General features: G+C 34.7%; 63 protein-coding genes and 4 pseudogenes (1 of these 67 only partly in view). 44 read left to right on the top strand and 23 right to left on the bottom strand.

Going from position 1 to position 56367, the window contains the following annotated elements:
- Positions 1–13: part of a hypothetical protein coding region (locus ACEWK1_RS13640; protein WP_416636376.1), annotated on the top strand (this coding region is incomplete at its 5' end). The annotated region extends 690 nt beyond the left edge of the window; the window shows 13 of its 703 annotated nt.
- Positions 14–276: 263 nt separating this feature from the next.
- Complete coding sequence (locus ACEWK1_RS13635) at positions 277–2301, top strand: ATP-binding protein (protein WP_212136006.1); 2025 nt, start codon at positions 277–279, stop codon at positions 2299–2301.
- A 31-nt stretch (positions 2302–2332) separates the two neighbouring features.
- Here the strand turns inward: ACEWK1_RS13635 and ACEWK1_RS13630 are convergent, their stop codons facing one another.
- Both ACEWK1_RS13630 and ACEWK1_RS13625 read right to left on the bottom strand, forming a co-directional pair.
- Positions 2333–2854, bottom strand: a complete 522-nt coding sequence (locus ACEWK1_RS13630) for a hypothetical protein (protein ID WP_212136007.1) — start codon at positions 2852–2854, stop codon at positions 2333–2335.
- 84 nt (positions 2855–2938) lie between these two features.
- Entirely contained in the window at positions 2939–3244 is a 306-nt protein-coding gene (locus ACEWK1_RS13625) for a 4a-hydroxytetrahydrobiopterin dehydratase (RefSeq protein WP_232273653.1), read from the bottom strand.
- A gap of 295 nt (positions 3245–3539) precedes the next feature.
- Here ACEWK1_RS13625 and ACEWK1_RS13620 point away from each other — a divergent pair, with 295 nt between their 5' ends.
- Positions 3540–7112, top strand: a complete 3573-nt coding sequence (locus ACEWK1_RS13620) for a CheR family methyltransferase (RefSeq protein WP_212136008.1) — start codon at positions 3540–3542, stop codon at positions 7110–7112.
- Here the strand turns inward: ACEWK1_RS13620 and ACEWK1_RS13615 are convergent.
- Together ACEWK1_RS13615 and ACEWK1_RS13610 are read right to left on the bottom strand one after the other, a co-directional pair.
- Positions 7095–7724, bottom strand: coding sequence for a hypothetical protein (locus tag ACEWK1_RS13615; RefSeq protein WP_212136009.1), 630 nt, complete (start codon positions 7722–7724; stop codon positions 7095–7097). The two genes, ACEWK1_RS13620 and ACEWK1_RS13615, sit on opposite strands and share 18 nt — an antisense overlap.
- 24 nt (positions 7725–7748) lie before the next feature.
- The gene (locus ACEWK1_RS13610) at positions 7749–8405 is read right to left on the bottom strand and encodes a cobalamin B12-binding domain-containing protein (RefSeq protein WP_212136010.1); all 657 of its coding nucleotides are present in this window, start codon (positions 8403–8405) and stop codon (positions 7749–7751) included.
- A 533-nt stretch (positions 8406–8938) separates the two neighbouring features.
- On the opposite strand from ACEWK1_RS13610, the gene ACEWK1_RS13605 reads away from it, so the two are divergent.
- From ACEWK1_RS13605 to ACEWK1_RS13580, 6 genes are all read left to right on the top strand, one after another.
- Positions 8939–9892 carry an ABC transporter permease gene (locus ACEWK1_RS13605; protein WP_121664537.1) on the top strand — a complete coding sequence of 318 codons (954 nt, stop codon included), beginning with the start codon at positions 8939–8941 and terminating at the stop codon, positions 9890–9892.
- On the top strand, positions 9882–10835 hold the full coding sequence (locus ACEWK1_RS13600) for an iron chelate uptake ABC transporter family permease subunit (protein WP_098798663.1): 954 nt from the start codon (positions 9882–9884) through the stop codon (positions 10833–10835). The genes ACEWK1_RS13605 and ACEWK1_RS13600 overlap by 11 nt, the downstream gene beginning before the upstream one ends.
- Positions 10832–11599: an ABC transporter ATP-binding protein gene (locus ACEWK1_RS13595; protein WP_121664539.1), complete on the top strand. Its 768-nt coding sequence runs from the start codon at positions 10832–10834 to the stop codon at positions 11597–11599. Before ACEWK1_RS13600 ends, ACEWK1_RS13595 begins: the two co-directional genes overlap by 4 nt.
- Positions 11600–11815: 216 nt before the next feature.
- Positions 11816–12862, top strand: a complete 1047-nt coding sequence (locus tag ACEWK1_RS13590) for a siderophore ABC transporter substrate-binding protein (protein ID WP_121664540.1) — start codon at positions 11816–11818, stop codon at positions 12860–12862.
- 137 nt (positions 12863–12999) lie between these two features.
- Positions 13000–13581 (top strand): NAD(P)H-dependent oxidoreductase, encoded by a 582-nt coding sequence (locus tag ACEWK1_RS13585; protein ID WP_162987540.1) that lies wholly within the window; start codon positions 13000–13002, stop codon positions 13579–13581.
- Between the two features lie 93 nt (positions 13582–13674).
- A complete protein-coding gene (locus ACEWK1_RS13580) occupies positions 13675–14256 on the top strand; it encodes a class D sortase (RefSeq protein WP_396653828.1) in 582 nt (193 codons plus the stop codon).
- A 60-nt stretch (positions 14257–14316) separates the two neighbouring features.
- On the opposite strand, the gene tatC is transcribed toward ACEWK1_RS13580, so the two are convergent.
- From tatC to ACEWK1_RS13560, 4 genes are all read right to left on the bottom strand, one after another.
- A complete protein-coding gene (tatC, locus tag ACEWK1_RS13575) occupies positions 14317–15033 on the bottom strand; it encodes a twin-arginine translocase subunit TatC (RefSeq protein ID WP_285842869.1) in 717 nt (238 codons plus the stop codon).
- 99 nt (positions 15034–15132) lie between these two features.
- On the bottom strand, positions 15133–15363 hold the full coding sequence (gene tatA / locus ACEWK1_RS13570; protein ID WP_121664544.1) for a twin-arginine translocase TatA/TatE family subunit: 231 nt from the start codon (positions 15361–15363) through the stop codon (positions 15133–15135).
- A 20-nt stretch (positions 15364–15383) separates the two neighbouring features.
- On the bottom strand, positions 15384–16817 hold the full coding sequence (locus ACEWK1_RS13565; RefSeq protein ID WP_232273652.1) for an alkaline phosphatase PhoX: 1434 nt from the start codon (positions 16815–16817) through the stop codon (positions 15384–15386).
- A 178-nt stretch (positions 16818–16995) separates the two neighbouring features.
- Complete coding sequence (locus ACEWK1_RS13560) at positions 16996–17895, bottom strand: RluA family pseudouridine synthase (protein ID WP_212136011.1); 900 nt, start codon at positions 17893–17895, stop codon at positions 16996–16998.
- Between the two features lie 168 nt (positions 17896–18063).
- Between ACEWK1_RS13560 and ACEWK1_RS13555 the strand changes: the two genes are divergently transcribed.
- Complete coding sequence (locus ACEWK1_RS13555; protein WP_212136012.1) at positions 18064–18468, top strand: DUF5365 family protein; 405 nt, start codon at positions 18064–18066, stop codon at positions 18466–18468.
- Positions 18469–18526: 58 nt separating this feature from the next.
- On the opposite strand, the gene ACEWK1_RS13550 is transcribed toward ACEWK1_RS13555, so the two are convergent.
- Positions 18527–18997 (bottom strand): thioredoxin family protein, encoded by a 471-nt coding sequence (locus tag ACEWK1_RS13550; RefSeq protein ID WP_212136013.1) that lies wholly within the window; start codon positions 18995–18997, stop codon positions 18527–18529.
- Position 18998: 1 nt separating this feature from the next.
- Positions 18999–19430 carry a disulfide oxidoreductase gene (locus ACEWK1_RS13545; protein ID WP_121664549.1) on the bottom strand — a complete coding sequence of 144 codons (432 nt, stop codon included), beginning with the start codon at positions 19428–19430 and terminating at the stop codon, positions 18999–19001.
- A 256-nt stretch (positions 19431–19686) separates the two neighbouring features.
- Between ACEWK1_RS13545 and ACEWK1_RS13540 the strand changes: the two genes are divergently transcribed.
- The 6 genes from ACEWK1_RS13540 to ACEWK1_RS13515 all read left to right on the top strand — a co-directional run bounded on the left by ACEWK1_RS13540 (position 19687) and on the right by ACEWK1_RS13515 (position 26298).
- Complete coding sequence (locus ACEWK1_RS13540; protein WP_373995133.1) at positions 19687–20091, top strand: CBS domain-containing protein; 405 nt, start codon at positions 19687–19689, stop codon at positions 20089–20091.
- Between the two features lie 165 nt (positions 20092–20256).
- Positions 20257–21795, top strand: a complete 1539-nt coding sequence (locus ACEWK1_RS13535; protein WP_121664551.1) for a bifunctional GNAT family N-acetyltransferase/carbon-nitrogen hydrolase family protein — start codon at positions 20257–20259, stop codon at positions 21793–21795.
- Positions 21796–22093: 298 nt separating this feature from the next.
- Positions 22094–23839 carry a phospho-sugar mutase gene (locus tag ACEWK1_RS13530; RefSeq protein ID WP_212136014.1) on the top strand — a complete coding sequence of 582 codons (1746 nt, stop codon included), beginning with the start codon at positions 22094–22096 and terminating at the stop codon, positions 23837–23839.
- Between the two features lie 145 nt (positions 23840–23984).
- On the top strand, positions 23985–25109 hold the full coding sequence (locus tag ACEWK1_RS13525) for a GAF domain-containing sensor histidine kinase (RefSeq protein ID WP_121664553.1): 1125 nt from the start codon (positions 23985–23987) through the stop codon (positions 25107–25109).
- Positions 25110–25122: 13 nt separating this feature from the next.
- Positions 25123–25770, top strand: a complete 648-nt coding sequence (locus ACEWK1_RS13520) for a response regulator (protein WP_121664554.1) — start codon at positions 25123–25125, stop codon at positions 25768–25770.
- Positions 25771–25776: 6 nt separating this feature from the next.
- Positions 25777–26298, top strand: coding sequence for an NADPH-dependent FMN reductase (locus ACEWK1_RS13515; RefSeq protein ID WP_212136015.1), 522 nt, complete (start codon positions 25777–25779; stop codon positions 26296–26298).
- A gap of 58 nt (positions 26299–26356) precedes the next feature.
- Here the strand turns inward: ACEWK1_RS13515 and ACEWK1_RS13510 are convergent, their stop codons facing one another.
- Positions 26357–26593, bottom strand: coding sequence for a YhdB family protein (locus ACEWK1_RS13510; protein WP_212136016.1), 237 nt, complete (start codon positions 26591–26593; stop codon positions 26357–26359).
- 161 nt (positions 26594–26754) lie between these two features.
- On the opposite strand from ACEWK1_RS13510, the gene ACEWK1_RS13505 reads away from it, so the two are divergent.
- Both ACEWK1_RS13505 and ACEWK1_RS13500 read left to right on the top strand, forming a co-directional pair.
- Entirely contained in the window at positions 26755–27732 is a 978-nt protein-coding gene (locus ACEWK1_RS13505; RefSeq protein ID WP_212136017.1) for a M14 family zinc carboxypeptidase, read from the top strand.
- A gap of 60 nt (positions 27733–27792) precedes the next feature.
- On the top strand, positions 27793–28143 hold the full coding sequence (locus ACEWK1_RS13500) for a DUF3889 domain-containing protein (RefSeq protein ID WP_162987542.1): 351 nt from the start codon (positions 27793–27795) through the stop codon (positions 28141–28143).
- 14 nt (positions 28144–28157) lie between these two features.
- Here ACEWK1_RS13500 and ACEWK1_RS13495 read toward each other — a convergent pair whose 3' ends face one another.
- Complete coding sequence (locus ACEWK1_RS13495) at positions 28158–28598, bottom strand: RrF2 family transcriptional regulator (protein WP_121664559.1); 441 nt, start codon at positions 28596–28598, stop codon at positions 28158–28160.
- A 201-nt stretch (positions 28599–28799) separates the two neighbouring features.
- On the opposite strand from ACEWK1_RS13495, the gene hmpA reads away from it, so the two are divergent.
- From hmpA to ACEWK1_RS13480, 3 genes are all read left to right on the top strand, one after another.
- Complete coding sequence (hmpA, locus tag ACEWK1_RS13490; protein ID WP_212136018.1) at positions 28800–30020, top strand: NO-inducible flavohemoprotein; 1221 nt, start codon at positions 28800–28802, stop codon at positions 30018–30020.
- A gap of 82 nt (positions 30021–30102) precedes the next feature.
- A complete protein-coding gene (locus ACEWK1_RS13485; RefSeq protein WP_121664561.1) occupies positions 30103–31521 on the top strand; it encodes a SpoVR family protein in 1419 nt (472 codons plus the stop codon).
- A 128-nt stretch (positions 31522–31649) separates the two neighbouring features.
- On the top strand, positions 31650–32567 hold the full coding sequence (locus ACEWK1_RS13480) for a ferritin family protein (protein WP_212136019.1): 918 nt from the start codon (positions 31650–31652) through the stop codon (positions 32565–32567).
- Between the two features lie 67 nt (positions 32568–32634).
- Here the strand turns inward: ACEWK1_RS13480 and ACEWK1_RS13475 are convergent, their stop codons facing one another.
- Together ACEWK1_RS13475 and ACEWK1_RS13470 are read right to left on the bottom strand one after the other, a co-directional pair.
- The gene (locus ACEWK1_RS13475) at positions 32635–33345 is read right to left on the bottom strand and encodes a DUF421 domain-containing protein (RefSeq protein ID WP_212136020.1); all 711 of its coding nucleotides are present in this window, start codon (positions 33343–33345) and stop codon (positions 32635–32637) included.
- Positions 33346–33749: 404 nt separating this feature from the next.
- Positions 33750–33908 carry a hypothetical protein gene (locus ACEWK1_RS13470; RefSeq protein WP_212136021.1) on the bottom strand — a complete coding sequence of 53 codons (159 nt, stop codon included), beginning with the start codon at positions 33906–33908 and terminating at the stop codon, positions 33750–33752.
- Between the two features lie 261 nt (positions 33909–34169).
- On the opposite strand from ACEWK1_RS13470, the gene spoIIP (ACEWK1_RS13465) reads away from it, so the two are divergent.
- The 6 genes and pseudogenes from spoIIP (ACEWK1_RS13465) (at position 34170) to ACEWK1_RS13440 (ending at position 39332) form a co-directional block, all read left to right on the top strand.
- Positions 34170–35012 carry a stage II sporulation protein P gene (gene spoIIP, locus ACEWK1_RS13465; protein ID WP_212136022.1) on the top strand — a complete coding sequence of 281 codons (843 nt, stop codon included), beginning with the start codon at positions 34170–34172 and terminating at the stop codon, positions 35010–35012.
- A gap of 87 nt (positions 35013–35099) precedes the next feature.
- Complete coding sequence (gene spoIIP, locus ACEWK1_RS13460; RefSeq protein WP_232273650.1) at positions 35100–36257, top strand: stage II sporulation protein P; 1158 nt, start codon at positions 35100–35102, stop codon at positions 36255–36257.
- Between the two features lie 262 nt (positions 36258–36519).
- Positions 36520–37251: pseudogene (locus tag ACEWK1_RS13455) on the top strand (sulfite exporter TauE/SafE family protein).
- Between the two features lie 90 nt (positions 37252–37341).
- Entirely contained in the window at positions 37342–37548 is a 207-nt protein-coding gene (copZ, locus tag ACEWK1_RS13450) for a copper chaperone CopZ (RefSeq protein ID WP_212136023.1), read from the top strand.
- 128 nt (positions 37549–37676) lie between these two features.
- Positions 37677–38576 carry a multicopper oxidase family protein gene (locus ACEWK1_RS13445; RefSeq protein WP_212136024.1) on the top strand — a complete coding sequence of 300 codons (900 nt, stop codon included), beginning with the start codon at positions 37677–37679 and terminating at the stop codon, positions 38574–38576.
- Between the two features lie 168 nt (positions 38577–38744).
- Positions 38745–39332, top strand: a complete 588-nt coding sequence (locus tag ACEWK1_RS13440) for a YdhK family protein (protein WP_212136025.1) — start codon at positions 38745–38747, stop codon at positions 39330–39332.
- 70 nt (positions 39333–39402) lie between these two features.
- On the opposite strand, the gene ACEWK1_RS13435 is transcribed toward ACEWK1_RS13440, so the two are convergent.
- From ACEWK1_RS13435 to ACEWK1_RS13420, 4 genes and pseudogenes are all read right to left on the bottom strand, one after another.
- Positions 39403–39537 carry a hypothetical protein gene (locus ACEWK1_RS13435; protein WP_269671115.1) on the bottom strand — a complete coding sequence of 45 codons (135 nt, stop codon included), beginning with the start codon at positions 39535–39537 and terminating at the stop codon, positions 39403–39405.
- 59 nt (positions 39538–39596) lie between these two features.
- A pseudogene (locus tag ACEWK1_RS13430) lies at positions 39597–39779 on the bottom strand (sialidase); the annotation flags it as partial.
- Between the two features lie 29 nt (positions 39780–39808).
- Complete coding sequence (locus tag ACEWK1_RS13425; protein WP_212136027.1) at positions 39809–40495, bottom strand: response regulator transcription factor; 687 nt, start codon at positions 40493–40495, stop codon at positions 39809–39811.
- Positions 40470–41870 carry a sensor histidine kinase gene (locus ACEWK1_RS13420; protein WP_212136028.1) on the bottom strand — a complete coding sequence of 467 codons (1401 nt, stop codon included), beginning with the start codon at positions 41868–41870 and terminating at the stop codon, positions 40470–40472. The genes ACEWK1_RS13425 and ACEWK1_RS13420 overlap by 26 nt, the downstream gene beginning before the upstream one ends.
- A 157-nt stretch (positions 41871–42027) precedes the next feature.
- On the opposite strand from ACEWK1_RS13420, the gene ACEWK1_RS13415 reads away from it, so the two are divergent.
- On the top strand, positions 42028–42327 hold the full coding sequence (locus ACEWK1_RS13415; RefSeq protein WP_212136029.1) for an AbrB/MazE/SpoVT family DNA-binding domain-containing protein: 300 nt from the start codon (positions 42028–42030) through the stop codon (positions 42325–42327).
- Between the two features lie 230 nt (positions 42328–42557).
- On the opposite strand, the gene ACEWK1_RS13410 is transcribed toward ACEWK1_RS13415, so the two are convergent.
- Together ACEWK1_RS13410 and ACEWK1_RS13405 are read right to left on the bottom strand one after the other, a co-directional pair.
- Complete coding sequence (locus ACEWK1_RS13410; RefSeq protein ID WP_212136030.1) at positions 42558–43010, bottom strand: DUF305 domain-containing protein; 453 nt, start codon at positions 43008–43010, stop codon at positions 42558–42560.
- Between the two features lie 153 nt (positions 43011–43163).
- On the bottom strand, positions 43164–43490 hold the full coding sequence (locus ACEWK1_RS13405; protein ID WP_212136031.1) for a four-helix bundle copper-binding protein: 327 nt from the start codon (positions 43488–43490) through the stop codon (positions 43164–43166).
- A gap of 130 nt (positions 43491–43620) precedes the next feature.
- On the opposite strand from ACEWK1_RS13405, the pseudogene ACEWK1_RS13400 reads away from it, so the two are divergent.
- The 13 genes and pseudogenes from ACEWK1_RS13400 to arsC form a co-directional block, all read left to right on the top strand.
- A pseudogene (locus ACEWK1_RS13400) lies at positions 43621–44259 on the top strand (SpoVR family protein); the annotation flags it as partial.
- 157 nt (positions 44260–44416) lie between these two features.
- The gene (locus ACEWK1_RS13395) at positions 44417–45397 is read left to right on the top strand and encodes a stage II sporulation protein P (RefSeq protein ID WP_212136032.1); all 981 of its coding nucleotides are present in this window, start codon (positions 44417–44419) and stop codon (positions 45395–45397) included.
- Between the two features lie 362 nt (positions 45398–45759).
- The gene (locus ACEWK1_RS13390) at positions 45760–46023 is read left to right on the top strand and encodes a metal-sensitive transcriptional regulator (RefSeq protein ID WP_212136033.1); all 264 of its coding nucleotides are present in this window, start codon (positions 45760–45762) and stop codon (positions 46021–46023) included.
- Positions 46024–46104: 81 nt separating this feature from the next.
- Positions 46105–46332, top strand: a complete 228-nt coding sequence (locus tag ACEWK1_RS13385) for a sulfurtransferase TusA family protein (RefSeq protein ID WP_121664564.1) — start codon at positions 46105–46107, stop codon at positions 46330–46332.
- Positions 46333–46382: 50 nt separating this feature from the next.
- Complete coding sequence (locus tag ACEWK1_RS13380; protein WP_212136034.1) at positions 46383–46862, top strand: DsrE/DsrF/DrsH-like family protein; 480 nt, start codon at positions 46383–46385, stop codon at positions 46860–46862.
- Positions 46863–46907: 45 nt separating this feature from the next.
- On the top strand, positions 46908–47270 hold the full coding sequence (locus ACEWK1_RS13375) for a rhodanese-like domain-containing protein (protein ID WP_212136035.1): 363 nt from the start codon (positions 46908–46910) through the stop codon (positions 47268–47270).
- A 15-nt stretch (positions 47271–47285) separates the two neighbouring features.
- Positions 47286–47582, top strand: coding sequence for a rhodanese-like domain-containing protein (locus ACEWK1_RS13370; RefSeq protein WP_121664567.1), 297 nt, complete (start codon positions 47286–47288; stop codon positions 47580–47582).
- A 50-nt stretch (positions 47583–47632) separates the two neighbouring features.
- Positions 47633–48208, top strand: coding sequence for a sulfurtransferase TusA family protein (locus ACEWK1_RS13365; RefSeq protein WP_212136036.1), 576 nt, complete (start codon positions 47633–47635; stop codon positions 48206–48208).
- Between the two features lie 275 nt (positions 48209–48483).
- On the top strand, positions 48484–49611 hold the full coding sequence (locus ACEWK1_RS13360; RefSeq protein ID WP_212136037.1) for an MBL fold metallo-hydrolase: 1128 nt from the start codon (positions 48484–48486) through the stop codon (positions 49609–49611).
- A gap of 69 nt (positions 49612–49680) precedes the next feature.
- Positions 49681–50457 carry a sulfite exporter TauE/SafE family protein gene (locus ACEWK1_RS13355; protein ID WP_212136038.1) on the top strand — a complete coding sequence of 259 codons (777 nt, stop codon included), beginning with the start codon at positions 49681–49683 and terminating at the stop codon, positions 50455–50457.
- A 134-nt stretch (positions 50458–50591) separates the two neighbouring features.
- On the top strand, positions 50592–50957 hold the full coding sequence (locus ACEWK1_RS13350) for an ArsR/SmtB family transcription factor (protein ID WP_416636375.1): 366 nt from the start codon (positions 50592–50594) through the stop codon (positions 50955–50957).
- A gap of 14 nt (positions 50958–50971) precedes the next feature.
- Entirely contained in the window at positions 50972–52270 is a 1299-nt protein-coding gene (locus ACEWK1_RS13345) for an arsenic transporter (protein WP_121664572.1), read from the top strand.
- Positions 52271–52294: 24 nt separating this feature from the next.
- Positions 52295–52714 (top strand): arsenate reductase (thioredoxin), encoded by a 420-nt coding sequence (gene arsC / locus ACEWK1_RS13340; protein ID WP_121664573.1) that lies wholly within the window; start codon positions 52295–52297, stop codon positions 52712–52714.
- Positions 52715–52762: 48 nt separating this feature from the next.
- Here the strand turns inward: arsC and ACEWK1_RS13335 are convergent, their stop codons facing one another.
- Both ACEWK1_RS13335 and ACEWK1_RS13330 read right to left on the bottom strand, forming a co-directional pair.
- Positions 52763–53158 carry an ArsI/CadI family heavy metal resistance metalloenzyme gene (locus ACEWK1_RS13335; RefSeq protein ID WP_121664574.1) on the bottom strand — a complete coding sequence of 132 codons (396 nt, stop codon included), beginning with the start codon at positions 53156–53158 and terminating at the stop codon, positions 52763–52765.
- A 271-nt stretch (positions 53159–53429) separates the two neighbouring features.
- The gene (locus ACEWK1_RS13330) at positions 53430–53753 is read right to left on the bottom strand and encodes an ArsR/SmtB family transcription factor (RefSeq protein WP_212136040.1); all 324 of its coding nucleotides are present in this window, start codon (positions 53751–53753) and stop codon (positions 53430–53432) included.
- Between the two features lie 330 nt (positions 53754–54083).
- Here ACEWK1_RS13330 and ACEWK1_RS13325 point away from each other — a divergent pair, with 330 nt between their 5' ends.
- Both ACEWK1_RS13325 and ACEWK1_RS13320 read left to right on the top strand, forming a co-directional pair.
- Entirely contained in the window at positions 54084–54569 is a 486-nt protein-coding gene (locus tag ACEWK1_RS13325; RefSeq protein ID WP_121664576.1) for a PCYCGC motif-containing (lipo)protein, read from the top strand.
- 74 nt (positions 54570–54643) lie between these two features.
- On the top strand, positions 54644–55153 hold the full coding sequence (locus ACEWK1_RS13320; protein ID WP_212136041.1) for a hypothetical protein: 510 nt from the start codon (positions 54644–54646) through the stop codon (positions 55151–55153).
- Positions 55154–55203: 50 nt separating this feature from the next.
- Here ACEWK1_RS13320 and ACEWK1_RS13315 read toward each other — a convergent pair whose 3' ends face one another.
- Positions 55204–56064: a Cof-type HAD-IIB family hydrolase gene (locus ACEWK1_RS13315; protein WP_212136042.1), complete on the bottom strand. Its 861-nt coding sequence runs from the start codon at positions 56062–56064 to the stop codon at positions 55204–55206.
- A gap of 204 nt (positions 56065–56268) precedes the next feature.
- Between ACEWK1_RS13315 and ACEWK1_RS13310 the strand changes: the two are divergent.
- Positions 56269–56367 (top strand): annotated as a pseudogene (locus ACEWK1_RS13310) (oxidoreductase); the annotation flags it as partial.

The following is a 56367-nucleotide window of genomic DNA, read 5'->3' as shown; positions in this document are numbered from 1 at the left end:
GACAAATCCGTGAGAAATGATCAGCAAAGAGCCTCGATATAAGGGAATCCAGATGGAGCTGGTGTTAATACTCGAATCACCTATCGAAAAACGCATGAACTACTGAATATCACACCCTACAGGTACTCTAACACTAGGTATCTCGAAAACACACATTGGTTCAAATTATAATAAACTCTACTATTAAAACCTACGAACTATTGTTCCGCCAAATAATCCCATATGATATAATTGAAAAAAACGCTTGGAGTGATTTCTATTTTTAAGCTGGAGGAAATGTTTGATAGCGGTAGCTCCTCTTATTTAGAAAGAGAAAAGAGGAGATTAACAGAATTATATAAACTGGACCTCATCAATACTCCAAATGAAGAGTCATTTGATCGCATTACAAGGTTAGCTAGTAGGATCTTTCAAGTTCCTATTTCATTAATAACGTTATTAACTGAGGACAAACAATGGTTTAAATCATGCGTAGGTCTCACAGGTTCAATTTTAGAAGAGAGGTCAACAGAAAGAGAGGCAGCCTTCTGTCAGTATGTTGTTTTAGATGGAAACCCATTAGTGATTGAAGATACACTGGAAGACCATCGCTTTAAACATAATCGATTAGTGAAAGAACATCAAATCCGTTTCTATGCTGGTGTACCAATTATTACGAAGCAAAACAATATACTAGGGTCTTTGTGTATTATTGATGTGAAACCAAGAACGCTTAGTGAAGATGAACTTAATAACTTGATCGATTTGAGTTATTGGGTAAAGACAGAAATTGAGTTAAGATCAGACATAATCGAGAGAACGCTGAGTGAACAGTCAATTAGAAGCTTATATGAAATAACGAGCAATAATGACTTAAGCTTTGAGCATAAATTAAAAAAGTTATTAAGTATAGGTTGTGAGCGCTTCCAGTTGTCAGATGGAAATATTTCAAAAATAACTGGGAACCATTATGAGGTTATCCAAACAACAGATTTAACAGAAACGATAAATGTTGGAGAAGTCATTTCTCTAGATGAAACGTGTGCTGGGATGGTTAGGGAACGTTTAACACCAGTACATATAAGTCAGTCTGCACCAATTCATAATCAATCGATGATAAGAGAGTATGTGGGTGCACCAATATTTGTTCATGAACAATTTTACGGTACTTTTTGCTTTTATGATATTCATCAGGGATTTCGTACAATATCCAACTCAGACATTGAATTCCTACAATTGATGACACAGTGGGTTGGCAATGAGCTGGAACGAAGAATTGCTGAGAAAAAGCTAAAGGAAACTCAAGAGAGATTCGAGCAAATTGCTAATAACATTAAAGAAGCCTTTTGGATAGTTGATATTCAAGAGAAAAAGCTACTATATATGAGTTCTGCATGGAAAGAAATCTCAGGCAGAACAGGTGAAGAATATAATTTAGATCAGACACTCTGGGAAAGATCCATTCATCCTGATGATCGTGAGTATGCATTGGAGAGATTTGGGAATGTGCATGAAAGAGTTGAATTTGACTATAGAATAATTCACACAGACGGTACAATACGTTGGGTGAGAAACCGAATTGTACCAGTGTATAATCCAAACGGTCATCCTTATCGAATTGCGGGTGTAGCTGAAGATATTACGGAGAAGAAACAAAATCAGGCTTTAGTGAGGAAATCAGATAAGCTAACAGCTGTAGGTCAATTAGCGGCAAGTATTGCACATGAAATACGAAACCCTTTAACAAGTATAAAAGGATTTATGCAGCTGAAAGATGGCTATTCCTATCCATACAAGGAATTAATTCTAAGTGAGCTTTTACAGATGGAAGATTTCGTAAATGAAATTCTTGTTCTTGCAAACTCTCATCTTGGTACTAAGCGTGAACAAAATAACATCATAGACCTCCTTCAAGAGGTTTTACGTACAAATGAGGAGTTAAGCAGAATGCTTAATATTACTTTTTGTATCAAGTGTCATGCTAGCCTATCTATACCATGTGATTTAAATCAAGTTAAGCTTGTTTTTCAAAATTTGATTAGTAATGCAATTGAATCAATGCCAAAAGGTGGCATGATTCATATTGAGATTGGGATAGAGGATGAACGATATTTGTATATTGCGGTGGCTGATGAAGGTGTAGGCATTTCACCAGAACGAATTCCTACGCTTGGAGAACCTTTTTATTCTAATAAGGAAAAGGGTAGTGGACTTGGGCTGATGATAAGCTATAGAATCATCCAAAATCATAAGGGGAAAATCTTCTTTACTAGCGAGCTTGGGAAAGGAACAACAGTTAAAATCCTATTACCTTTAGAATAACTAAAAGGAGCGATAATACGCTCCTTTTAGTTTATTTTTTTCTTTGCGGAGTTCTTTCATAAGTAGGCGATTGTGGAAACATATTTCCTGTTGGTCCCGGAAGAGGTCCTTCAAAATTAGGATACCCCGGATAAGAGCTGCCATCAGGTCCTGGAAGAGGTCCTTCAAAATTAGGATACCCCGGATAAGAGCTGCCATCAGGTCCCGGAAGAGGTCCTTCGAAATTAGGATATCCTGGATACGAGTTGCCGTAAGGCCCAGGAAGAGGTCCTTCGAAATTAGGGTAGCCTGGATAAGAGTTACCATAAGGCCCAGGAAGAGATCCTTCAAAATTAGGATAAGTATTTCCGACAGGGTTTGGGAATACTCCTCCATAGTTTGGATTATAGCTATTCCCTATTGGTGATGTTACTCCCTGATAAGGGGTACCGGTACCCGGTGTTGGATAAAATCCGTTACCATACATTGTTCCAGTTGCAGGAGATGCACCGTAGTTCTGCATAAATCCTGGTTGATAAGGAGCGTAATGGTTTCTTCTAGGGTAAAAATTCATGTGTTTTTTCCTCCTCTATAGGAATTCCTTAACTAACCTATGCTGTTAACTAGATTTCGCTACAAGGAAAGATGAGGAGAGATACTAAAAGCTAATTGAAGAGGGATCAATAAATAACTGATCAATCTTATGCGCTAATTCGAAATCTAATTTTGTTAAACCTTTTGCAGCCCATGATGTGTAGGTAATAAAAACGGCTTTATACTGAATCTCAATAAAAGGGTGATGATCTGCTTGCTCAGCAAGATATCCTACCTTTGAAACAAAATCTATTCCGGCAAGATAGTCCTTAAATATGTATTTTCTAACGATAGAACGCTGGTCTTTTAATTTCCATTGTTGTAAAGAAGAAAGTAGTTCTTCAATCTCCTGGTCTTCTAATCGCTTCAATTCTATACCTCCTTTCCATAATGTCATACTATTTTCTCTAAACATATGGCAATTCCTTCTTGTAGATAAAACTAGAAATTTAGTCGTAGTATAATATAAATAGAACAGAGCAAAAGAAATACATTATGGTATATCCCATCTGTAATAACTGTTATGATAGTAGAATGATAAAGAGGTAAAGTAATAAAATGCTTAATTAATTTAACTTAATTAAGTATTTTTCTTTGTTAATCAACAGGATATCAATTTATTGTTGTCGAATTGGTTATGGGGAATTGTTTAAGGAGGATACTAGATGTCAAATGCACCAAATGGGCAATTAGAACAGGAACATGAAAAGGGTGAACTTGATACACCATATGTTGTAGGAATTGGAGCCTCAGCTGGAGGTCTTGAAGCCATAGAGCAATTTTTCCAAAGTATGAAATCTGACATAGATGCAGCATTTGTTGTTGTCCAACATTTATCTTCTAAATATAAAAGCTTTATGCCGGAACTACTCAGAAAATATACAAATATGCAGGTTTTTGAGGCAAAGCAAGGGTTGGAGGTTAAGCCTAAAACCGTCTATTTATGCCCACCCAATCACTATATTACTATAAATAATAAAGGGCAGTTACATCTAGAGAAATATCATGAGAGTCAAGTAGTGAATTATCCAATAGATACGTTCTTAACATCTATTGCTTACTACGCACAAAAGAGAGCAATCGGTGTGATCTTGTCTGGTAAAGGGACAGATGGAACAAAGGGCTTAAATGATATTCACGAAAGAGGCGGACTTTGCGTTGTTCAGAATGAGACAGCAAAGTATATGGATATGCCCGAAAGCGCAATCAAGTCAGGGGTTGGAGATTACGTCATTAATCCTTCAGTGATGTCTGAGCATATTCAAAATTATATCGAAACAGAACCCGTGGATTTTAAAGAAACAACATTAAACCAAGTGTTAATGATGATTCATAAAAAAAGTGGTATTGATTTTACCATGTATAAGAAAAACACTGTTATCCGAAGAATCGAACGTAGAATGAGTTTATTGGAAGAATCTTTCCTTAATCTTGAGGACTATAAAAACTATTTGCTGGAAAATCCTAGGGAAATTCGTTATCTTCAAGAAGATTTACTTATTGGTGTGACTCACTTTTTTAGGGATACTGATGCATTTTACTATATGCAGAATACTCTCATTCCATCAATGATTAGTGAGAACTTGCAGCGAGGCCGAAATAAGATGAGGATATGGGTAGCCGGATGCTCATCAGGTCAGGAGGCATATTCTTTAGCTATTTTATTTAATGAAGAGCTGGAAAAAAGAGAAAGTGATATGGATTTGCAAGTGTTCGCCACAGACATTGACCGTGATGCTGTTAAGTTCGCAAGTCAGGGCTGCTATTCAGAGCAAATCGTCTCAATGATCCCAAAACATCTACTAATTAAGTATTTTGATAAACAAGGCAGTGATTATCAGGTAAAAAGAGAAATCAGGCAAAAAATTGTATTTGCCCCTCATAATATGACGAAGGATTCTCCATTTGTTAATTTAGACATGATAAGTTGTAGAAATGTCATGATCTACTTTCAAACAGAGCTTCAGCAACGAGTATTGTCATTGTTTCACTTTGCACTAAAGGAGAAAGGCTATTTATTTTTAGGGCCAAGTGAAACGATCGGTAAACTCTCAAATCTTTTCTCCTCTGTTAATAGCAAGTGGAAAGTTTTTAGTAACCAGGTTTCTGATAACCAACATTTTTCCCAAGCATTGCTAGCTCCTAAGGAAATCTCCGGAGATAGTGAGAGAAGAGGTACTGAACACTTACGTGACACAAACAGGTATCAGCACCCAGATGAACTGTATTATTCACTCATGGACGATCTGTTACCTCCGTGCATCGTAATCAATGAGCATAATGAGGTAATTCTTTCTTCCGGTAATGCAGGTGAGTATTTAAACCTGCCAAAGGGAAAGGTTAACTATAATATTTTTAATATGGTTCCAACAAACCTATCTGTTGCCATTGGAACAGCTATAAAAAAGGTTCGTGAGGAATTAAGAGAGATTAAATATAAGAATCTTTTAATCAATAAAAATGAAAGCAAACAGGTGAAACTAGTTGTTAAGCCTTTAGAAAATGTAAGAAAGGGATATGTTGCATTATTCATAAAAGATCATATGCCTGACTCTACAACTATAATCAAAGCTGATTCTATGACATTTGATCAGGATTCTGCCTATAATCAAAGAATCTTTGACTTAGAGCAGGAGCTTTATTATACAAAGCAAAGTCTTCAAACAACGATTGAAGAATTAGAAACATCAAATGAAGAGCTTCAGTCAACAAATGAAGAATTAATTGCTGCGAATGAAGAACTCCAAAGTACAAATGAAGAAATGCAATCCGTTAATGAAGAATTAATTACAGTTAATTCTCAGTATGAAAAGAAAATTATTGAACTTACGGATCTTAACAATGATATGGACAATTTGTTGATTAATACCAATATCGCAACCATTTTCTTGGATAAGAAATTAAATATTAAACTTTATACTCCTGAGGTTATGAAGCTCTTTCATGTTATTAATCGTGATATTGGGCGTCCAATTTTTCATATATCACATCGATTAGAGTATGAAACATTGATAGAAGATATCCAAGATGTGTTAATGACAACGAAATCAATTATAAAAGATCTACCTGCAAAAGATGGAAAATGGTATAGTGTCAAAATCATGCCTTACCGTACTAGTGACAATATTGTTGACGGAATTGTGATGACATTTATTGATATCACTAAAATTAAGAAGGTAAATCGAGAGCTTCAATTGAGTATGCAGGCTATTGAACTTAGCCCGGCAAATACAGTGTTTACAGACTTCCAAGGGAAAATAGAGTATGCGAATAGTAAATTTGCAGAACAACTTGGGTTAGAGGTTAAGGATTTAATCGGACGTAAGTTAAAAGATATCTATGCAGAATATTATATTGATAGTGATTTTGATTCTCATTGGAAAAAGGTGCGTGCTGGTGAAAAATGGTCTGGTGAAATATCCTATACAGCTCGCGATGGAAAACAATATTGGGAAAATCTCGCATTAATACCGGTTGAAAATGAAGATCATGATGTTGTTCAAATTTTAAGGGTAGGAGAAGATATAACCAATAGAAAAAGCTCTGAGCAAATGTTGATAAAGTCTGAAATGCTCTCAGCAATTGGACAGCTGGCAGCTGGCATTGCACATGAAATAAGAAATCCTCTAACTTCATTAAGAGGCTTCTTACAGCTAATGATCCAAACCAACACATATCGTAAGGAATACGCTGAAGTAATGATGACTGAGTTTATTAGGCTGGAAGAGATCATTAACGAATTTTTAGTACTATCTCGACCAAAGGCAGCGGCTTTTCAGGATGTTAATATTAATAAAATCATTCAAGATGTTTCGAAAATTTGGGAAACACAAGCCATTCTTAATGACGTTACAATCGAAACATATAATGACCCATTTATTTTTACCATCCAAGGAATTGAGAATGAGTTAAAGCAGGTTTTTATTAATATTGTAAAAAATGGAATCGAGTCGATGGAAGGCCGCCCAGGAAATTTAAAGATTGAAACACGTAAACTGGATAGTGGAGAGGTACTTATCCGCTTTGAAGATAAAGGAAAAGGAATTCCAAAGGAACAGCTTGAGAAAATGGGACAGCCTTTCTACACAACCAAGGAAAAAGGAACAGGTTTAGGTTTAATGGTTAGCTTTAAAATTATTGAGAGTCATAATGGGAAAATAGTCTTTTCAAGTGAATTAGATAAAGGCACAACAGTTGAAATTACGTTACCTTTATCTAACTCAGTCGAAGCGGTCTAAAAGAGGCATCAATGTTAAATAGAAATCGATTGAAGAGCGCAGCTCATTTAATTCATCAATAATGACTTCAAAGTGAGCACTTTTTCCACTTTCAATGATATCGGGGCGAAGGAGGCTGAGTAAATCCTGTATTTTCTCAAGCTTCCTTGGAAGGTCCTTCATATTATCAGACGAACTTATTAAATTATATATATCTGAGTCTGTTAGAAACGGCTGAAATAATGAAATAATTTCTTTTCGATGATCCTGTTCAAATTGATCTTGGTCAGTCACTGTTAATTGTTCTCGAAGCATATTAACCTGGTGGCTGACTTTTTTTAGATTTTCTCTTAAAGGAATACTTACCACATATAATAAACCTTCATGATTTTGTTTAATATATAGTTCAAATAATTCTAATGAATTTTCAATTGTAATCATATTTGCTTCAAATTTATCTTTTTCCTTTGTGGATAGGAAATATTGGACTTTGTTTCGGCTTTCTTGATCAACAAGGTCAAGGAAGTTTTTAGATTTAGAGAAAATTTGATGTGACATTGAAGATGAATCTATCACATCAAGCTGTGAATTTAAAACAAAAACAGGTACAGGTACGTTTTCAAGTGCGTACATTTGCACACCACACCTTCTTAAAAGTTAAGCTTCAATCCCAATAAGTTGGCCATTAATAAATGCCGTTAAGTTTTCCAGATTAGGAACTATGAGTGTTTGATTAGATATGAACTTTGATAAATCATACTTTTCTGCTAGTCTACTTCCGAGTATAATCGTCGGCTTATGATCTAGCATTTCAAGTGTTTGAATGTATTCTGGTAGATTTTTTAGATGATGTGAAACTGTTACTGATAAACAAATCACATCAGGCTTAGACTTATTTGCATAGTAAATGGCATGTTGTAACGGTAAATTAGGACCTAAATATTTTACATTCCAAGAGTTTTGCTTGAAAATTGATGCTGCCATCTTTATTCCAACATAGTGCTCTTCACCTTCAATACAGAATAGCATAACCTGCTTTTGACTTCCTATCACTTGCTCATCATTCTGATCTAAGTGAAAATCGAGCTTTGTTAAAACATAATCAGCTGTTCCTGTAGCTAAATGCTCATCAGCAACACTGATTTCATCAATTTCCCATAAGTAACCTATATAATATAATGCTTCCTTTATAACATTTTCATAGATGTAGAGGGGGGTAAATCCTTCATGTAAGAGCTTCTCAATTATTTTAAATGACCTTACGGTGTCACCAAGTAAAAGAAATTGAGCAAACTTCTTAGTTAAATCAGTCATGTATGTCAGTCCTTTCTGATTTAATCTACCTCCTATTATACTCTTTCCTTCATTGTTCTTCATCTTTTAATAAGAAGAAAATAATGGTGAGTTTCGTAAAGTTATAAGACGAATTAGGTTACAGAAATCATTTATACTTTCCCTATTTTCGAATCTCTTAAACTAGTTTTTATAAAAAAGAGCATGTCAGATTCTCCTCCTAATACTTTAATTAAAACTTATCGAGTTTAATTTGTGGCGAAAATGTGGACGTATTTAGATAAATTCCATAATTTGAAATATACATCTTTTCTCAATTTGTTTTTTGTGATACATTAATTATTGTAGTTGATAATCAATCTCAACAGGTGTGAATCGTAGATAAATACACGTTCTTTTTTTTATCATTTAATGATAATGATTATCATATGTTAATTAAGTGTGAGAGGGCTCTTGGTTTGTCATACTTTTATTTACATACTTGATAGATTCAACTTGGAATAATAATTGGTTCAATTGTTGTACTAAGAATAAATAGGTTATGAGGGTTTCAAATGAGATTATGGATGCTAGGAATTGCAGCTATCGTCCTGTCTTTTATTTCGCTTTTCATCGGAGCAATTGATATTACACCAATGGACTTGCTTAATTGGGATTCAGACGAAACACATATTTTCCTAATAAGCCGAATTCCACGTTTAATTGCGATTATATTAGCGGGGGCAGGGATGAGTATTGCCGGCTTAATTATGCAGTCTTTAAGCCGAAATAAATTTGTATCACCAACAACTGCTGGGACATTAGACGCAGCAAGGCTAGGTATTTTAATTTCAATGCTATTTTTTACGAATGTAACATATACCCAGCAAGTTATTTTTAGTTTTGCTTTTGCATTGGCTGGAACATTCGTATTTATGCAGATTTTGGATCGTATAAAATTTAAAGATGTTATTTTTGTTCCATTAATTGGAATTATGTATGGGAATATTTTATCTTCCATTACAACCTTTTTAGGGTATGAAGCTGATCTACTTCAAAACCTCTCTTCCTGGCTTATGGGGAGCTTTACTTTGATTATTTCTGGTCGCTATGAACTTTTATATGTTAGTATTCCAGCCGTTATTTTAGCTTATATTTATGCGAATAAATTTACAGTAGCCGGAATGGGAGAAGATTTTGCGAAGAATCTAGGCTTAAGTTATAAGCTGATTCTAAATATTGGTCTTATTCTTGTTGCAATTATTTCAACAACAGTTGTTCTCACTGTTGGGGTTATTCCATTTTTGGGACTAATTGTACCAAATATTGTTTCTCTTTATTTAGGTGATAATTTACGCAAAACAATACCACATACCGCGGTATTGGGGGTTGTTTTCTTATTAATATGTGATATTTTAGGGCGGATCATTATTCACCCTTATGAGATTCCAGTTAATGTAACAGTGGCAGTGATAGGCAGTGCGATCTTCTTAACGATGCTACTTAGGGGGAGAGCATATGCGAAATAGAACAAAACTGATTTTATTAGCAGCTATTGCTATTGTATGTATCTTGTTTTATGGCTTTTACGATATAAAGGGCGGCTTTGACTATGCCTTTCCAAAGCGTATGCTCCGAGTTTCAGCAATGATTGTAACTGGTATTGCCATCTCTTATTCAACTGTTGTATTCCAGACAATCACACATAATCGGATTTTAACACCTTCTGTTATGGGACTTGATTCGATGTATCAAGTCGTACAAACATTAATTTACTTCTTTGCGGGTTCCATGTCAGTTTGGGTGTTAAATAAATACTTAAACTTTGGTGCAGCAATTCTTGCAATGGTAGTGTTTGCAATGCTTTTATATCGCTTTTTGTTTAGGGCTGATAAGCATCCAATCTATTTTCTACTATTAATAGGGATGATCATAGGTACACTTCTTGGAAGTTTGGTAACATTTCTACAAGTATTGATTGATCCAGTTGAATATTTAAGTCTTCAAAGCCGTTTGTTTGCAACCTTTACAAACGTAAAGGCTGAGTTGTTGTTTATCTCAATTGGTATTCTATTCTTTGCGTTTCTTTATGGCTACCTTATTATGGGGAAACTGGATGTTATGTCACTTGGCCGGGAAAATGCTATGAACCTTGGTATAAACTATGACAGTATGGTTATGAGAATTTTAATTTTATCTTCTGTTTTAATCGCAACATCAACAGCGCTTGTTGGACCAATTACATTTTTTGGACTAATTGTTGCAAATCTTTCCTATCAATATTTGGTCACATATAAACACTCTATTCACATAATAGGTGCGAGTTTAATTAGTATTATTGCACTTGTTGGTGGGCAATTCCTTGTGGAGCATATCTTTGAATTACGCACAACGTTAAGTGTCATTATTAACTTTATCGGTGGAATTTACTTTATTTATCTATTACTTAAGGAAAGTAGGGCAGCAGGATGATTGAAATCAAAGGATTAACAAAACAATTTGGTAAAAAGCCTGTTGTAGAGGATGTTTCAGTTACGATCGAGCCGGGAACCATTACATCGTTTATAGGGCCGAATGGAGCTGGTAAGTCAACACTTCTTTCTATGGTGAGCCGCTTATTAGAAGCAGATACAGGTGAAGTACTACTCGACCAAAACAATGTGAAGAAGTGGAAGTCCTCAGAATTTGCGAAGAGAGTATCTATTTTAAGGCAAGCAAACCACCTAAACGTTCGATTAACAGTTCGTGAGTTGGTTGCGTTTGGTCGCTATCCGTATTCGAAAGGACGTTTAACAGCTGAAGATGATAAATTTGTTGATCAAGCGATTGATTATATGAATTTAGCAGATATGCAAGACAAATTTTTAGATGAATTATCAGGCGGTCAGAAGCAAAGGGCATTTATTGCAATGGTCATTGCCCAGGACACTGATTATGTCTTATTAGATGAGCCTTTAAATAATTTAGACATGAAGCATTCAGTTCAAATTATGAAAATTTTACGCAGATTAGTTGATGAACTTGGAAAAACAGTTGTTATCGTTTTGCATGACATTAACTTTGCATCCGTTTATTCAGATCGTATCGTTGCATTGAAAAATGGAAGGCTGATGAAAAACGGGCCGACTCATGAAATCATAAATTCTGATGCCTTACGTGAAATTTATGATATGGATATTCCTGTGCAGGAGCAGAATGGATGCAGAATTTGTGTCTATTTTAATTCACATACGTAAGAAAATTAGATAAACAAGGTTAACCTAGAGAAATCAATTAGATTTCTTTAGGTATTGTTCATAAATTATTGTCATATTTTTGATAATTTAGAAAAAAAAACTAATAAACTCTTAAAAAGTTATTGACTAAAAACTATTAATAGATCATAATGATAATCGTTATCACTGATAATGATTATCATTAACGATAAAGACTATAAAAGGGAGAGAAAAGACATGAGAAAAACAAATTTATTAATTGCATTGTTAGCAGCTATGGTATTAATGCTTGCTGCTTGTGGTTCTAACGATGAAGCTTCAACAGAACCTACAAAAAAAGAATCAACAGAAACTGCTGAAGCAGAAGGTCAAGAAGAAGCAGCAGCAGGAGAAGAAGGTCCAGCATACCCAATGACTGTATCTCCAACAGTTGCTGTAAGTGAAGGTAGAGATGGAAGTTCAACTAGTTTTGAAGATGTGGAATTTGAAAGTATGCCTGAAAAAATTGTTGTGTTCGATTATGGTTTCTTAGATACACTAGATGCACTAGGTGTTGAAGGAATTGTAGGGGTTGCAAAAGATACTAGCCTGCCAGCTCACCTTGAAAAATATGCTTCTGATGAGTATAAAAGTATTGGTAGCTTGAAGGAGCCTTTACTAGAAGATATCGCTGAAATGGCTCCTGATGTAATTTTTATCTCTGGTCGTCAGTCAGCATTCTATGAGGAACTAAAAGAAATCGCTCCTGTTGTGTTTGTGGGTACTTCACAAGATGACTACTGGAACACATTCTTATCTTCAGTAGATTTAGCAGCAAAAATGTTTGGTAAAGAAGCTGAAGCTGAAGAATACACAGCAAAGTTCGATTCAGCTTTAGAAGAAGTTAAAGCATTAGCTGGAACCTATGAAACTTCATTAGTAACAATGTACAATGAAGGTAAATTATCGGGCTTCGCATCAAACTCTAATTTTGGTTACATTTATAACATTTATGGTTTCAAACCAGTAACAGAAGATATCGAATCTTCATCACACGGTTCTAATTTCGGCTTCGAAGCAATTTTAGAATTCAATCCACAGGTATTATTTGTCATTGATCGTACAGCGGCAATTGGCGGCGAATCTAATATTGATGCTGATATGGAAAATGATATTATTAAGAAAACAGATGCTTATAAAAATGGAAAAATTGTTTATCTAGATGGCCCACTATGGTACTTAAGTGGTGGGGGTTTACAATCTGAGCTTGCCAAAATTGAAGAAGTGTTAGCTGAATTAAAATAATAATGAAAAGGACTGTTTAAAATGGTAGTGAAAGCTATCTTTAGACAGTCCTTTTTTGTTTTTGCTAAATTAATTAAACGTTTGTTTAATATATCCTTGGTAATATCATACTAGTAGAAAATGCTATGGAGGCTTCAATGAAAACACTTATTATTTTAGCACACCCTAGTAAGAATAGTTTTAATGCTTCCATTTCTTATGAGGTGGAAATGCACTTAACCAATAAAGGTCATGAGGTAAGAGTTCGTGATCTATATGCATTAAAGTTTAATCCTGTTTTGGAGGAAGATAATCATACTAATTTTTCCCAAAATAAAATATCGGAAGAAATCATAGAAGAACAAAAGAAAATTTTGTGGGCAGAAAACCTTGTGTTTATCTTTCCAACATGGTGGTGTGGTATGCCTGCAATCTTAAAGGGATACTTCGATCGGGTGTTCACAAATGGATTTGCCTTCAGGTATGAGCATTTAAAGGGTGCTGAAGGTTTACTCAAAGGGAAAAAATGTGTTGTGTTTCAAACAACAAGTCAAACGGAGGACTTTATGAAGCCAAATCAGCTTATCGCATCAATGGAAACTTCTATGGATGTTGGCATTCTAGATTATTGTGGATTAAATGTTATCACACACAAATTTTTTTATTCTGTACCGAATGTAGACAAGGATGCAAGAGAAAAAATGCTTAAGGAAGTAAAAAGTATTGTAGATATTTTATAATTTATTAATCTTATCCAATCTACTAAGTCGCTTATTATAGCAGTACCTAACTATGTTATAATTTATATAACATTAAAGGAAAGCGTGGTAGTGATCGTGAAAAAGCTATCATATTTATTAATTGTTATTGGATTAGGAATCGTAGGCTATGCAGGATGGGAGATTTTTGATACTAAAATGCAAACATCGAATTCGTTAGCTGAAGCGAAGTCGATTGTAGAATCTGCCCCTGATAAAGAAATATACAAAGAGGAAGATGGTACGTTTAAACCGCCGATAGGTGAGGCAATTGGAATCCTACATATTCCAAGATTAAATGCGGACTTGCCAATTGTAGAAGGAACAGACCCTGATGATCTTGAAAAAGGCGTTGGCCATTATAAGGGAAGCTATTATCCTAATGAAAATGGACAAATTGTTTTGTCTGGACATAGAGATACCGTTTTTCGTAAAGCGGGTGAGTTAGAAGTTGGTGATACATTTGAAGTTATATTACCGTATGGAAATTTTGAGTACGAAATTACCGAAACGAATATCGTTGAAGCCGACGATTTAAGTATTATTACTCTTCAAAATGAGTATGAAGAGCTTTTAGTGACGACTTGCTATCCATTTAGCTATGTAGGAAATGCTCCACAACGTTATATTATTTATGCAAAAAAGAAAGAAGTATAATAAGAAACGATTTAGTATGTCATGCGACTGTGCTAAATCGTTTTTTATATTGTAGGTGTTTTATTGTGCCACTTGCTCTGATTCATGAATTAGCTTTTTTCGATAAACTATTTTTGATAATGTAACACTAAATTCATATAAAAGAACTAACGGTACAATAACCAGAATATCTGATATGAAGTCTGGGGGTGTAATAAGTACCGATATAACGATTAAGAAGAAATAAGAAATTTTTCTTGATTTTGCAAGCCTCTGTGGATTAATAATCCCAAGTCTCGTTAAAAACATAATAATAGCAGGCATCTCAAATAAAAAGCCAAAGGGTACGGTTAGATTAATCATGAATCTAAAGTATTTATCCACTGTGAAAAATGTTTCGAACTGATCACCTGCAAGTGATTGGAGAAAGGATAGGACAATTGGAAACAGTAGAAAATACCCAAATGCGATTCCTGAAATAAACAAAATGAAGATACCGGGAATAAAAGCTAACGTTACTTTTTGCTCTTCTTTTCTGAGACCAGGCTTAACAAAAAGCCAAATTTGAAATGCAGCAACAGGAATTGTAAATGTAATCGCGCTGATTCCTGCAATAGCCATGTAGATCCATAGAATATCACCAGGACCTAAGATTGCTAGTTTATCATTTAGATCTTTTACTAAGAAATGATGAATATCTTGAACGTATAGGAAAGAGATGATGAGAAAAAGAAGAAATGAAGCTAACGTAATAATTACCCTTTTTCTTAATTCACTTAAATGATCAACAACGTTCATTTCAGTAAGATCCACCTTTTACAACCCCTTTCAGAAGCCCGTATTTCTCGAATGATAAAGAAGTAAGCAGGTATGGGACCTGCCTACTTCTACTGTTTATTAACTACCTGTTTTACTATTAGGTCTCTCAATAGCTTGTAGCTTTGAGTTTTCTTCTGCTTTATCGTCTTCTTTGTTATCACCATTAACTAGATCATTTGTGGCTTTTTTAAATTCCTTAAGCGTTGAACCAAAGGCTCGTCCAATCTCAGGAAGTTTTGAAGGTCCGAAAATAATTAGTGCAATAACTAAAATAATGATTAATCCGGGAATTCCAATATTTTGTAGCATCTATCTTCCTCCAATTATCATTAATCTAAATTTACTCCATGACGCTCAAATGCTGCTGCTTCTAGAACAGACATACCTTGCGCCTTTGCAGCCTCAGCGGTTCTTTCTGAGAGTTTTGGTGCAAGATTTGCAGGAGCAGCATAGGACATTTCTCTAGCGCGTGCAGCGTTTCTGCGTTGGAACGGTCCCCAAATGGCAAAGGTCATACCAGGGTCTTGGATATTAACAAAAAGTGTGTTTCCATCTGGTGAGAAGATTGGTCCTGCAAATTCAGCATCATTGAAACTGTTCGCCGCAAAAGGATAAACTTTTCCTTCTGGAGTAATTCCCATAATGCGGTCTTGTCCATTCCCATCTTCTACAAACCAAAGGTCACCCCATGGCGTACAGCAGATATTATCTGGATATTCCATGTTCTGCGCATCATTTCCTTCATAGAAAAGCTCTAATGTATTCGTATGAGGAACGTATCGATAAACGCGTCCAAGTTTTTTGTCACCAGCAGATGTGTCATCAAACCAGAAAACACCCTCTTGGAAGAACGCACCCTCAAGTCTACTGAATTCAATACATTTTTTTTCTTTAGCTTCCTCACGGCACCAATGAGGATCTACTTCCTTCCATACAAGCTTAAATGTTTGCCCTGTTTTAAAGGTGCTTGCTGATGGATCAGTTACAGCTTCAATTGCTGCTGCATATAGGGTACCGCCTTTTTGTAATGATCCTGGTTTTTGGCTTAAGTCATTAGGTATAAAACGATAGAGGTAGCTTGGGCTTGCATCTTCGGTTAGGTAAACATATCCTGTTGAAGGGTCGATTGCACAAGCTTCGTGAGAAAAGCGTCCCATTTCCTTGATTGGCGTTTTGGACAAGTCGTTTTCTGGTTGAAGTGGGTCTACCTCGAAAACATATCCGTGGCCTTCTGAACGGTTTTCTTCACAAGTTAACCAAGTGCCCCAAGGTGTTGCTCCTCCGGCACAGTTTCTGATTGTTCCTGAAGATGTAACATATTCCTTTTTCACCTCGCGATTTGGACCTACAACTAAAGCTGATGTACCACCTTGAGCATTAGGGTCATAAGGGTTTTTTCCAAATGCTGGACCTGTAGATAACTCATGATTTCGTACAAGAATTGTTGTATTGTTCGGACCTTCAAATGCAGCCATTCCATCGAACTTTCCAGGAATAACTGTTCCGTCTGTCATTAACTCGCCTTGTCTGGAAATAATTTTGTAATGAAAACCTCTAGGTAAATCGAGAATTCCATTTGGATCTTTTAATAATTCTCCATAACCACCAAATCCAGATGTAGGTTTACCTTTAGCCTGGCTCGGTGTAGCATTTCCTACTGATAGTAACCCAGTAGTTCCTAAAGACAATGCAACTGTACTCATTCCTCCAACCTTTAGAAAATCACGACGATTCATACTTTTAAATTCTTTGTTTTCGGTCACCTGAGATTCCCTCCCCATAATTTTGGAGTCAGTTCATTGTTGTGTGTCTATGTACAAACTATCAGTCTTACGTAAACGGAATGTGAAAATTATGTAAATAATTGATGAATTCTGAAAAATGGTACAAAAGAACCGTATCTATACAAGTGTGTTAATTGTCATAGATACGGCGGACTATTTATTCAGGTAATAAAGAGAGGATATCTTGTGGAAACGTAGCTTCTACTTTAATAGATTTGTGCGAGATAGGATGAGTTAGAGAAATCTTTGCAGCATGCAAAGCCTGTCGCTGTAAGAGTTTTTTGTCTCCACCATAAAGGGTATCTCCAATGATTGGATGACCTATTGAACTTAAATGAACGCGGATTTGATGAGTTCTTCCTGTTTCAAGTTGTAGTGATACAACGGACAAGTTTTTCTTTTGGTCATAATGTTCTGTGTGATAGTGTGTTACCGCACTTTGTCCCTTTGGTGAAACTCTTCTTCGTGTAGGATGATGGCGATCCTTACCAATAGGCTTTTTGATCACACCATTTGGTGGAGACAATCTCCCATTTACAATTGAGATATATGTACGTTTAATCTTTTTGGTCTGAAGCTCTTGATCTAATAGAGAATGGGCTAAGTCATTCTTTGCAAAAACAACGGCACCAGAGGTATCTCTGTCAAGACGATGAATATGTCTTACTCTTATTTTAAGTCCACATGTTTGGTAATAGTAAGCTACGTTATTTGCCAGAGTGCCCCTCTGATTTGCCTCATTGGGATGTGTATCAATCCCAGCTGGTTTATTTACAATCAGTAGGTGATCATCTTCATAAAGAACCTGTATTGCATGATTCTCTGGTATGACTCCATAATCTTCTTCCTTGAATATATGTAGGCATAATTGATCATCTTGGAGAAGTTGATGATTCACGTCTGCTTTATGATTGTTTTTCATAATTGCTGATGTGCTGTTCCACTTTTGAATAAGAGCCTTTGAAGCGCCAAGCTTTTGAGATAATATGTAGAATACAGTGTTGTTTGCCCAGTCCGCTGGGATATTTATTTCGAGCCATTCACCGACACGTTTCATGAAGGTCACCTTTCCTTTATTGCATGTTTTGTGTAAAGAAAAGTATACAGAACAATGAATGGATGTACAATCTAGTTCCGGTAACACTTACCTCTAAAATGTTGTTATAGACTATGGTATGCTTATTACAGCTAATAAAAGGTTAATAGGAGAAAAAGGGTGATATAAGTGAAGGTTGTTGTGGCGTCAACGGACGAACAAGAAAACCACATAGCGGAGTTAGTTGAACAACTGTATACCGAAATATTTCCGAGGTTTTTTCCAGATGATGAAATTTTGGAATTAAAACAACTAAAAGTGCTTCAGCCGCAAGCATCTGATCAGGTATACAATGGGACATTAAAAGATGCATTTCAAATTATTTCAAGCCTTCAAGCATTGATTGCCGTTCTTGACTTAATTAATGATTGTAAAGATGAAAAAGAATATGAAGAAATGTTTGAGCGGAATAGCCAGAACTTAAATGAATATGGTTATTTCTTTCCTTTGTCCTTTTCTCAATTTAAACATGCTGAGAGTAGGGAAGGGAAATTTAGTCAATTCATTAAGCCAGCTAATCACTACATGATCTAGGTAGGTCTATTGAAAAAGCACGGAATCACACTTGATGTGTGATTCCGTGCTTTTTTCATTACTCAGCTTTCCATTCATTTAATAATGAACGAAATGCTTCTTCTGTATTTGATCCTTCTGAACGTGCTACTTCTTTACCATCTTGATAATGAACAAGAGTTGGTGTTCCCGTAATATTGTATTGTTCCCATGCATCTTCAAATTCTAATAAATTCAATTGATGAATCTCGACACCCGCCTCTTCTGCAACCGGCATTAACACAGGGGTTGTTGCTTTACAATGTTCACACAAAGGGCTGAAAAAGTAGACAACAGTATCTTCTTTGTTTTCTAATTTCTTTTCCAATTCATCTGGAAGAATAATGTTTTGATAATTAGGGTCATCGAGTTGATCAATTGTTGCGGGATCAAGATCACTCTTTCCGTACACATTTCCTTCAGCTTTTTGATTGTTTTGATATGTTGTCACAAATGCTAGTCCACCAAAAAGGATTAAAATAACTGCACCAAAAATAAGAATTTTTTTCATCTTATTTACCTGCTTTCTTTAGAATTAATAAACTTGTAATAAAAACAATTGTAAACCCAATTAGTGCTAAAAAAGGAATGGTTATAAAACCTAGCCAATTTATATACTCACCTGTACAAGGAACAATTCCGCATGAGACAGAATTTTCTCCTAAAAATGAAACCTTTTGGACTCCATAATGATAAAGAGAGATACATCCTCCAACTGCAGATAATATAAGTGTATAAAGAGCAATACCTGCATCCTTTTTATAAACACCAATTCCTAAAATAATAACTAAAGGATACATAAAAATTCGTTGATACCAACAAAGCTCACATGGAGTGTATTTTAATATTTCAGAGAAGTAAAGACTTCCTAATGTAGCAATAAACGATGCCATCCATGCTATTGATAATAAATTTTCTACTTGCTTTTTAGTAGAGCTCGACATATCATCCCTCATTCACTAATTTATGTACCATTAAATTATAAATGTTTAGGTAATAGACTGTAAAAGAATTCAATAGAAAAAATGGAAGTAACAGGGTATTTTTTGAATTTTCCTTGAATTCGAGGTATTTTTGTCCTATTTTTTGATTATTTTAAGATGGATATTCTTTATAAAAACTTCTAATTATAATTCCTTTTATCTAATCCATACTAACTTTGAAAGGGAGGGATGAGTCTTGAATACAATTCAAGAGTGTATGACAACAAGTGTTGCAACTGTTTCTTCTAATCAAACGATTAAAGAAGCAGCAGAGTTAATGAGTCAAAATAATGTTGGTTCTATTCCTGTTGTTGATAATGGACAATTAAGAGGAATTATTACTGACCGTGATATTACTCTTCGCTCAACTGCTGAGGGACTTGATAGCAATACATTAGTTTCTCAAGTCATGTCAACAAACCTTGTATCTGGTCACACAAACATGTCAACTGAAGAAGCGGCAAAGGTGATGGCTCAACATCAAATTCGTCGACTTCCAATCGTTGAAAACAATCAATTAGTTGGGATTGTAGCATTAGGTGATTTGGCAACAAATCAAATGTCCGACGAAGCAGCTGGACATGCTTTAACGAATATCTCTGTACCGAATAAAACAAATTAGGATGAAGAGGCCGACACTGTTGGCCTCTTTTTGGTCATTATATCTTCTAATTATGTATAAAATAAATAACATAAGCTAAAGGAATGAATTATGTTTTTAGAAAGAAAATAAAGGGTAATAGTCACTATTAGGTATGTTCAGCAAATAAGATAAAGGAGTAACAATATGTCCGAAAAGCTAGATTTATCCAAATTCGAAAAGAAGATGATTATCCGAAATATTGAGGAAAGTGACATAGATGCGATCATCAAGCTTCAATCGAAGTGCTTTCCTGGGATGGAGCCTTGGAAGAGAGAACATTTAGAAAGTCACCTTGACCATTTTCCAGAGGGTCAATTCTGTGCTGAATTCGAAGGGAAAATCATCGGATCATGCTCAAGTTTATTATTGAATTTTGATGAATATGATGACCGACATACATGGGATGACATAACTGACAATGGTTATATCACGAACCATGATCCTGACGGCTATAATATGTATGGAATTGAAGTAATGGTACATCCCGATTACAGACGTATGAAAATTGGTCACCGCTTATATGAGGCAAGAAAAGATCTTGCAAGACGATTAAATTTAAAAAGTATTATTATTGGTGGTAGAATTCCTAATTATTATAAATATGCTGATGAACTTTCACCAAGAGAATATGTTCAGCAAGTTTCCTTACATAAAATTTACGACCCTGTTTTGTCTTTTCAGTTATTAAACGAATTTACACTTATGAGGATTAACCCAAATTACTTATCAGATGATTTGGCTTCATACCAATACGCAACTTTAATGGAATGGAATAATGTTGATTATCAACCGAATACAAAACGTTTTTATAAAACGTCAAACCCTGTCCGGATTTGTGTTGTCCAATATATGATGAAGCAGATAGATTCTTTTGAAGAATTTGCTAAGCAAGTGGAATATTACACAGATGTAGCATCAGATGCCGGTTCAGATTTTGCTGTGTTCCCTGAAATATTCACCACCCAACTTATGTCTTTCCTAAATGAACGATCACCTAGTAAAGCGATTCAACGGTTAACAGAGTTTACAGAAGAGTATATTGAATTATTTACTGAACTGGCTGTCAGGTACAATATAAACATTATCGGCGGATCACATGTAGTTGAAGAAGAAGGGCGAATTTATAATATTGCTTATCTTTTTAGACGTGATGGAACCATTGAAAAGCAATATAAGCTTCACATTACCCCAAACGAAAGGAAATGGTGGGGAATTAGTCGTGGAGATCAGGTTAAAGTCTTTAACACAGATTGTGGGAAAATTGCCATACAAATCTGCTATGACATTGAATTCCCTGAGTTAGCAAGAATTGCCACAGACAAAGGGGCAAAAATCATCTTTACCCCGTTCTGTACAGAAGATCGTCAAGGATACTTGCGAGTACGTTACTGTGCCCAAGCACGTGCGGTGGAAAATCAAATTTACACAGTTATTGCAGGTACAGTAGGAAATCTTCCGCAAACTGAAAACATGGACATTCAATATGCACAATCTGCTATCTTTGCACCTTCTGACTTTGAATTTGCTCGTGACGGAATTGTTGGTGAATGTAACCCAAATATTGAAATGGTCATTATCGGTGATGTTGACCTTGAAATATTAAGACGTCAACGCCAATCAGGAACAGTTAATCAATTAAAAGATAGAAGAAAAGATATTTATTCGATTACTTATAAGAAGTAATTGAAAAAAGCCAACTCACTTGGGTTGGCTTTTTTGGCATGTGAGTTGTGTGTGTCTAATAAAATATAATTAGACAGAATCTGTCACAACAGAAATATCGTAACAAAATAAAAAAAATAAAAAACCTTAAGCTAGTTAATTTTTGACTCTAACGAAAGTTGTTTTAATATAACTCTAAAGGAATGTTTAAAGGAAATACTCGGAATTTGTAGAAATTCAATTATATCTAAGATATTTTTATATGCTAAAATATAAATGATTTTTACTAATTTTTGAAAAAAACTCCTAGGAGGTAAAAATGAGCTGGGAACAAAACTATCAACGTTGGAATAATAAACAAGACTTAGATTCAGAACTGAAAAATCTTTTAATTAGTATGGAAGGTAATGAAAAGGCTTTAGAAGACTGCTTTTATAAAGATTTAGAATTTGGTACAGGCGGTATGCGTGGTGAAATTGGACCAGGTACAAACCGTATGAACATATATACAGTGCGTAAAGCATCTGAAGGTTTAGCAACTTACATAGAAACATTTGGTGAGGAGGCAAAAAAACGAGGTGTAGCGATTGCTTACGACTCTCGTCATAAGTCACCAGAATTTGCAATGGAGGCTGCAAAAACATTAGCTTCTCATGGTATTCAAACATATGTATTTGAAGAATTGCGTCCAACTCCTGAGCTTTCATTTGCGGTTCGCCATTTACATGCTTTTTCAGGAATCGTTGTTACAGCCAGTCACAATCCTCCAGAATATAACGGATATAAAGTGTATGGAGAAGATGGAGGCCAATTACCACCGGCTGCAGCAGATACAGTTATTTCATATGTAAATAAAGTGGAAGATGAATTACTCATAAATGTAAAAGATGAAGACGAGTTAAAAGCACAAGGTCTAATCAAAATGCTTGGTGAAGAAATAGACCAAGCTTATACAGAAAAATTAACGACTATCTCTGTCAATCCAGAGCTTTCTAAAGAAGTAGATGTGAAGGTTGTGTTCACACCATTACATGGAACGGCTAATAAGCCGGTTAGAAGCGGTTTGAAGGCACTAGGATATCAAAATGTGACAGTTGTTAAGGAGCAGGAATTACCAGATCCAAACTTTTCGACTGTTAAATCTCCAAATCCAGAGGAGCATGATGCCTTTACTTTAGCTATTAGAGACGGTGAATCCATCGATGCTGATGTGTTAATTGGGACAGACCCAGATGCAGATCGCCTTGGGGTTGCTGTGAAAAATAATGAAGGACAATATGTTGTGCTTACCGGAAATCAAACGGGTGCATTGCTTTTACATTATTTACTTTCTCAGAAAAAAGACAAGGGAATACTTCCAAGTAACGGGGTTGTGTTGAAAACAATTGTTACTTCGGAAATTGGTCGCGATATTGCGAGTTCTTTCGGGCTTGATACAATTGATACTTTGACAGGCTTTAAATTCATTGGAGAAAAAATAAATGAATATGAGCGAACAGGTCAATATGAATTTCAATTTGGCTATGAAGAAAGCTATGGCTATTTAATTGGTGATTTTGCACGTGATAAAGATGCAGTGCAGGCAGCGTTATTATCTGTTGAGGTTGTTGCTTTCTATAAGAAAAAGGGTCTAACTTTGTATCAAGGGCTATTAGAAATTTTCAAAGAATATGGCTATTACAAAGAAGGCTTACAATCACTTACATTAAAAGGAAAAGAAGGAGCAGAGCAGATTCAAAGTATCCTTCAATCGTTTAGAACCAATCCTCCAACTGAAGTTGCTGGTAAGAAGATTGTTACTATTGAGGATTATAAATCAAGTGAACGTCAAAAAGTAACTGCTGGTACAACAGAAAAAATTAACTTACCAGGATCAAACGTATTAAAGTACATTCTTGAGGATAACTCTTGGTTCTGTGTTCGTCCATCTGGTACTGAGCCAAAAGCAAAATTCTACTTCGGGGTTAAGTGTGAAACACTTGAGCAAAGTGAACAGCAATTAGCGGCTCTAGAAGCTGGTGTTATGGAAAAAGTAAATGATTTAATTGCTACTCTTAGTAAGTAGTCTTGAAGCGGTCAACATATGTTGCCCGCTTTTTTACGTTAGTAATACTCCAATGGTCGTAGAAAAATTCATACAGATAGAGAAGGTCGTAATCGCTTAGATATTGCTATAATAGACTCAAGAAAAGGAATATGGGAGAAGAGACATGAGGGGAAAAGATAATCGAATCCATGAGTTAAATACATTAAAAACAATTGCAGAGAAACTAAACGAAGCAACAGATGTTGGGGAAATGTTGAGCGACGTGTTAAGAGAGTTACTCCATGTGACAGAGCTACCGACCGGGTGGATCTTTTTAATAGATGAAAAAGGCCAATACGAATTAGCAGCTGATTATGCGTTGCCTGCCGGATTGACATGGGAGCAAAAGAAACCGATGTGTCAGGGAGGCTGCTGGTGTCTTGATCAGTATCAGGATGGGCGGCTGAAGAAAGCTGTTAATATCATCACATGTAAGCGAATTGAGGAAGCGATAGAACAAAAATGGGGAGATACGATGGAAATTACACATCATGCAACCGTTCCTTTACGGGCAGGAAACGAAAAATTTGGTGTTCTAAATGTAGCCTCTCCTCATAAAAAGAAGTTTACAGATGAAGAGCTGGCATTGTTGGAGTCAGTTGCGTTTCAAATTGGTACAGCAATGAAACGAATACAGCTTGTTGAAAAAGAAAGATCTCATGCATTAACTAAAGAGAGAAATAGACTTGCTCAAGATTTACATGATTCAGTAAATCAGCTGTTATTTTCAATTATGTTAACAGCACGTGGAACAAAAGAGATGACGGAGCAAGAAGATGTAAAGGAAATGCTGACCTATATGCAGGAGCTTTCTCAAGAAGCTTTAACAGAGATGAAAGGCCTCATCTGGCAACTTAGACCTCAGGGATTAGAGAATGGCATAACAGCTGCATTATTCAATTATGCAAATGTACTTGGGCTAAAAATGGAATGTAATATAGAAGGTGTTTGTACACTACCAAATCATATAGAAGAAGAGCTATGGAGAGTCGGACAGGAGGCTTTAAATAACTGTAAAAAGCATGCTGAAACCAATGAAATCCGCTTTGAATTAAGTAAAACAGAATCTAGTGTCATGATGGTATTTGAGGATAACGGAAGAGGTTTTCATTACGATGAGAACCATTCAATTCCCTCATTAGGGCTAAAAGGAATGAGAGAGCGAGTCATACGGTTAAAAGGGAATTTTTCATTACAAAGTATACTAGGCGTTGGCACGAAAATTGAAATAATTATTCCGTTAAAATGAGAGGGATAGAAAAATGACGAAAATAAAAGTTGTTATTGCAGATGATCATCATGTGGTTCGAAGAGGATTGCTCTTTTTTCTTAAAACGCAACAAGATATAGAGGTAATAGGTGAGGCGAAAAATGGTCAGGAAGCGGTGGACATGGTGTCAAAGTTAAATCCTGATGTTGTTTTAATGGACCTATCCATGCCGATTATGGATGGAGTCATGGCAACGAAAGCAATTAGAGAGGCCGAAAATGAAGTTAAAATTATTATTCTGACTAGCTATGCAGATCAAGATCATGTTATTCCTGCTATTCGCGCTGGAGCATCTGGTTATCAATTAAAAGACATTGAGCCAGATGAACTTGTTCAAACAATACGAGATGTATTAAAAGGTGAAAGCAAGTTGCACCCAAAGGTAACGTCACATGTTATGACACATCTCTCCGGGCAAAATTCAAATCAACAAACAAAGCTCGATGAATTAACAAGAAGAGAGAAGGAAGTTTTAAACGAGCTTGCTAAAGGGAAAAGCAATAAAGAAATAGCCAGTGCTTTGTATATTACCGAAAAAACAGTTAAAACGCATATATCAAATATTCTCTCAAAGTTACAGCTTTCTGATCGGACTCAAGCAGCGATTTATGCTGTGAAAAATGGATACTTAAAGGAGTAGATTTACATGAATATCTTAGTTTTAAATGGCGGGCCTAGAAAAACTGGAAGAACGAAAATGGCTGCAGCCTTTATAGAGAGAACATACAATGCCAATCATTTTGACTTAAGTGAACGAGAACTGCCTCTATTCAATGGAGATGAAACTCGGGCTCACCTTCAAGTGATTCAGGAATTAAAGAAATCTGTTACTGACGCAGATGCTGTTGTACTATTATCACCAGAGTATCATAATGGAATGAGCGGGGCTTTGAAAAATGCTCTGGATTTTTTAAGCAGTGAACAGTTTGCACATAAGCCTGTTGCGATCATATCAGTTGCCGGTGGGGGAAAAGGTGGAATCAACGCTCTAAATAACATGAGAACAGTGATGAGAGGTGTCTATGCTCATGTTATTCCAAAACAAGTGGTCCTTGACCCTGATTGTTTTGACTATGATCAAAAAGGATTGGTTAATGAATCAGCTGCACTTGTTCATTCATTAATTGAAGAATTAACGTTATACACAAAGGCATTTCATAAAAAATAGGTAATAGAAAAGACTGACTAAGGATTGTATAGCCAATACGATCCTAGTCAGTCTTTTTTTATTGTAAAAATTCTAATTCAGGTTCTTCCTCTACAGCGTGATCAATATATCTTAACAATGAATAAAGCTGTTTTTCAACTTCTGTATAATCATGTTCAAAATTATAGGCATGTAGAAAATGCTCAATTTTTTTTGATAAAAAATCATCTTTTGTACGGACCATAAGAATAAGCAAGTTATCCCATTGTGAACGATGTGTGTAATACAATGCTTTGTCATAATCTACACTGTTCATTTTTTATAATCCCTCCTTCTTAAGGAGATAAGATTATTGTATGTGAAAAGTACTTTTTTTTACTGAGAAAAACTTGGTGTTGTTGTCATAGAGCCTATGGAAGTGATTACCCTTATAAAATGAAATCAATGTGGAAACCTAAGGCGAAAAAGGGGGTGAAAATGACGAAGAAAGTAATCATCTTTTTGGTTGTTTTCCTTATCGTACAGGATGTAAAAGCCGAAGAGCCTGAAATGTATACATATAAAACAATGAAAACGAACATGTTAGAGCTTTCTAAACGATATGAGTTAGAAGTGAAAGAATTTGGACAATCGGAGTTTGGACGAGACCTCCTTGCCATAAAAGTAGGTAAAGGAAAGAGGTCAATCTTAATAACAGGAAGTCACCACGGTCGTGAGTGGTTGTCAACACATATCATCATGAAAATGATTAAGGAATATGCAAGTGCTTATCAACATAAGCAAACATTATTTGGGCATAATCTGAATATATTGGATGATGTATCAATATGGTTTGTCCCGATGGTTAACCCAGATGGAGTGACCATACAGCAGCAGGGAATTGATCACTTTCCATTTCTTCTTCAGGAAATATACGTAGATATGAATGAGGGGGAAAATAACTTTTTAAGGTGGAAAGCCAATGCCCTTGGAGTAGACTTAAATAGACAATATCCTGCTGGATGGGAGAAGATTAAAGGTGATACAGCTTATGCATCATATTCTCATTACAAAGGAGAAAAACCTTTAGAAGCAAAAGAGACTAGGGCACTAGTGGATTTTACCGAAAAAATTCAGCCGCTTACATCGGCTGCTTACCATACTTCTGGACGTGAACTTTATTGGTACTATTATAATGAGTTAAGCCATCTTCAAAGAGATTATCAATTAGTCGATATAATTGCCGAAAAAACAGGCTATAAAGTTTCTTATCCACCTTATAATGCAATTGGTGGTGGATATACAGATTGGTTTATTCAATCATACCAAAGACCTGCACTAACGATTGAACTTAGTTACCCAGTTGAAGAAACAAATCCTCCATTATCAGTGTTGCCTGAGGAATGGAAACGGAACAAAGAAGTAGGATTCATCATATGTAAATTTGCCAAAGAAGAACTGTTGGAAAAAGAATAACCTGTGAATATGAAAGGTGAAAAAGGGGACATTAATAAAAAATGTTCTGTGGAGGAAAAAATGAAAAAAAATTCTCTATCTAAACTTTTAATTACATTTGTAGCGCTATTCATTGTACTATCAGCAGGAATGAAAGCATATGGTGAACCAAATCCAGATGAGACTGACTATAAAAAATGGAGTCGAATTGCGGTTTCCTCGGTCAAAGAAAAATACCCTGATGCTGAACTAACGGATTATAAGTATGTAGGCCGGAAGGAAGTTAACGAAAAAGAAACAAGGGATACATTTCATATTAAATGTACTCAACAAAATAGATCATTTATTGTAAAGGCTGATGTTGTGTTCAATCCAACAACTGGAAAGCTTATTACTGTTAATATAGAAGAACTTAGAGAAGGTGGACTTTAATTGTCACCTTCTTCTTATTTATTTAATGAAAAGTAATGTAACAGAGCTGACTGATTTTTGGCAACATCTGCCAAAGTATATTGATCCAATACTTCCAAGTATGCTTGAAGTGCTTTATTTAAAACATGTTTAAGTCCGCAGGCTGGTGAAATAACACATTGATTATTTTCTTTATCAAAGCATTCAACAAGATGAAAATCTTCCTCCGTTTTGCGGACAATTTCACCTATGTTTATTTCCTCAGGAGCCTTTGCTAACCGAATTCCACCATTTCTGCCGCGAATCGTTTCAATCACATTCATTTTTCCGAGCTCATATGTTACCTTCATTAAATGGTTTTTAGAAATATTATAAATCTCTGCAATTTCTTTTATGTTAGAGAGTTCTTCCTTCGGTTTTGTTGCTAAATATACTAGGACTCTTAATGAGTAATCTGTGTAAAGAGTTAAGCGCATGTATATAACCTCACATCTTTTTAATGTAGAACTGAGTGTAACTTGATTATATTGCTATATTATCACAACTTTATTTCTGTGCACGAAATATGTTCGAAAATGTGACAGCTTTTTAAAAGATGTATTTTAGATATTGCTTTAAGAGTTAAGGGTGAACTATGATAAAGATGTATTTAAAATACTACTTTAGGGGTGGATAAAATGTTATCCAATAAAACGATAGAAATCGTTAAATCAACAGCACCTGTTCTAGCTGAACGAGGAACAGAAATTACTACACATTTTTATAAGAGTTTATTTAAAGATTATCCTGAGCTATTAAATATTTTTAACCATGCAAATCAAAAGCAAGGAAGACAGCAAGCCGCTCTAGCAAATACAGTATACGCAGCAGCTACATATATCGATCAATTAGAAGTACTTTTACCAGCTGTAAAGCAAATTGCTCATAAACATAGAAGCTTAAATGTAAAGAAGGAACATTATCCAATCGTAGGAGAATATTTATTAAAGGCAATCAAAGAGGTGTTAGGAGATGCTGCTACCCCAGATATAATTGAGGCATGGGGAGAAGCTTATCAAGTGATAGCTCAAGTATTTATTGATGTAGAGCAGGAAATGTATGATCAAGCAAAAGAAGAAGCATGGGATGAATTCAAACCATTCCGTGTTGTAAATAAAGTGAAGGAAAGCTCACTTATTACCTCTTTTTACTTAGAGCCAGTTGATGGTTCAAAGGTTCCGAATTTTATTCCAGGGCAATATGTGACAGTCCGCCTTTCTATCCCAGGTGAGAAATATCTATTTAACAGACAATACAGCTTATCCGATGCACCTGGTAAAAATACATTTAGAATTTCTGTTAAAAGAGAAAGAGATCATGTTAAAGAAGATGGCATGGTATCCAATTATCTGCATGATTTCGTAAATGTGAATGATGAAATTGAATTAACAGCCCCAGCAGGTGATTTTGTGCTGGAAAATCAAAAGCATCAGCATGTTCATTTCATTAGTGGTGGCGTCGGGATTACTCCAATGATGAGTATGCTAAACTATCTAGCTGATTCTCAGGATGAAAGAGAAATAACATTTATACATGCAGCAAAAAATGGGGAAGTGCATGCATTTGCTGAAGAAACACAAAAAAGTATTCAATCTCTAGCCAATGCGAAGGAATGTATTATTTACGAAACAACGAATGAGCTAGACCGTAAGAATCAAAACTTTATAGCAGAAGGCTACCTTAATGCAGAACTGCTGAATAAACTTATCGATAAAAATGGAGCTTTTTATATCTGTGGGCCGGTAGCCTTCATGAAAAATGTGATTGGATATCTTGAAGATCTTGGTGTAAAAACAGAAAATATCCATTATGAATTCTTTGGTCCTTCTGTTAGTTTAAAGGATTATCAGAATGCTTAAAAATATGAAATAAAACAAACCCTTTCATGTTTTCCCTCTTAAGTACATACATTTAAGATAACAAAAGCTTAGGGGGGAGACTATGAAAGAAACTGATCAAAAGGCCCTGGAATATGCAATTTCAGAAATTACCGAGATTGCTAAAGGCTTTGGACTTGATTTTTATCCAATGAGATATGAAATTTGTCCTGCTGATATTATTTATACATTTGGTGCTTACGGTATGCCAACGAGATTTTCACACTGGAGCTTTGGTAAGCAATTTCATAAAATGAAGCTTCAATATGATTTAGGATTAAGTAAAATCTATGAGCTTGTCATAAACTCAGACCCATGCTATGCCTTCCTATTAGATACGAACTCCCTTATTCAGAACAAGTTAATTGTTGCCCACGTTTTAGCTCATTGTGACTTCTTTAAAAATAATTCTCGATTTAGCAATACAAAAAGGGAAATGGTTGAGAGTATGTCAGCCACTGCAGAACGAATTAAACAATACGAAATTTTATACGGTAGACATGAGGTTGAGACATTTTTAGATGCCGTTCTTTCCATCCAGGAGCATATTGATCCTTCACTTGTTCGGCCGAAACTCTCGTGGACAATTGATGATATTGAATTTGATGAGACGGAAGAGGATAAAGCAGCAACACCTTATGATGACCTATGGAATCTTGATAAAAAGCAAGAGAAAAAGATTGTCTCTAAAAAGAAAAGAAAGAAGCTTCCGCCATCTCCCGAAAAAGACATTCTTTTATTCATTGAAGAATATAGCCGGGAGTTAGAAGATTGGCAGCGTGATATTTTAACAATGATGCGTGAAGAAATGCTTTATTTTTGGCCTCAATTAGAAACGAAAATCATGAACGAAGGCTGGGCTTCGTATTGGCATCAGCGTATTATCCGAGAGATGGATCTTACTTCAGATGAAGCAGTTGAGTTCGCTAAGCTAAATGCTGGTGTTGTACAGCCATCAAAAACGAGTATTAATCCATATTATCTTGGTTTAAAAATCTTTGAAGATATAGAAGAACGCTATAATAATCCAACAGAAGAAATGAAAATGTTTGGTGCAAAGCCAGGCTCAGGTCGAGAAAAAATGTTTGAGGTTCGTGAAGTAGAATCAGATATCTCCTTTATCCGCAATTACTTAACAAAGGATCTCGTGTTAAGAGAAGATATGTATCTTTTCCAAAAGCAAGGACGCGATTATAAAATTGTTGATAAAGAGTGGGAAGGAGTCCGTGATCAACTAGTTAGTATGCGGGTGAACGGCGGATTCCCTTATATTACAGTTAACGATGGAGATTACTTAAAAAACAACGAACTTTACCTAAAGCATTGGTTTGAGGATATTGAGCTTGATTTAAAATATCTAGAGAAAGTTCTTCCATATGTATACCAGCTTTGGGGTAGACCAGTGCATATGGAAAGTGTTTTAGAAGGAAAAGCTGTATTGTTTTCTTATGATGGGAAGAGTGTGTCGAGGAAGTATTTATAAAATAGAAAGAAGAAGCTACTAATTGCTAAGTAGCTTCTTCTTTATTTAACAAACTTATGTACTTGCACGTGAGCCTATTAGTTATACATATAATATGTTGAAATTTAACCCAGAAAGGAGGACAAATCATGTATTCATTTAACAATACTTATCTATATGATCCATACAATGCTAGGTATTATCGTAATATAAGTGACACTAAAATCTTAAAGGATATTCAAAAAGCTATAAATGCAGAATATAGTGCAATTTTTTGTTATGGAAAATTAGCTAAGCTTGCACCTGGACAGGATGAGAGAGAAAGAATACTTGAGATACAAAAAGATGAGAGACGACACCTTGAGGAGTTTAGTGGGATTTATAAAAATTTAACAGGTATGCAGCCAACCTATAAAATCATTGAAGAATGTCCTGATACGTATAGAGAGGGCGTAGAATTTTCTTTTAAGGATGAGCAAGAAGCGGTCGACTTTTATTTAGATATTTCAGATCAAGCTCATAATCTTTTTATTAAAGAAAGATTTCGTCGAGCAGCAGCAGATGAGCAAAATCACGCTATTTGGTTCTTATCTTTTTTATTGAAAAGACAAAATGTAAAAAAGAGCACTCGACAAGTTGAAAACTTTGGAGCAAAAGGAGCTCTTAGTGCTCCTACACTGACCTTACCCGATATGTTAACTTATGCCCTTCAAGATGAATATTTAGCACAGGCAAGGTATGATAATATATTGGAAACATTCGGTTATATACGTACTTTTGCACGAATTAAAGAAGCGGAATTGAGACATATAAGTGCACTATTACCACTTTTTGACCTTTATCAGATGAAGATTCCTGAAGACATTTCCCATTCTTATGTAACAACGCCCCAAAGTGTAAAGGCAGCTTATTCTGCTGGCGTTCAAGGAGAAATTGACAATATTTCTATGTATGAGAAATTTATAACACATAATATTCCTAATGATGTAAAAACAATCTTCACACAGCTCCGTAATGCTTCGTTAAATCATTTAGATGCATTTAAAAGAGGGCTCGCAAGGGATTAGGAAATTCTTGTAGGAAAGTATAATAGTTAAGAGGTCTCCTATTATACTTTTCCTTTGAGAATGATATTTATTCCTGATCAATTGGAGAATATATATGGTCTTTAAAAATATCAATATATATATTACCATTAGCAGCCAATACTGCATAAACCACGTCTTTCTTAGTTAAACTTCTTTTGGTTAATTCTGAAAGTAACCAATTAATTGTTAGATTGTTTTGCTTTAAATTTTCTTCTATGATTTCTCCATCCATTATTAGCTCAATCGGAAGTCTTTGTTCAGGTGTTGCTGTAACCGATAGGTCCTGTCTTGTAACATACCTAAATTGTGGTTTTTTAAGTACGGTTAACGTTCCATTAGTCTCGACAATTGCAAACAAGACCTCCTCGATATTAAACGTGTCTTTTTCTCTTAACTGTTGGTTCAAATAATCTATTGTATAGCGCATTTTATTCATATTCTTTTCTAATATCTTTCCATTTTGTATAACGATGGTTGGATCTCCCGCGAAAAACTTTCTTCCTTTTCGATTCTTTAACGATATGACAGCAATAAGGAAAATAACAGCGACAAAAATGCTATAAGCAAGTATAGTATGATGAACCTTAATGGAGGTATTAAACGCTAAGTTTGCGGCAATGGCCCCCATTGAGATGGATGCGATAAAATCAAACATTGTCATCTGTGAAATAGTCTGTTTTCCTAAAATACGTGCTCCGATAAGTAGAAGAGAAAAGGAGGTTATTGATCTTAAGATAACCTCATAATGTTCAGCCATGTATCTCACCCCTGAGCCTTAGAATTAGCTTTATTTTAAGTAAATAATTCCAAAGTTATACTCTTTATCGCTAAGTTCTGAGGGGCTTTAAGGTGTTTTTACATCTCGAAATAATGAAGTGATAATTGTAGAAATAAACATTATAAAGTTTAAGGGCAAATAAAGAAACATAAGAGATTTAGATTTATTATCAGCTAGGACTACTATTGGAACTTGTCCATTTTTGAAGAGGCATTACTAAATCGGTATCGTATTAGCAGATTTGAATTTGTAGGGGTAAAGTTTGGATATCTATCTGGGGTTTATCCATTTTATTAAGTATTAAATATGGGAGTTATTCTCGTTAATAGGTATTAAGAGGTATATTACCACTAAGTCTACTTGTGTTGGTTGGTGGATTTGTTTTATTTTTTCCCAGTTCCAAATAAATTTTTCAATTTATTTTCTTCTATTGGGATAATTTTATAAAAAAATGTGGCTGGCAAACTCAGTCTGATTTCTTCTATAATATCGTCAGCGTTTTTTACACTTTTAAAGTTAATATCTTTATCTATGACCTCCATCTCATACCCTTCCATATTTTATACGCCTTAACAATAAACTTCATCTCTATTTATCCTTTCATTCCTTTATATAATTCCATAATCCAAAATGAATCGATAATTCTAATTATTCTAACATAGGTTAATAAGGTGAAATGTAAAGATTATGTAAATTATAATGTTAGTTAAAAATAACCAAACTATTTTAGGGTTATTAATAGTGATCTACTTTCTTTATGAAAAAGAGGAACTCCTTAATAAAAAAGTAAGTAAGATGGGGATTTGAGCACCAAGGTCGATTCCTACTCTTCAACAAGATTAAATGTTAAGAGAAATACTGAGTCAGAAGTGTCAACTGAACTTGTACCAAATGATGATTCACTTAAAAAGGATGCAGAGCTGATTCAGGAAAGAATTGATTCATTTAACGAAGAAGAAATAATAAGACCAGAAATCAAACAGAAAAACTTTCACAGTACATTCGGGAGAAGGTTAGTCTTTATCTATTTTTCTCATACTAGAGAATCTTTTTTGCCTTACTTTAAAAAGGGAACTGCCCCAGAGAGTTCTTACCATTCCAAAATAAATATATCACTGGTCGGAAACAGATTAGGAGAATCCTTGAGAAGCAATGGTATTTGGAATGATGTTTGTCAAGTAGATATAGTAAATATGTTAAATAACCGCAACTTAACATTTTGTCGTTCTTATAAAATGTCTAGGGGGGGTGTTGTAAATGAATTGCGTGAAAATAGAGATTTAGAAATGGCGTTCGTTATTCATCGCGATTCATTGCCAAGAGAATATTCAACAATTGAAATTGGTGAAGAATCACTTGCCAAAATTTCGTTTGTAATTGGAAGTGGACATGAAAATTATAAGAGAAATTTAGATTTCACAAATGGTATTCATGAAGTTATTGAGAGGAGATACCCTGGTCTTTCTAGAGGAGTCATTATTAAGGATAAGTCCCAAGGTAATGGTGTCTATAATCAAGATTTAGTACCTAATAGTGTTATTGTTGAAATAGGTGGTGTAGAAAATAATTTTGAAGAACTTTATCGGAGTGCTGATATTTTAGGAAATGCCATCAGTGAATACTATTGGGATAAAGTTCATGAATAAAATCTACATTGTAACATTTGTAATAATTTTTTAGCCATTCAACCCCTTTCACCTTCATATTATGTAGGAGAAAGGGGTTGTCCTATAATGAAAAGATCAGCAAATCAGCAATATTTCTCGTCTTTTATTGTAGCGTTGGTCATTATGTATCTACTAATCGGGACTATTATCTTTATGAATTTTAAAATTGACTCAGTTGTTTTGCAAAAATCTATTAATAATTTATACAGTACAGACCTTTTTGCACATTTTCTCCGAGCTGAAAATCATTATTTTTATCCTAAGGAGACAGAAGAATTGTTTACACTTTCAAATACTTCTAAAATGGCAATTCAACTTGCAACCAGTGTTAAACCCACAGATGCAAGAACATTCTTAGGGAATGAATTACCAGGGTTAAGACTATATGATACGGAAATCATTATTGCAGGAGAAGGAACAGATTTAACTACGTTGCCATACGAGTCTTCTCCTCCGACAGAGGTTTTGCTAGAAGAAAGGAAAGTAGCTGAGGAGAAATTAAAGCAGACTGAAAGTAACTCATCTGAGGATAATACCCAAGTTTCACCTCCACAGAAGAAAACAGTCTATATTTATCAAACACATAGTTGGGAATCATTTTTACCCTTACTGAAAGATGCACAAGTTCCAAATGACGCAATCAGTAACGATGAGAGGGCTAATGTAATTGGATTAGGAAAACGAATGAGTCAAAACTTAATAAATAAAGGTATTGGTGTTGTTCATGACACAACCAATATGACCAAAACTTTGAATGAAAAAGGAATGAGATCCACTAAAGCATATGCTGTGTCTAGTGATATTGTTGAAGCTGCGGTTTCAAGTAAAGAAAATGAGTTGACCTATTTTATTGATATCCATCGTGATTCTGCCAGGAAAAATCTAACCACGAAAAACATTAGTGGTAAAGATTATGCGAGATTATACTTTGTGGTTGGAAAGGAACACGATCGATATTTAGAAAATCTTAATACTGCCAAAGAGCTACATAAGAGACTAGAGGCAAAGTATCCAGGTATAAGTAGAGGTGTATTCCTCAAAACAAAAAGTGAAGGAAACGGTGTTTATAACCAGGATGTTTCAAATAAAGCAATGCTTATTGAAATTGGTGGTGTCGATAATGATCTAGATGAATTGTATCGATCGGTCGATGCATTTACAGAGGTTTTTTCAGAGTATTATTGGGAAATAAGTGAAGCAAAAGAGGTTAATGGTAATGGGTAAGCTATTTTTGACATCACTAAAATGGTTATTATTCACTTTTGCTTCAAGTGTAATCTCTATAAACCTTACTGGAATTTCTATCATTTCGATATCCATTTTTTTAACGGGGTTTATTTTTTCTATTGTTTACTTCTACAAAGACCACATATTTAATTAATGATTTCAGGTCAAAGAGTAATTGAAATATGTCTTGAGAACTCCTTCATAAAATCTGCACAATTATGTATTAAGCTATTGACAGAGTAAAGAAAGGAGGAGAGGTGTGTATATTTTCATCAGTAAAATAAGTTCTTGGTTAAGCCAACCATTTTTTAATATGGCAAATGCACTTGAAGGATTTCCTATTGTATTTGCCTTTGTATTGGGGATTGTAGGGGCACTCGCTCCATGTCAATTTGTTGCTAATGTAAGTGCAGTAACTTTGTATGGAAATCGTTCTCTACAAAGAAAGATCGTATGGAAAGATATTTTAGGTTTTATTTTTGGTAAAATTGTTGCCTTTTCTTTTTTGGGGATATTAATTTGGATTTTAGGTCGGGAAATTGAACAGACTCTTACGATGTATTTTCCGTGGATACGTAAACTAATGGGACCTCTATTAATTATTAGTAGGATTGGTTATGGTAGGTGTCATTAAATTAAAAGGTACAATTAGTATAGTTAAACAAGTTGAAGGTAACCATCTAGAAAGACCATTTGCATCCTTTCTATTAGGATTTAGCTTCTCACTTGCCTTCTGTCCTACAATGTTTGTATTATATTTTGTATCCCTTATACCTGTTGTGTTGTCGAGTTCTTATGGCTTTATTTTGCCTACTTTGTTTGCGATCGTTACTGTCTTACCACTAATTATTATAATTTTCCTTATATGGTACGTAGGGGGAAGTGGAGCTTTATTAAAGAAAGGGAGAAAATTTGGTTCCTTTATTCAAAAGGTAGAAGGGACGTTATGATTCTTGTAGGGATACTTGATGCCATTACATACTGGTATTAAACAAACAGAATCACTTAGGTAATGTCTTGGTTTAACGATTACTTTTTAGAAGAAAATAAAAAGAGATTATAAAGTGAGGAGAGATAATAGATGGAAAAGATAACATTGAAAGTTCAAGGAATGTCATGTGGACATTGTGTAAGTTCAATTGAGGGAAGTGTTGGTAAGTTAGCAGGTGTAAAATCAGTAAAGGTAAACTTGAATTCAGGAGAGGTAGAAGTAGAGTTTAATTCTGCGGAAGTAAATTTATGTGATATTAAGGAAACGATCGATGATCAAGGGTATGACGTTGAATAAGAACTAAAAATAACGAGCTGATAGCTCGTTATTTTTAATTGAAGTTCTATTCTTTTTCATATTCTGGTATAACCAATCATAATATTTAGTTCATAGCAAAACTTTATATTATTATGGGGGATGTAGACATGAACTGGGAAAGTAGATTGGTTATGCCGAACGGATTAAAAGCAAAGTATCAAACGGGCGGCAATACACGTTACTATAAACTTGTTGCAAAACCTTCACGTCATAGTATTGTTGAGAGGGTTGAAATTGAGGGTCTTGGATACAATGGTTCTATTCCTGGTCCTTTACTGGTGTTTAGACAAGGAGAGACTGTTCAAATTGAATTAGAAAACCAATTAGAAAAACCCACTTCACTTCATGTACATGGGTTGTCTAAACCTGTATCTCAAGACGGTATACCTGAAATTGAACCTACCCCCCTAATCAAACCAGGGGAGTCTTATGTTTATCAATTTCCTGCATGGCAAGTAGGAACATTCTTTTATCATGCTGGAGATCCTGCACAAATTCCTCAAGGATTAATGGGACCTTTTATCATTTTACCTAATGATAATCAATTAACAAGAGAACAAATTCCATATCGTGACTACGTTTTAGTTCTCCAACAGTGGGATATACCGCAAGGAGAAATAGGGAAAGTAACACCTGGGACTTTCAAACCTAAAAAATTTGATCAAAACCCAAACTTTTTCACAATAAATGGAAAATCATTTCCTGATACTGAAGGACTTCGTACGAAGTATGGGGAAAAAATTAGAATTCGTTTTATAAATAAGTCCAGTGCCTCACATTCCATGCATGTTCATGGTCATGATTTTCAAGTCGTAAGTGTCAATGGGTTTCCACGTTATAACATATACGATGACACAATTAATGTTGCTTCAGGTCAACGGATTGACATTGAATTATTATCAATAAACCCAGGACCTTTCCCAATAAACGGAACAAAAACATTTCACCAAACGAATAATGGAAAAACACCAGGTGGTATGGTAACAAAATTAATTTATGATAAATAAGGATAAACTAAGCAGTATGTAGACCAATTCTTTCTACTTACTGCTTTTTAATTTTTAAGTTCAAAATATTTACATATATGACACTAATTATGCACACTTTCTGCAAAGTCTTTTGGTATTTTTACAGTATTAACATATAAATCATAAACAAAGAAGGAGCAGGTTGAGATGAAACATAAATTCACAATAGGTATTATGGCAAGTCTATTAGCAATTTCTTTAGCTGCATGTAGTAATAATGGAGAAGAGACACCAAATGAAAACACAGACTCGAACACAAATACAAATACCGAAGAAAGTATGGAAATGGATCATTCTGAGATGAATCATTCAGGTTCTGGTGAAATTCCAGAAGGATTAAAAGAAGAAGAAAACCCAACTTATAAAGTCGGGAGTCAAGCTATTCTTGAAACAGATCACATGGAAGGTATGAAGGGGGCAGAAGCTACAATTGTTGGAGCGTATCATACAAATGTTTATGTGGTTTCTTATACTCCAACAACTGGAGGAGAAATGGTTGAAGATCATAAATGGGTCATCCATGAAGAAATTGAAAATGCAGGAGATCAACCATTTGAACCAGGAACGGAGGTTGTGTTAAACGCTGACCATATGGAAGGGATGAAAGGAGCAACAGCTGTTGTTGACTCAGTTGAAGAAATGACAGTATATATGGTTGACTACACCCCAACAACTGGCGGTGAGGAAGTGAAAAACCATAAGTGGGTGACGGAAAGTGAATTGTCACCAAAATAATATGGTAAGTTGATATTGCATGTGGGGGATAAGAACTTGGATTAATCCAAGTTCTTATTTGAGTATATAGCTATGATTGTATCTTGCCCTTACTTACTAAAGTAGTCCATGACTGACCATTATCTTTTGTTTGATAAATATCATTTTCGTAAGTAACCACAGTCATCACTTCTTCTTTTTCTGGATGAGATGAAATGTACATCACAGGATTTTGTCCATTCACTTCTTTTGGAAGAGGTATTGATTTTTCTTTTTCACCACTTAAATAATATGACTGTTGTAGCCTGCTGCTAAATAATGAAAGTCTGTTTCACCATAAAATTCAAGTTTATTTAACGTTTTTCCACCGTCAGTACTTTTTATAATACCAAGGGGATTCTGTAAATCGGACCCATCCTCAGGGTGTCCACTTGAATAGAAGCCTACATCAGTTGCTTGAAAACCCAAGTCATAATAGTACCCCCTATATTAATTGATTAGTAACTAGATACCCATTTATATCCAACTCCCCAAACTGTTTTTAAATAATGTTCTACTGGGAAGTTAGCTTGTCGTAGCTTTTCTCTCATGTTCCGTATATGCGAATCAATAGTACGATCTTCTGTTTCAGCCTTTAGTCCCCATATGGTTGTGAGTAAATGTTCCCGAGAAAATACTTTATTTTGGTTTTCTAAAAACAAACTAAGTAATGCATATTCCTTTGGTGTAAGTACGATTTCTTTCTCTTGAAATGTGACCTGATACGTAGATTGATTTATTAATAATTCTTCAAATCTGATGATGTTTTCAGACTTAGAGGTCATGTTAGTTCTTCTCATAATCGCTTCTATACGTGCTAACAACTCCTCTTCATTAAATGGTTTGACAAGATAATCATCAGCACCTTTTTTTAATCCTTTAACGATATCTTCCTTTTCACTTCTTGCTGTTAACATGATGATTGGTACATCGGATATTTCTCTTATTCTTTCACAGGTTGTCCATCCGTCCATTTCAGGCATCATGATATCCAGGATCACAATATCGACTTTTTGGTTTCGTAAAGTTTCTATGCCTTGAGGGCCAGAATTCTTCTTAAAACATATATATCCATAAGGTTCTAAATATAAGGATAATAAATTGAGCATTCTTTGCTCATCATCTATTAACAAAACTGTTGTCATTATAAAGTCCTTTCAGTGTAATCTTAAAGCATGTACCTTTATTTAATTGGCTTTCAACCGTAATGTTTCCTCCGTGAGCACCCACTATTTCCTTTACAATGGATAATCCTAATCCGTAACCCCCTGTTAGCCTGGAACGTGATTTATCTACTCTATATAAACGATCAAAGATATATGGTAAATCTTCATCAGGAATCCCTATGCCTTGGTCTTTAACAAAAATGTTTACGAAATTTTTTTCATTTGTTATTTCAATTGTAGTCAAAGTATGGGTATCAGAGTATTTTAAAGCATTATCCAATAAATTTAATAAGACCTGTTCAAACCTAATAGGATCAATATCTACAACAGAATTGATTTCACAAACCAATTCAAGTCTAACTCCTTTACTATCGAAAGCTGGTTTCATTTTTTGGAAAATGGAATTCATAAAGGAGCAAATATATATCTTTTCTTTTGTGATAGAAAAAGTATTTTGATCCATTTTTGCTAAATCAAATAGTTCTTTTAGCAGGTCACCAACATGGTTGGATTCTTCATAAATGATGTTTAAGTAATTTAGCCGTTCCTTGTCTGATATATTTTCTCTTCTTGCAATATCTGTATAGCCCTTAATGTAGGTAAGGGGAGTACGTAGTTCATGAGAAATACTCGCTAAAAACTCGGTTCTCTCCTTTTTTAGATAGTTTAAGTCGTTTGCGAGTGTTTGAATAGAAGTTGATAACTCACCAATTTCATCTTTTGAAGCCTTTGGTAAAGAAACTGAAAAATCACCATTGCTTATTTTTCTTGTTGCTTCCTTCATTGATATCAATGGCTTTGTAAGAGCTCTAGATAAAAAGAATATAGTAATCAACAGGAAAAACAAAATGAGCAACGAAGCCAAGATAAAATGTTCATTTAATCGTGAAATGAAATGTTGAATTTGGTCTGTACTTTTGAACATATAAACATAACCAATATCTCCGTTTGGTGTTTGAAAAGAGGAAACCGTAGAAATATATTGTGTGTTTTGCCAATCCGATTGTAGGATTAGACCTTCATTTAGTGCTTCTAGATCAATAATCTTTCTTGTTAATATCTTGTCCATCCCATCATCTATTTGCTTAGATGATATCTTAATTTTCCCAATATCATCAGTTATGACAACTTCTGTTTCAGTTTCTGTCTCCATAACTTGAATATGATGTAATGTCGTTTCATCGTATGAAATTTCCAAAACATCACTATGACTATTTCCTCGTGATTTTAATGACTCCAATTCTTCATTAACAAGAGAATGCACAACATTGCGATGTAAGAAGAACATAGAAGATGCTTCAATAATAAAAATACAAATAAAAAACCAGAGTCCAAGTTTGATTGAAATTTTCATAAACTACACCTTTTCATCGTTATAAGAGTATTGTAAAGGGAAATTGTTCAGAAAATATGCAGATTTGATGTGTAACTAATGAAATACATTAAAATGCAAACTTTCTCCACAATTTTTTATTATCATGAAAAAAACCTTTGTTTTAGAGGTGGTTTAAATGCAATTAACACTAACTAAATCAGGACAAGTTTATCTTCCAAATTGTATCAGAAAAGAGCTAAACCTCGAACCAGGCGATAACATCTATATTTTTGTAGATAATAAAGCAATTATCTTAGCAAAAGAAGCATGTGAAAAAGAAAATCAATGCATACTCAGCAATAGGGGGACACTCCATATTCCTGTTGAGATAAGAAGAATTTGTAAAATAACATCTGCCCTGAAGTTTAATGTAATTCTAAACATAGAAGATAAGAGAATTGTTTTAAGTATAGGCGATTACGAAACTGAAGGATAAATTAATAATAATTGTGGATAATACTCCTGTAAAAATAAGATTATAAAGGAGAGTTTTTATATGAACAAAGCAGATCTTCAAGTTAAATAATGCAATCAGCAAAGCGCATGAGCAATCAAAACAAAGAATGCAGCATGCTGTAAAAGACTTAGAAGAATGTATTGCAGAATGTCGAAGCCTTCTTTAAATATAAAAAAACCTCCAATTGGAGGTTTTTTAGTAAGATAGTTTTATTCTTCATCCTCTAGATCCTCAATTAATTTCTTCATTTCATCAATCTCTTTACGTTGAGCTTTTATAATTTTATCTGCTAGTTTACGAACTCTTGGGTCGGAAATTTTTGCACGTTCACTAGTTAATATCGCAATAGAATGATGGGGAATCATGGCTTCCATGTAGTCGGTATCATCCACGTATGTTTGACTTCGTAATAGGAAAAGTGAAATCGAGAAAACAAGAACACTAACAATTGCAATCCCGATATTTACTTTTCTGTTTTTTAGCATACGGTACATAAACCCTAACATAATAATAGTCATCGTAGCACCCATTAACAGAGCCATATAAAGCCTTGATTCGCTAAAAAAAACATGATCTAGACTGTAAGTGCTTAAATATTTAAATACAAACATGACAATAGTTGAGGTGAAGATCATCCCAGCAAATTTCAAGTATTGTTTCATAATCACGACTCCTTTCTTGACTATTTACATAGTGTTTTTCCCAATTAGTAACCAAGTATTCGTACATTCTTATTAATCAGAATATAGATTAAAGAGCAAAGCAAGCAATGCTCTGCTCAAGAAGATAAACAGTTGTTATTCATATTCTTGTTATTAAGCCATTTGGCGACATGCTTCTGCACATCTAAAACAAGATTCAGCACATTTTTTACAATGTTCATGCTCATGTTGTTTACACTCTTTTCCACACGCCTCACATATTTCAGCACACAGTTTACAAATTTGCTCAGCAAATGGGCTATTGGTTTGCATTGCTTTTGCTGCAAAACTACAAATATCAGCACATTCTATGTCAAGACGAATGCAGTTTGACATCATCGCTATATTTTCTTCTTTAAGGCATGCGCTATAACAAACATTACAAGCTTCCATACATTCTAAGCATGCTTGGATACATTCTTTATATTGTTGGTTTAACATATCGAATACCTCCTAATTTTTTTACATTATTAATAGTACCCGTCCAATGCAGAAAGTAACGTAGTTTTAACAAACTCCTTAGAATCTGCACATTTTATGAAAGATCACTAACATTACAAAAACACCATTGCGATACGAAGGCTGGGCTTCGTATTGGCATCAGCGTATTATCCGAGAGATGGATCTTACTTCAGATGAAGCAGTTGAGTTCGCTAAGCTAAATGCTGGTGTTGTACAGCCATCAAAAACGAGTATTAATCCATATTATCTTGGTTTAAAAACCTTTGAAGATATAGAAGAACGCTATAATAACCCAACAGAAGAAATGAAAATGTTTGGTGCAAAGCCAGGTTCAGGCCGAGAAAAAATGTTTGAGGTTCGTGAAGTAGAATCAGATATCTCATTTATCCACAATTACTTAACAAAGGATCTCGTGTTAAGAGAAGATATGTATCTTTTCCAAAAGCAAGGACGCGATTATAAAATTGTTGATAAAGAGTGGGAGGGAGTCCGTGATCAACTAGTTAGTATGCGGGTGAACGGCGGATTCCCTTATATTACAGTTAACGATGGAGATTACTTGAAAAACAACGAACTTTACCTAAAGCATTGGTTTGAGGATATTGAGCTTGATTTAAAATATCTAGAGAAAGTTCTTCCATATGTGTACCAGCTTTGGGGTAGACCAGTGCATATGGAAAGTGTTTTAGAAGGAAAAGCTGTATTGTTTTCTTATGATGGGAAGAGTGTGTCGCGGAAGTATTTATAGAGTGAAAAGTACCAGTGACTTTTCTTATTGTATTCTTTTATACACGGCCAATAGATAATCTCGATTTATTATTTGTTAACAAGAAGAACAAAGATAAAGTAATCTTCAAATCTAACCGATATATAAAGTAATATATTACTTTGATAGAGGGAAAAATATGAATGAACTAAGTACCAAAACATTAAAGTTATTATTATTTACCGTAGTAACACTGTTTTTAGGGTTGTTAACAGTAATTTTCTTCCTTTACGAAAAGGAGGAACCCCGAATAAAAAAAGGAAGTAAAAGTGGGGAGTTAAGTACAAAGGTGAATTCCAACTCTTTAAATAGCTCAAAATTTATGAGTAATAGTTCTTCAGAGGTATCAACTGAACTAGTACCGAATGCTGATTCACTTAAACAGGACGCAGAGCTGATTCAAGAAAAGATTGATTCATTGAACGAAATGGAAATAAAAAGGCCAGAAATCAAACAGAAAGAGTTTCACAGTACATTTGGAAGAAGAATAGTCTTTATCTATTTTTCTCATACTAGAGAATCTTTTTTACCTTACTTTAAAAAAGGAACTGCCCCAGAGAGTGCTTACCATTCCAAAGTAAATATATCACTGGTTGGAAACAGATTAGGAGATTCCTTGAGAAGCAATGGTATTTGGAATGATGTTAGTCAAGTAGATATAGTAAATATGTTAAATAACCGCAACTTAACATTTGGTCGTTCTTATCAAATGTCCAGGGAGGTTGTTGTAAATGAATTGCGCGAAAATAGAGATTTAGAAATGGCATTCGATATTCATCGTGATTCATTGCCAAGAGAACATTCAACAATTGACATTGGTGGAGAATCACTTGCCAAAGTTTCGTTTGTAATTGGGAGTGGACATGAAAATTATAAGAAAAATTTAGATTTTACGAATGGTATTCATGAAGTTATTGAGAAGAAATATCCTGGTCTTTCTAGAGGAGTCATCATTAAAGATAAGTCCCAAGGTAATGGTGTCTATAATCAAGATTTACTACCAAATAGTGTTATTGTTGAAATAGGTGGAGTAGAAAATAATCTGGAAGAACTTTATCGTAGTGCCGATATTTTAGGAAACGCTATAAGTCAGTACTATTGGGATAAAGTGCATGAGTAAATGGATCTGTAATATTTTTTAATAATTTTTTAGCCATCCACCCCCTTTCCCTTCATATGGAGGAGAAAGGGGGTTTCCTATAAAGACAAGGTCAGCAAATCAACCAAAATATTGTACTGTTACTTATAATGTATCTACCTTATAAGTGGATTGTAGAAATACATCTGTTTAAAAATGAAATGATACAGGTTGACAATATACCCATATAGGTATATTATTGATCCTGTAAGTTATTCTTACTGCACAGTGGCTAACCAGATAGTTTTCTTTTATTAATACTGAAATTTATATAAATAATCATTTTTCTAAAAGATATACCTGCTAAAAGATAAACAATAGTTATAAGTAAAGGAGGTATTTAGATGGAATTTAACGATCAAATGAAAAATAGAGTAAAGCGAATTGGGGGACAACTTAGAGGTATTTTACGTATGATGGAAGAAGGAAAAGATTGTAAGGAAGTTATTATGCAGTTGTCTGCAGCAAGAACGGCAATTGATCGAACTATAGGCGTAGTTGTCAGTTCAAACTTGGTAGAATGTGTTCGTCATGCTGAAGAAACTGGAGAACACAGTACAGAGGAATTAGTGAAAGAAGCGGTTAATCTACTAGTTAAAAGTCGGTGAGTAATAGGTTGACACTCTTTTTTATTTATACTAGTATATACCCGTAGGGGTAAAGGTAATTAAAATTAGGAGGATTTCACAATGAATATAGATAAAGTGTTAGATGCAAAAGGATTAGCATGTCCAATGCCAATTGTAAAAACAAAGAAGGCAATGAATGAATTAGATTCTGGTCAAGTATTAGAAATTCATGCAACAGACAAAGGTGCAAAAAATGATTTAACTGCTTGGGCAAACTCTGGTGGCCATGAATTTTTAAAGCATGAGGAAGAAGGTCAAATTCTAAAGTTCTGGATTAGAAAAGGATAAAAAATTTTAAAGATATTTATACCCTTGGGGGTAAATGAGGAGGAACTACTGTGACAGAAATGAAAAAAACAACAATTGTACTATTCAGTGGTGATTATGATAAAGCAATGGCGGCTTACATTATAGCAAATGGTGCAGCTGCTTATGATCATGAAGTAACAATTTTTCACACATTTTGGGGATTAAATGCTCTTCGTAAAGATGAAGCTATTCAAGTGAAGAAAGGTTTTATGGAAAAGATGTTTGGCAAAATAATGCCAAGAGGCGCAGAAAAAATGGGATTATCCAAAATGAACTTTGCTGGTTTTGGTCCTATAATGATCAAAGATGTCATGAAAAAGCATAATGCACTGCCTCTTTCAAATTTAATTGAGATGGCACAAGAACAAGATGTGAAACTAGTAGCTTGTACGATGACAATGGATTTATTAGGCCTTAAAGAAGAAGAACTATTAGATAAAATTGATTATGCAGGTGTTGCAGCATATCTTGCAGATGCAGAGGATGGAAACGTGAATTTATTCATTTAAAGTTAGTAGGGGGATACTCCCCTAAGTATGTAGGGAGGAAATACATTGGAATACATTAACTATATCGTCATTGCTCTTTTCGTATTTTTTATCCTGAACAGGATCATTCCTGCTAAAGGAGTAAAACATATCTCAACAACGGAACTTAAGAATGAATTAAAAGATAAAAATAAGCAGTTTGTTGATGTTAGAACTCCTGGTGAGTTTAAAGGGAATCGTATTAAAGAATTTAAAAATATTCCACTTCATGAACTGAGTCAGAAAGCTGAGAAGGAATTATCAAAAGACAAAGAAGTTATTGTGATTTGTCAAAGTAGTATGAGAAGTCAAAAGGCTAGTAAAACGTTGAAAAAATTAGGATTCACTAATGTAACAAATGTAAAAGGCGGTTTGAGCGCTTGGAGATAAAAGGAGGCTATTAATATGAAACAATTTACTGCAAAAGAAGTAGAAAACATGCTAACTCAAGGTAGGAGTGTAAACATTGTTGATGTGAGAGAAGTAGAAGAAGTACAAGCAGGGAAAATCCCGTGCGCATTTCATATTCCACTAGGCTTATTAGAATTTCGTATGAATGAGCTTGATAAGTCAAAAGAGTATATATTGGTTTGTCGCTCAGGTGGAAGAAGTGGTCGTGCCTATCAGTTCTTAGAAAACCAAGGTTTTAATGTGATTAATATGACCGGTGGAATGCTTGATTGGGAAGGCGAAACAAACTAATTTTTTTATCGGAAAACATACCCTGGTGGGTACGAGGAGGAAGTTTATATATGAACTCATTAAAAACCGATTTAATGGTAGATGCAAAAGGATTAGCATGTCCAATGCCAATAGTAAGAACAAAGAAAGCAATGAATGAACTCGAAGCAGGACAGGTTTTAGAGGTTCAAGCCACGGATAAAGGATCAAAGGCTGATATCCAAGCATGGGCAAAAAGCTCGGGACATCAATATCTTGGTACACTAGAAGAAGCAGATGTGTTAATGCATTATCTGCGTAAAGCTTCAAATGATGAAACGATCGAAAAAAAACATCCACATGTAACAAGTAATAAAGAACTAGAGCAAAAGCTGGAAGCAAGAAAAAACATTGTTGTGTTAGATGTAAGAGAATCTGCTGAATATGCATTTAGCCATATTCCAAACGCAATCTCTATTCCGTTAGGTGAATTAGATGAGCGTGTAAGTGAATTAGATAAAGAGGATGAAATTTATGTAGTGTGCCGAACTGGTAGCCGAAGTGATCTCGCGTCTCAAAAATTAACTGAAAAAGGTTTCGAAAAGGTTAACAATGTTGTACCAGGTATGAATGAGTGGTCTGGGATAACATCCAATTTAACTAGGTAATGTATCTGGTTAAATAGTTGGATAATTACTTGATTTCGCAAAAAATTGAGCTTTGATTACAAATTTTATATTAATTAGTGAAATGGAGCAGAAGACACTTGACTCCTGCGGGAGGTAGAGGAAAGGTCGAGACCCCGCAGGCAAAGCCGAGGAGGCTCGACTTCCTCCCCGCGGAAAGCAAGTGTCTGGAGCGCAATGGAACGAACAAGGTTCTACGCTTGACTATATTTGATATATTTTTTTGAATTTTAATATACCGTAGGGGGTAGTCAGATATGACAGTAAAAGCGATGAATTCAAAACAAGTAACAAAAAAGATTTTTAACAAAGAAGAATTATTTATTTTCGATGTTCGTAATGAAGGAGATTTTCAAAATTGGAAAATAGAAGGAGAAAACTTTGTTTATCTAAACATCCCATATTTTGAATTACTAGATGGTGTTGAAGAAATTTTAGAAAAGATTCCTTCTGATAAAGAAGTATTAGTGGTGTGTGCGAAAGAAGGCTCTTCTATTATGGTGGCAGAAATGCTTACAGAACAAGGTTTAGATGTTTCTTACTTAGCAGGCGGTATGAAGGCTTGGAGTGAACACTTAGAGCCAGTGAGAATTGGCGATCTAAGAGATGGTGGGGAGATTTATCAATTTGTTCGCATTGGAAAAGGTTGCTTATCTTATATGATTATTTCAAATGGAGAAGCAGCAATAATTGATTCAACTAGAATGACTTCTACTTATCTAAGCTTTGCACACAAGATTGGCGCATCTATTACTCATGTATTTGACACACACCTTCATGCTGATCATATTTCAGGTGGTAGAGTGATTGCTGAGAACACTGGTGCAACATATTGGTTACCACCAAAGGATGCAACTGAGGTAACATTCGATTATAGTCCACTAGAAGGTGGCAATACAGTCCAAATTGGAAACACAGCTATTGATATTCATGCAATATATTCACCAGGCCATACAATTGGCTCAACATCATTTGTTGTTGACTCATCATACCTATTATCAGGAGATATTCTCTTTATCGATTCGATTGGAAGACCAGATTTAGCGGGAATGGCTGAAGATTGGGTAGCTGATTTAAGAGAAAGTTTATATTCACGTTATCGTGAACTTTCAGAGGACCTAATTGTATTACCAGCTCACTTTATGATTATTGATGAGTTGAATGATGATGGAAGTGTAGCAAAAAGATTAGGAACTTTGTTTGCAGAAAATCATGGTTTAAACATTAAAGATGAAAATGAATTTAGAGAACTTGTTACAGAAAACTTACCACCACAACCAAATGCATATCAAGAAATTCGTGAAACAAATATGGGGAAAATCACTCCAGATGAAGAAACGCAACGAGAAATGGAAATCGGACCTAATCGCTGTGCGGTTAGATAATTTAAACGGCATGAATATATAGAGGGAACCTATTGTAAGGTTCCCTTTTCTAAATGGGAGGTAACAAACATGGATATGGCTTTTATTATAACGGTCTTTATTATTGGTTTTGTAGGCTCTTATATTTCAGGTATGCTAGGAATTGGTGGTTCTATTATAAAATATCCAATGCTATTATACATCCCACCTTTATTTGGTTTAGCAGCATTTAGTGCTCATGAAGTTTCAGGTATTAGTGCTGTACAGGTATTTTTTGCGACAATCGGTGGTGTTTGGGCATACAGAAAAGGTGGATATTTAAATAGAACACTTATTACTTATATGGGAGCCAGTATATTAATCGGTAGCTTCATTGGTGGTTATGGTTCTAAATTAATGTCTGAAGGAGGCATTAATCTGATTTATGGAATATTAGCTTTAATTGCTGCAGTGATGATGTTTATTCCTAAAAAGGGAATTGACGATATACCACTAGATCAAGTGAAAATTAACAAGTGGCTCTCAGCTATCCTAGCCTTAATCGTAGGTGTAGGGGCAGGAATTGTAGGTGCAGCAGGAGCATTTTTGCTCGTGCCAATTATGTTAGTTGTATTAAAAATTCCAACTCGTATGACAATTGCTTCATCTCTAGCTATTACATTTATTTCTTCTATTGGTGCAACTGTAGGAAAAATAACGACTGGGCAAGTTGATTACGGTCCAGCAGCAATTATGGTTATAGCTAGTTTGATTGCATCACCACTAGGAGCAATTGCAGGTAAGAAGATAAATACAAAAGTTTTACAAGTAATTCTGGCATTATTAATCTTTGTAACTGCTATTAAAATTTGGATGGATATTATTTAAAAGATATATAGATTATGAAGCGATACGGTTCAAAGGGATATTGAACCGTATTTTTTAGATTTAGTTGTGTAATATAAAATAAACAAGGTTTTTTTATTGAATATATAAGCGAATTATTATATATTGATATACGGATGAAGTTTAGGGTGGAATGTTTGTTGGGAACTACAATTGAATTAGAGAAAACGGCATCAATTCTGAAACTGCTAGGTGATAAAACACGCTTAACAATGGTGAAAATGTTAGATTCAAATGATTGCTGTGTTTGTGAGTTTGTTGCTATTTTTAATACTAGTCAGCCGGCTATTAGTCAACATCTACGAAAATTAAAAGATGCTAACATTGTGAAAGAGTCGAGAAGAGGTCAGTGGATTATTTATTCTTTGAATAAAGATAGTGACTATTATCCAGTCATTCAAAGCCTACTTCAACACCTTCCAAATCAAGATTATCGTATTAAAGAATTAGAAGATCAAGGACTACGGATCATATGTGAATGAATGGAGGGTAACGAATGACATCAGTATTTCTCGCATCCATTATCTTTTTAATTACACTTACTCTAGTTATATGGCAGCCGAAAGGACTATCTATTGGGTGGTCTGCATGTGGTGGTGCTATTTTAGCTTTGCTAGTGGGTGTTGTGGATTTTAAAGATGTGTTGGATGTAACGTCTATTGTCTGGAACGCAACATTAGCGTTTATTGCAATCATCATTATTTCGCTAATATTAGATGAAATTGGTTTCTTTGAGTGGTCAGCTTTACATATGGCAAGAGCAGCTCGTGGAAACGGGATAAAGATGTTTATTTATGTAAGTATATTAGGTGCGATTGTTGCAGCATTTTTTGCAAATGATGGTGCTGCCTTAATTTTGACACCAATTGTTCTTGCAATGGTTAGAAATTTAAACTTTAGTGAAAAAATGGTCTTTCCATTTATCATCGCAAGTGGCTTTATTGCAGATACAACATCGCTTCCATTAGTCGTTAGTAACTTAGTAAACATTGTTTCTGCTGACTTTTTTGGAATTGGGTTTGTTGAGTTTGCATCGCGAATGATTATTCCTAACTTTTTTTCATTAGGTGCAAGTATTTTAGTTCTATTTCTTTTTTTCCGGAAAAGTATTCCGAGACACTATGACTTATCACAATTAAAAAAACCTGCAGATGCCATTCGAGATGAAAAAATGTTCAAGTTATCTTGGATTGTGTTGGGTATATTACTTGTTGGATATTTCGCAAGTGAATTTATTGGAATTCCTGTATCTATTATTGCAGGTATAATAGCAATTTTCTTTTTACTTATGGCCAAAAGAAGTTCTGCGGTTAACACAAAAACTGTAATAAAAGGTGCCCCTTGGGCAATTGTGTTTTTCTCAATCGGCATGTATGTAGTGGTTTATAGTTTGCGAAATGTTGGATTAACCGATGTTCTAGCAAATTTAATTCAAGCAACAGCTGACCAGGGCTTATTTGCTGCAACAATAGGAATGGGCTTTATTGCTGCGGTATTATCCTCTATTATGAACAACATGCCTACGGTTATGATTGATGCCTTAGCCATCTCAGATACAAATACATCAGGTGTCATAAGGGAAGCACTTATCTATGCTAATGTCATTGGTTCTGACTTAGGCCCTAAGATTACACCGATTGGATCACTTGCTACTTTGTTATGGTTGCATGTTTTATCTTTAAAGGGTGTAAAAATCTCTTGGGGAACGTATTTTAAAACAGGAATACTCTTAACCATTCCAACATTGTTTATTACACTTGTTGGTTTATATATCTGGTTACTTATCATCCATTAATATAGTTAAAAAGGAGCAACTATTATGTCTAAAAAAACAATCTACTTCTTATGTACTGGAAATTCTTGCAGAAGCCAAATGGCAGAAGGCTGGGCAAAAAAACACTTAGGTGATGAATGGGAAGTAAAAAGTGCAGGTTTAGAAGCACATGGTTTAAATCCAAATGCTGTGAAAGCAATGAGTGAGGTTGGCATTGATATTTCAAATCAAACATCTGATGTGATCGATCCTGAAATTTTAAACAATGCTGATTTAGTTGTTACATTATGTGGTCATGCAGCAGATAATTGTCCTGTAACTCCCTCGCACATTAAACGTGTACATTGGGGATTTGATGACCCAGCAAAGGCCGAGGGAACAGAGGAGGAGAAATGGGCATTCTTCCAGCGTGTTCGTGATGAAATAGATGAAAGAATTGAGAGATTTTCAAAAACTGGAGAATAATAACAAAGAAAAAGCCGTGAGATATTCTCGGCTTTTTCTTATAGCTTATTAACCACAACAAGTTTGAATAGTGTCTACTTCAGTATCTTCTTTCGTTAAGAAAAACTCCCATTCGTGTCCATCAGGATCAGTAATCCAAAATTTATCTTGCCTTGCATAACAGCATGTTGTATCGCTCTCACTCCGCGAGAAAAACCCCTCCTTTTCTAGCCTTTCTTTATGCTTATTTAACTCATCTTTACTGAATATTTGAAACCCAAAATGATTTATATGGTTACCCTCAACATGTTCTACTGGTCGTAACGTAAAGTTTAACCCTGGATCTTCCAATAAAAACTTCACATAATCTTGTTTTACCTTTACAGGTTTTGTACCAAATAGCTTCGAATAAAAGCTAAGGGAAGCATCTAATTTTGTTACATTTAAACCAATATGAATGTTCATTTAAATCCTCCTAAGGCTGTATTTTATAAAAAGGTTAGCAACAAACTGATGGACAACAAGTAGGCATTTCAAATGATTTAGTCTTAAAAAGGTCATTATTTGTTTTTCTTTTACGCCTCTTGGGGATATTATCCTTATTTAGGTTCATTTCGTTTTGTTTGAATTTTGAAAGCATATAAATTTCATAATCATTAAACATATTACTCCTCCTTAAACAAAATAATTTGATCTATTTATCAAAAAAAATTGATTTATATGACAAAAATTTTTATCAGCATGTGGGTCTGAATAGACAACATAGCTCTGCTGATAAAAGGTGGTTCACTTCATCGAGATTGAGCTTGTAAAAATTAAATGTACCTCTTGTATCTTTTAAGATGAGGTTAGCATCTAAAAGTATTTTTAAATGATACGACAGCTTTGATTGTGTCATATCTACCATTGGTGCGAGATCATTAACGTTAATTTCACCTTTTTGTGTAAGAAGGTTCATGATTTGAAGTCTCTTTTTATCAGCAATTGCTTTAAATTTTCCCTCGTACATTTCAAAGGTTTTTTCTAAAGAAACATCTTGTAAGTTGATTTCTTCTTTCATGGAAACACCTTTTCTTCATCAATTTTTTTTGATATTTCAACTATATATCCAAAATTTACATTTGTCAATCATATTAATCAAAAAAAATTGATGTTATAATTCTACCCTTTTTAATAAGCTTTTTGTTATGGTTCATTGTCAGGACAATTAAGCTGATAAAGTGAAAAGGGTGTTATGGGATCAATTTACATTAGGAGTTGTTTCGCTAGATACATAGAGAATATAAAATGATTTCCTCAAGTTACCTACAATTTTTTTATCTGCCTGTCTCTGTTTATTATGAACATGTTAAAATTAGCATGGAACGTAGACTAAATGGAGGCAAATAATATGAAAAGATATAACAAATTAATCATGATGTTTTTAATAGGAAGCCTTATAACAGGATGTTCAGACACTGACCAAGAAGAGAATCATGAAGATCATGAACAACATAGCACAATTTCTGATATTCGCGAGGAAACAGCAAGTATAGATGTTTTACCAGCATTTTTAGCTGATAAACCAGAGGATATGCAAACGATCTACAAAGCTTCAGCAGCACATCGAGAATTATTGGAAAACATTCCTTGTTACTGTGGATGTGGCGAAACAGCAAATCATAAAAATAACTATGATTGTTTTGTGTTTGAAAATAGGGAAGATGGCACTATCGTTTGGGATGATCATGGAACAAAGTGTGGTGTGTGTCTAGAAATAGCGGCTCAATCCATTGTTGATTATCAAAATGGAAAAACAGTGAAAGAGATACGATCAAAAATTGATAACATGTATAAAGAAGGATACGCTAAGCCGACTCCAACACCTGAAGTATGATTGAATTTTTGGCTACAAAGGAATGTTTCTCTTCCTTTCTCTCATATACTCTAAGAAGGTGAGGAGGGAGTAATATGAGAATACCTGCGGCTGATCTAGGCTTGATGGCCCAACATTTAGCTACACACGAGGGTGTTATCCATCAATTCAAACAGGATTATATGATTGTACAAAATCCATCACTAAAAAAGATGCTCCATACATCTATTACTGTTATGAGAAGTCATGTTCGTGCCATGCTTGCTCTTATTGACCCTAATCAACCGGGGCCGATGCATCTTCCAGATCTTCATGAGCAGAAGATGAGTTTTGGGCCGGTAACATTAACGGAAGAGGAAGAGAAAATTGCTCTAAAGGCTAGATCAACTTCTAAATCTATGGCTAATAATAATTTTAGTTCTGCCCTTATGATGAAAAAAGCAAATGCAAGACAAACACATATAGAAATGGCTCTTCAGCAATCAAAGCTACAAGGGATGTACGATTCAATTATTCAACAAGCAGGTGGAGAGTTTACTCCGAAAGCGACAAGCAAGGAGCAGCTTCTAACTGTGCAGAACTATTTACATGTATTGAATGAGTAAACGTTACGTAAAAGAGCTAACAAGGCTTTAATCTTGTTAGCTCTTTTATGTTATTTAGGTTCTAAAATATATTTATTAATAGCATGGGCAACACCATTTTCATTGTTCGTAAGTGTGACAACATCAGCCATTTCTTTAACAGCAGGGTCACCGTTCCCCATGGCAATTGATAAGCCAGCTGTTTCAAGCATAGGAACATCGTTGAAGTTATCTCCGATTGCCACTGTATTTTCAATTGGAATGTTAAAATATTCAGCCATTACTCGGATTCCGTTACCTTTATGTCCGTTTGTATCCATAATCTCAATGTTAAACGGACCAGACGTTGTAATTGAAATTCCTTCAAACTTTTCTAATGAGGAAATGAGCTCTTCTTTCCCAGAGATGGTTGGGATAAAGAATTTTTGAACAGTAAGATCCTCAATTGCTAGCACCGCATCAAGCTCTTCAAATATTTTAATGCTATCCGTTTCCTTTGGTTGCTCCGTCATAAGCTTATATTCTTTAGGAGTTAAATGGTTTAAAACTTCCTGATTTTTATCAAGGAATGAGAGCATTCTTTCAGACCAAGTAGAAGCAACAAAGATTCCTTTATTACTATAAATTTTAAATGGATATTCCTTTTGATTAAAGACTTCTGTTACATTTTTGACAATATCTTTATTTATTGATATTTGACTTAATAGTTTTCCGTCAGCAATAACCATTGTGCCGTTACTTCCAGCAACAGGACATTGTAGTGGAGTTTTATCAATTACTGTTTTAATATCTTCCGGTGCACGACCTGAACAAATCATGACAACATGACCTGCTTGTTGAGCAGCTTGAATGGCTTGAATGTTTTCTGCTGAAATATCAATATTAGATGACAATAATGTTCCATCAAGATCAATTGCAATTAATTTTTTCATATTGTTTCTCCTTTGCTATATCTTCAATTATGTATGTAGGATCTAGTATTAACTCAATTATTTATTATGACATATTTTCATTGAAATCATGAGAAAAACGTTTGAAAAGATAATAAAATTTAAAATATCTAATGAATTCTTTTTCTTTTATTGAAAAAAAGATATACTTGCACATAGAAGAAAGTACATGTTGGAGGGATTCATATGGTTCGATTCGGTATTATCGGAACAAATTGGATTACAGAAAGTTTTATCCAAGCTGCAAGCAAAGTAGAAGGATTTTCTTTAACAGCTGTATACTCA

Origin of the sequence: Metabacillus sp. YM-086 (assembly GCF_048059995.1) — a bacterium.
Classification (GTDB): Bacteria; Bacillota; Bacilli; order Bacillales; family Bacillaceae; genus Metabacillus; species Metabacillus litoralis_B.
Note: the sequence above shows the minus strand (reverse complement) of the source record. Positions and strands in the feature narration are given on the sequence as shown.

What these genes read in the sequence shown, in the direction of transcription:
- ACEWK1_RS13635 (WP_212136006.1), top strand. Translation starts at nt 277, where the DNA reads ATGTTTGATAGCGGTAGCTCCTCTTATTTAGAAAGAGAAAAGAGGAGA.
- copZ (WP_212136023.1), top strand. Translation starts at nt 37,342, where the DNA reads ATGGAAAAGATAACATTGAAAGTTCAAGGAATGTCATGTGGACATTGT.
- ACEWK1_RS13630 (WP_212136007.1), bottom strand. Translation starts at nt 2,854, where the DNA reads ATGAATTTTTACCCTAGAAGAAACCATTACGCTCCTTATCAACCAGGA.
- tatC (WP_285842869.1), bottom strand. Translation starts at nt 15,033, where the DNA reads ATGAACGTTGTTGATCATTTAAGTGAATTAAGAAAAAGGGTAATTATT.
- ACEWK1_RS13550 (WP_212136013.1), bottom strand. Translation starts at nt 18,997, where the DNA reads ATGAAAAAAATTCTTATTTTTGGTGCAGTTATTTTAATCCTTTTTGGT.
- ACEWK1_RS13440 (WP_212136025.1), top strand. Translation starts at nt 38,745, where the DNA reads ATGAAACATAAATTCACAATAGGTATTATGGCAAGTCTATTAGCAATT.
- ACEWK1_RS13530 (WP_212136014.1), top strand. Translation starts at nt 22,094, where the DNA reads ATGAGCTGGGAACAAAACTATCAACGTTGGAATAATAAACAAGACTTA.
- ACEWK1_RS13600 (WP_098798663.1), top strand. Translation starts at nt 9,882, where the DNA reads ATGCGAAATAGAACAAAACTGATTTTATTAGCAGCTATTGCTATTGTA.
- ACEWK1_RS13415 (WP_212136029.1), top strand. Translation starts at nt 42,028, where the DNA reads ATGCAATTAACACTAACTAAATCAGGACAAGTTTATCTTCCAAATTGT.
- ACEWK1_RS13395 (WP_212136032.1), top strand. Translation starts at nt 44,417, where the DNA reads ATGAATGAACTAAGTACCAAAACATTAAAGTTATTATTATTTACCGTA.
- arsC (WP_121664573.1), top strand. Translation starts at nt 52,295, where the DNA reads ATGTCTAAAAAAACAATCTACTTCTTATGTACTGGAAATTCTTGCAGA.
- ACEWK1_RS13370 (WP_121664567.1), top strand. Translation starts at nt 47,286, where the DNA reads ATGAAACAATTTACTGCAAAAGAAGTAGAAAACATGCTAACTCAAGGT.
- ACEWK1_RS13445 (WP_212136024.1), top strand. Translation starts at nt 37,677, where the DNA reads ATGAACTGGGAAAGTAGATTGGTTATGCCGAACGGATTAAAAGCAAAG.
- ACEWK1_RS13505 (WP_212136017.1), top strand. Translation starts at nt 26,755, where the DNA reads ATGACGAAGAAAGTAATCATCTTTTTGGTTGTTTTCCTTATCGTACAG.
- ACEWK1_RS13390 (WP_212136033.1), top strand. Translation starts at nt 45,760, where the DNA reads ATGGAATTTAACGATCAAATGAAAAATAGAGTAAAGCGAATTGGGGGA.
- ACEWK1_RS13595 (WP_121664539.1), top strand. Translation starts at nt 10,832, where the DNA reads ATGATTGAAATCAAAGGATTAACAAAACAATTTGGTAAAAAGCCTGTT.
- ACEWK1_RS13515 (WP_212136015.1), top strand. Translation starts at nt 25,777, where the DNA reads ATGAATATCTTAGTTTTAAATGGCGGGCCTAGAAAAACTGGAAGAACG.
- ACEWK1_RS13325 (WP_121664576.1), top strand. Translation starts at nt 54,084, where the DNA reads ATGAAAAGATATAACAAATTAATCATGATGTTTTTAATAGGAAGCCTT.
- ACEWK1_RS13405 (WP_212136031.1), bottom strand. Translation starts at nt 43,490, where the DNA reads ATGTTAAACCAACAATATAAAGAATGTATCCAAGCATGCTTAGAATGT.
- ACEWK1_RS13350 (WP_416636375.1), top strand. Translation starts at nt 50,592, where the DNA reads ATGAAGTTTAGGGTGGAATGTTTGTTGGGAACTACAATTGAATTAGAG.
- ACEWK1_RS13620 (WP_212136008.1), top strand. Translation starts at nt 3,540, where the DNA reads ATGTCAAATGCACCAAATGGGCAATTAGAACAGGAACATGAAAAGGGT.
- ACEWK1_RS13605 (WP_121664537.1), top strand. Translation starts at nt 8,939, where the DNA reads ATGAGATTATGGATGCTAGGAATTGCAGCTATCGTCCTGTCTTTTATT.
- ACEWK1_RS13500 (WP_162987542.1), top strand. Translation starts at nt 27,793, where the DNA reads ATGAAAAAAAATTCTCTATCTAAACTTTTAATTACATTTGTAGCGCTA.
- ACEWK1_RS13385 (WP_121664564.1), top strand. Translation starts at nt 46,105, where the DNA reads ATGAATATAGATAAAGTGTTAGATGCAAAAGGATTAGCATGTCCAATG.
- ACEWK1_RS13330 (WP_212136040.1), bottom strand. Translation starts at nt 53,753, where the DNA reads ATGAAAGAAGAAATCAACTTACAAGATGTTTCTTTAGAAAAAACCTTT.
- ACEWK1_RS13480 (WP_212136019.1), top strand. Translation starts at nt 31,650, where the DNA reads ATGTATTCATTTAACAATACTTATCTATATGATCCATACAATGCTAGG.
- ACEWK1_RS13485 (WP_121664561.1), top strand. Translation starts at nt 30,103, where the DNA reads ATGAAAGAAACTGATCAAAAGGCCCTGGAATATGCAATTTCAGAAATT.
- ACEWK1_RS13610 (WP_212136010.1), bottom strand. Translation starts at nt 8,405, where the DNA reads ATGACTGATTTAACTAAGAAGTTTGCTCAATTTCTTTTACTTGGTGAC.
- ACEWK1_RS13540 (WP_373995133.1), top strand. Translation starts at nt 19,687, where the DNA reads ATGACAACAAGTGTTGCAACTGTTTCTTCTAATCAAACGATTAAAGAA.
- ACEWK1_RS13315 (WP_212136042.1), bottom strand. Translation starts at nt 56,064, where the DNA reads ATGAAAAAATTAATTGCAATTGATCTTGATGGAACATTATTGTCATCT.
- ACEWK1_RS13365 (WP_212136036.1), top strand. Translation starts at nt 47,633, where the DNA reads ATGAACTCATTAAAAACCGATTTAATGGTAGATGCAAAAGGATTAGCA.
- ACEWK1_RS13345 (WP_121664572.1), top strand. Translation starts at nt 50,972, where the DNA reads ATGACATCAGTATTTCTCGCATCCATTATCTTTTTAATTACACTTACT.
- ACEWK1_RS13545 (WP_121664549.1), bottom strand. Translation starts at nt 19,430, where the DNA reads ATGTCGAGCTCTACTAAAAAGCAAGTAGAAAATTTATTATCAATAGCA.
- ACEWK1_RS13475 (WP_212136020.1), bottom strand. Translation starts at nt 33,345, where the DNA reads ATGGCTGAACATTATGAGGTTATCTTAAGATCAATAACCTCCTTTTCT.
- ACEWK1_RS13520 (WP_121664554.1), top strand. Translation starts at nt 25,123, where the DNA reads ATGACGAAAATAAAAGTTGTTATTGCAGATGATCATCATGTGGTTCGA.
- ACEWK1_RS13335 (WP_121664574.1), bottom strand. Translation starts at nt 53,158, where the DNA reads ATGAACATTCATATTGGTTTAAATGTAACAAAATTAGATGCTTCCCTT.
- ACEWK1_RS13495 (WP_121664559.1), bottom strand. Translation starts at nt 28,598, where the DNA reads ATGCGCTTAACTCTTTACACAGATTACTCATTAAGAGTCCTAGTATAT.
- ACEWK1_RS13590 (WP_121664540.1), top strand. Translation starts at nt 11,816, where the DNA reads ATGAGAAAAACAAATTTATTAATTGCATTGTTAGCAGCTATGGTATTA.
- ACEWK1_RS13535 (WP_121664551.1), top strand. Translation starts at nt 20,257, where the DNA reads ATGTCCGAAAAGCTAGATTTATCCAAATTCGAAAAGAAGATGATTATC.
- tatA (WP_121664544.1), bottom strand. Translation starts at nt 15,363, where the DNA reads ATGCTACAAAATATTGGAATTCCCGGATTAATCATTATTTTAGTTATT.
- ACEWK1_RS13510 (WP_212136016.1), bottom strand. Translation starts at nt 26,593, where the DNA reads ATGAACAGTGTAGATTATGACAAAGCATTGTATTACACACATCGTTCA.
- hmpA (WP_212136018.1), top strand. Translation starts at nt 28,800, where the DNA reads ATGTTATCCAATAAAACGATAGAAATCGTTAAATCAACAGCACCTGTT.
- ACEWK1_RS13360 (WP_212136037.1), top strand. Translation starts at nt 48,484, where the DNA reads ATGACAGTAAAAGCGATGAATTCAAAACAAGTAACAAAAAAGATTTTT.
- spoIIP (WP_232273650.1), top strand. Translation starts at nt 35,100, where the DNA reads ATGAAAAGATCAGCAAATCAGCAATATTTCTCGTCTTTTATTGTAGCG.
- ACEWK1_RS13585 (WP_162987540.1), top strand. Translation starts at nt 13,000, where the DNA reads ATGAAAACACTTATTATTTTAGCACACCCTAGTAAGAATAGTTTTAAT.
- ACEWK1_RS13410 (WP_212136030.1), bottom strand. Translation starts at nt 43,010, where the DNA reads ATGAAACAATACTTGAAATTTGCTGGGATGATCTTCACCTCAACTATT.
- ACEWK1_RS13425 (WP_212136027.1), bottom strand. Translation starts at nt 40,495, where the DNA reads ATGACAACAGTTTTGTTAATAGATGATGAGCAAAGAATGCTCAATTTA.
- ACEWK1_RS13525 (WP_121664553.1), top strand. Translation starts at nt 23,985, where the DNA reads ATGAGGGGAAAAGATAATCGAATCCATGAGTTAAATACATTAAAAACA.
- ACEWK1_RS13615 (WP_212136009.1), bottom strand. Translation starts at nt 7,724, where the DNA reads ATGTACGCACTTGAAAACGTACCTGTACCTGTTTTTGTTTTAAATTCA.
- ACEWK1_RS13320 (WP_212136041.1), top strand. Translation starts at nt 54,644, where the DNA reads ATGAGAATACCTGCGGCTGATCTAGGCTTGATGGCCCAACATTTAGCT.
- ACEWK1_RS13355 (WP_212136038.1), top strand. Translation starts at nt 49,681, where the DNA reads ATGGATATGGCTTTTATTATAACGGTCTTTATTATTGGTTTTGTAGGC.
- ACEWK1_RS13560 (WP_212136011.1), bottom strand. Translation starts at nt 17,895, where the DNA reads ATGAAACGTGTCGGTGAATGGCTCGAAATAAATATCCCAGCGGACTGG.
- ACEWK1_RS13420 (WP_212136028.1), bottom strand. Translation starts at nt 41,870, where the DNA reads ATGAAAATTTCAATCAAACTTGGACTCTGGTTTTTTATTTGTATTTTT.
- ACEWK1_RS13470 (WP_212136021.1), bottom strand. Translation starts at nt 33,908, where the DNA reads ATGGAGGTCATAGATAAAGATATTAACTTTAAAAGTGTAAAAAACGCT.